The organism is Salibacterium qingdaonense (assembly GCF_900114715.1).
In the GTDB taxonomy this organism is placed as follows: Bacteria; Bacillota; Bacilli; order Bacillales; family Marinococcaceae; genus Salibacterium; species Salibacterium qingdaonense.
The window spans coordinates 55622-112700 of record NZ_FOTY01000003.1; the positions used below are offsets into that span (position 1 = coordinate 55622).

Annotated in this window: 60 protein-coding genes, 1 other RNA gene and 1 other annotated feature (2 of these 62 cut by a window edge); of the genes, 49 read left to right on the top strand and 12 right to left on the bottom strand. The window is 48.2% G+C overall.

Annotated features, from left to right (window positions below; translation table 11 throughout):
* From BM058_RS03535 to pheA, 4 genes are all read left to right on the top strand, one after another.
* A protein-coding gene (locus BM058_RS03535; protein WP_090925649.1) for a Spo0B C-terminal domain-containing protein crosses the window boundary here: on the top strand, positions 1–480 show its 3' portion. 51 nt of this gene lie to the left of the window's left edge; only the last 480 of its 531 coding nucleotides appear in the window; its start codon lies off the left edge, out of view; it ends in the stop codon at positions 478–480.
* A 9-nt stretch (positions 481–489) separates the two neighbouring features.
* Entirely contained in the window at positions 490–1770 is a 1281-nt protein-coding gene (gene obgE, locus BM058_RS03540; RefSeq protein WP_090925650.1) for a GTPase ObgE, read from the top strand.
* A gap of 95 nt (positions 1771–1865) precedes the next feature.
* A complete protein-coding gene (locus BM058_RS03545; RefSeq protein ID WP_090925651.1) occupies positions 1866–2318 on the top strand; it encodes an ACT domain-containing protein in 453 nt (150 codons plus the stop codon).
* Between the two features lie 45 nt (positions 2319–2363).
* Positions 2364–3248: a prephenate dehydratase gene (pheA, locus tag BM058_RS03550; protein WP_090925868.1), complete on the top strand. Its 885-nt coding sequence runs from the start codon at positions 2364–2366 to the stop codon at positions 3246–3248.
* Between the two features lie 340 nt (positions 3249–3588).
* Here pheA and BM058_RS03555 read toward each other — a convergent pair whose 3' ends face one another.
* Positions 3589–4131, bottom strand: coding sequence for a transcription repressor NadR (locus BM058_RS03555; RefSeq protein ID WP_090925652.1), 543 nt, complete (start codon positions 4129–4131; stop codon positions 3589–3591).
* Positions 4132–4321: 190 nt separating this feature from the next.
* On the opposite strand from BM058_RS03555, the gene safA reads away from it, so the two are divergent.
* The 10 genes from safA (at position 4322) to yajC (ending at position 11820) form a co-directional block, all read left to right on the top strand.
* Entirely contained in the window at positions 4322–5269 is a 948-nt protein-coding gene (gene safA, locus BM058_RS03560) for a SafA/ExsA family spore coat assembly protein (RefSeq protein ID WP_090925653.1), read from the top strand.
* Positions 5270–5362: 93 nt separating this feature from the next.
* On the top strand, positions 5363–6088 hold the full coding sequence (locus tag BM058_RS03565; protein WP_090925654.1) for a YhcN/YlaJ family sporulation lipoprotein: 726 nt from the start codon (positions 5363–5365) through the stop codon (positions 6086–6088).
* Between the two features lie 170 nt (positions 6089–6258).
* Entirely contained in the window at positions 6259–7008 is a 750-nt protein-coding gene (locus tag BM058_RS03570; protein ID WP_090925655.1) for a YebC/PmpR family DNA-binding transcriptional regulator, read from the top strand.
* Between the two features lie 60 nt (positions 7009–7068).
* Entirely contained in the window at positions 7069–7353 is a 285-nt protein-coding gene (locus BM058_RS03575; protein WP_090925656.1) for a BofC N-terminal domain-containing protein, read from the top strand.
* Positions 7354–7427: 74 nt separating this feature from the next.
* Positions 7428–8030: a Holliday junction branch migration protein RuvA gene (ruvA, locus tag BM058_RS03580; protein ID WP_090925657.1), complete on the top strand. Its 603-nt coding sequence runs from the start codon at positions 7428–7430 to the stop codon at positions 8028–8030.
* A 29-nt stretch (positions 8031–8059) separates the two neighbouring features.
* Complete coding sequence (gene ruvB, locus BM058_RS03585) at positions 8060–9064, top strand: Holliday junction branch migration DNA helicase RuvB (protein ID WP_090925658.1); 1005 nt, start codon at positions 8060–8062, stop codon at positions 9062–9064.
* Positions 9057–9275: a DUF2905 domain-containing protein gene (locus BM058_RS03590; protein WP_090925659.1), complete on the top strand. Its 219-nt coding sequence runs from the start codon at positions 9057–9059 to the stop codon at positions 9273–9275. Before ruvB ends, BM058_RS03590 begins: the two co-directional genes overlap by 8 nt.
* A gap of 53 nt (positions 9276–9328) precedes the next feature.
* Complete coding sequence (gene queA / locus BM058_RS03595; protein ID WP_090925660.1) at positions 9329–10378, top strand: tRNA preQ1(34) S-adenosylmethionine ribosyltransferase-isomerase QueA; 1050 nt, start codon at positions 9329–9331, stop codon at positions 10376–10378.
* On the top strand, positions 10366–11505 hold the full coding sequence (gene tgt, locus BM058_RS03600; protein ID WP_090925661.1) for a tRNA guanosine(34) transglycosylase Tgt: 1140 nt from the start codon (positions 10366–10368) through the stop codon (positions 11503–11505). Before queA ends, tgt begins: the two co-directional genes overlap by 13 nt.
* A gap of 60 nt (positions 11506–11565) precedes the next feature.
* Positions 11566–11820 carry a preprotein translocase subunit YajC gene (yajC, locus tag BM058_RS03605; protein WP_090925662.1) on the top strand — a complete coding sequence of 85 codons (255 nt, stop codon included), beginning with the start codon at positions 11566–11568 and terminating at the stop codon, positions 11818–11820.
* A gap of 103 nt (positions 11821–11923) precedes the next feature.
* Here the strand turns inward: yajC and BM058_RS03610 are convergent, their stop codons facing one another.
* On the bottom strand, positions 11924–12298 hold the full coding sequence (locus BM058_RS03610; protein WP_090925663.1) for a TIGR04086 family membrane protein: 375 nt from the start codon (positions 12296–12298) through the stop codon (positions 11924–11926).
* Positions 12299–12407: 109 nt separating this feature from the next.
* Here BM058_RS03610 and BM058_RS03615 point away from each other — a divergent pair, with 109 nt between their 5' ends.
* Together BM058_RS03615 and BM058_RS03620 are read left to right on the top strand one after the other, a co-directional pair.
* The gene (locus tag BM058_RS03615; protein WP_090925869.1) at positions 12408–13748 is read left to right on the top strand and encodes an ArsB/NhaD family transporter; all 1341 of its coding nucleotides are present in this window, start codon (positions 12408–12410) and stop codon (positions 13746–13748) included.
* Between the two features lie 67 nt (positions 13749–13815).
* Positions 13816–14463, top strand: coding sequence for a DUF421 domain-containing protein (locus tag BM058_RS03620; protein ID WP_090925664.1), 648 nt, complete (start codon positions 13816–13818; stop codon positions 14461–14463).
* Here BM058_RS03620 and spoVB read toward each other — a convergent pair.
* A complete protein-coding gene (gene spoVB / locus BM058_RS03625) occupies positions 14460–16001 on the bottom strand; it encodes a stage V sporulation protein B (RefSeq protein ID WP_090925665.1) in 1542 nt (513 codons plus the stop codon). The two genes, BM058_RS03620 and spoVB, sit on opposite strands and share 4 nt — an antisense overlap.
* A gap of 114 nt (positions 16002–16115) precedes the next feature.
* On the opposite strand from spoVB, the gene BM058_RS03630 reads away from it, so the two are divergent.
* The 11 genes from BM058_RS03630 to aspS all read left to right on the top strand — a co-directional run bounded on the left by BM058_RS03630 (position 16116) and on the right by aspS (position 29406).
* Complete coding sequence (locus tag BM058_RS03630; protein ID WP_090925666.1) at positions 16116–16445, top strand: post-transcriptional regulator; 330 nt, start codon at positions 16116–16118, stop codon at positions 16443–16445.
* Positions 16446–16663: 218 nt separating this feature from the next.
* Positions 16664–17968, top strand: coding sequence for a protein translocase subunit SecD (gene secD, locus BM058_RS03635; RefSeq protein WP_090925870.1), 1305 nt, complete (start codon positions 16664–16666; stop codon positions 17966–17968).
* The gene (secF, locus tag BM058_RS03640; RefSeq protein ID WP_090925667.1) at positions 17955–18905 is read left to right on the top strand and encodes a protein translocase subunit SecF; all 951 of its coding nucleotides are present in this window, start codon (positions 17955–17957) and stop codon (positions 18903–18905) included. Before secD ends, secF begins: the two co-directional genes overlap by 14 nt.
* Positions 18906–18981: 76 nt before the next feature.
* Positions 18982–19878 (top strand): cation diffusion facilitator family transporter, encoded by an 897-nt coding sequence (locus BM058_RS03645; protein ID WP_245736820.1) that lies wholly within the window; start codon positions 18982–18984, stop codon positions 19876–19878.
* A 16-nt stretch (positions 19879–19894) separates the two neighbouring features.
* Positions 19895–20221, top strand: a complete 327-nt coding sequence (locus BM058_RS03650; RefSeq protein WP_090925668.1) for a LapA family protein — start codon at positions 19895–19897, stop codon at positions 20219–20221.
* Positions 20222–20301: 80 nt separating this feature from the next.
* Positions 20302–22677 carry a single-stranded-DNA-specific exonuclease RecJ gene (recJ, locus tag BM058_RS03655; RefSeq protein WP_090925669.1) on the top strand — a complete coding sequence of 792 codons (2376 nt, stop codon included), beginning with the start codon at positions 20302–20304 and terminating at the stop codon, positions 22675–22677.
* Positions 22667–23182: an adenine phosphoribosyltransferase gene (locus tag BM058_RS03660; RefSeq protein WP_090925670.1), complete on the top strand. Its 516-nt coding sequence runs from the start codon at positions 22667–22669 to the stop codon at positions 23180–23182. Before recJ ends, BM058_RS03660 begins: the two co-directional genes overlap by 11 nt.
* Positions 23183–23348: 166 nt before the next feature.
* Positions 23349–25529, top strand: a complete 2181-nt coding sequence (locus BM058_RS03665; protein ID WP_090925671.1) for a RelA/SpoT family protein — start codon at positions 23349–23351, stop codon at positions 25527–25529.
* 24 nt (positions 25530–25553) lie between these two features.
* Positions 25554–25997 carry a D-aminoacyl-tRNA deacylase gene (gene dtd / locus BM058_RS03670; RefSeq protein ID WP_090925672.1) on the top strand — a complete coding sequence of 148 codons (444 nt, stop codon included), beginning with the start codon at positions 25554–25556 and terminating at the stop codon, positions 25995–25997.
* A gap of 59 nt (positions 25998–26056) precedes the next feature.
* Positions 26057–26285, top strand: a binding site (T-box leader).
* 65 nt (positions 26286–26350) lie between these two features.
* Positions 26351–27631 (top strand): histidine--tRNA ligase, encoded by a 1281-nt coding sequence (gene hisS / locus BM058_RS03675; RefSeq protein WP_090925673.1) that lies wholly within the window; start codon positions 26351–26353, stop codon positions 27629–27631.
* Entirely contained in the window at positions 27631–29406 is a 1776-nt protein-coding gene (gene aspS, locus BM058_RS03680) for an aspartate--tRNA ligase (RefSeq protein WP_177195416.1), read from the top strand. Before hisS ends, aspS begins: the two co-directional genes overlap by 1 nt.
* Positions 29407–29413: 7 nt before the next feature.
* Here the strand turns inward: aspS and BM058_RS03685 are convergent, their stop codons facing one another.
* Positions 29414–29719, bottom strand: coding sequence for a hypothetical protein (locus tag BM058_RS03685; protein ID WP_245736822.1), 306 nt, complete (start codon positions 29717–29719; stop codon positions 29414–29416).
* Between the two features lie 188 nt (positions 29720–29907).
* Between BM058_RS03685 and ssrS the strand changes: the two genes are divergently transcribed.
* Positions 29908–30090: non-coding RNA, 6S RNA (gene ssrS / locus BM058_RS03690), on the top strand.
* Between the two features lie 125 nt (positions 30091–30215).
* On the opposite strand, the gene BM058_RS03695 is transcribed toward ssrS, so the two are convergent.
* A complete protein-coding gene (locus tag BM058_RS03695) occupies positions 30216–30779 on the bottom strand; it encodes an RsfA family transcriptional regulator (RefSeq protein WP_090925674.1) in 564 nt (187 codons plus the stop codon).
* A 142-nt stretch (positions 30780–30921) separates the two neighbouring features.
* On the opposite strand from BM058_RS03695, the gene BM058_RS03700 reads away from it, so the two are divergent.
* The gene (locus BM058_RS03700) at positions 30922–33081 is read left to right on the top strand and encodes an ATP-binding protein (protein WP_090925675.1); all 2160 of its coding nucleotides are present in this window, start codon (positions 30922–30924) and stop codon (positions 33079–33081) included.
* Positions 33082–33101: 20 nt separating this feature from the next.
* Here BM058_RS03700 and BM058_RS03705 read toward each other — a convergent pair whose 3' ends face one another.
* A complete protein-coding gene (locus BM058_RS03705; RefSeq protein ID WP_090925676.1) occupies positions 33102–34382 on the bottom strand; it encodes a replication-associated recombination protein A in 1281 nt (426 codons plus the stop codon).
* Between the two features lie 193 nt (positions 34383–34575).
* Between BM058_RS03705 and BM058_RS03710 the strand changes: the two genes are divergently transcribed.
* From BM058_RS03710 to BM058_RS03795, 18 genes are all read left to right on the top strand, one after another.
* Entirely contained in the window at positions 34576–35265 is a 690-nt protein-coding gene (locus BM058_RS03710; RefSeq protein ID WP_090925677.1) for a YczE/YyaS/YitT family protein, read from the top strand.
* Positions 35210–35629 carry a cysteine metabolism transcriptional regulator CymR gene (cymR, locus tag BM058_RS03715; protein WP_090925678.1) on the top strand — a complete coding sequence of 140 codons (420 nt, stop codon included), beginning with the start codon at positions 35210–35212 and terminating at the stop codon, positions 35627–35629. Before BM058_RS03710 ends, cymR begins: the two co-directional genes overlap by 56 nt.
* Positions 35630–35653: 24 nt before the next feature.
* Positions 35654–36802 carry a cysteine desulfurase family protein gene (locus BM058_RS03720; protein ID WP_090925679.1) on the top strand — a complete coding sequence of 383 codons (1149 nt, stop codon included), beginning with the start codon at positions 35654–35656 and terminating at the stop codon, positions 36800–36802.
* A 16-nt stretch (positions 36803–36818) separates the two neighbouring features.
* Positions 36819–37940 (top strand): tRNA 2-thiouridine(34) synthase MnmA, encoded by a 1122-nt coding sequence (gene mnmA, locus BM058_RS03725; protein ID WP_090925680.1) that lies wholly within the window; start codon positions 36819–36821, stop codon positions 37938–37940.
* Between the two features lie 43 nt (positions 37941–37983).
* Complete coding sequence (locus BM058_RS03730; protein ID WP_090925681.1) at positions 37984–38643, top strand: tetratricopeptide repeat protein; 660 nt, start codon at positions 37984–37986, stop codon at positions 38641–38643.
* 19 nt (positions 38644–38662) lie between these two features.
* Positions 38663–40954 (top strand): SF1B family DNA helicase RecD2, encoded by a 2292-nt coding sequence (recD2, locus tag BM058_RS03735; protein ID WP_090925682.1) that lies wholly within the window; start codon positions 38663–38665, stop codon positions 40952–40954.
* 103 nt (positions 40955–41057) lie between these two features.
* The gene (locus tag BM058_RS03740) at positions 41058–41249 is read left to right on the top strand and encodes a hypothetical protein (RefSeq protein ID WP_090925683.1); all 192 of its coding nucleotides are present in this window, start codon (positions 41058–41060) and stop codon (positions 41247–41249) included.
* A gap of 105 nt (positions 41250–41354) precedes the next feature.
* Complete coding sequence (locus BM058_RS03745; protein ID WP_177195417.1) at positions 41355–42431, top strand: AI-2E family transporter; 1077 nt, start codon at positions 41355–41357, stop codon at positions 42429–42431.
* 312 nt (positions 42432–42743) lie between these two features.
* A complete protein-coding gene (alaS, locus tag BM058_RS03750) occupies positions 42744–45380 on the top strand; it encodes an alanine--tRNA ligase (protein ID WP_090925685.1) in 2637 nt (878 codons plus the stop codon).
* A gap of 224 nt (positions 45381–45604) precedes the next feature.
* Positions 45605–45877 (top strand): IreB family regulatory phosphoprotein, encoded by a 273-nt coding sequence (locus BM058_RS03755; RefSeq protein ID WP_090925686.1) that lies wholly within the window; start codon positions 45605–45607, stop codon positions 45875–45877.
* Positions 45874–46302: a Holliday junction resolvase RuvX gene (gene ruvX, locus BM058_RS03760; protein ID WP_090925687.1), complete on the top strand. Its 429-nt coding sequence runs from the start codon at positions 45874–45876 to the stop codon at positions 46300–46302. The genes BM058_RS03755 and ruvX overlap by 4 nt, the downstream gene beginning before the upstream one ends.
* Positions 46303–46315: 13 nt before the next feature.
* Entirely contained in the window at positions 46316–46609 is a 294-nt protein-coding gene (locus tag BM058_RS03765) for a DUF1292 domain-containing protein (RefSeq protein WP_090925688.1), read from the top strand.
* A gap of 111 nt (positions 46610–46720) precedes the next feature.
* On the top strand, positions 46721–47848 hold the full coding sequence (gene mltG / locus BM058_RS03770) for an endolytic transglycosylase MltG (RefSeq protein WP_090925689.1): 1128 nt from the start codon (positions 46721–46723) through the stop codon (positions 47846–47848).
* A gap of 164 nt (positions 47849–48012) precedes the next feature.
* A complete protein-coding gene (locus BM058_RS03775; RefSeq protein ID WP_090925690.1) occupies positions 48013–48654 on the top strand; it encodes an O-methyltransferase in 642 nt (213 codons plus the stop codon).
* A gap of 128 nt (positions 48655–48782) precedes the next feature.
* Positions 48783–49259: a transcription elongation factor GreA gene (gene greA / locus BM058_RS03780; protein ID WP_090925691.1), complete on the top strand. Its 477-nt coding sequence runs from the start codon at positions 48783–48785 to the stop codon at positions 49257–49259.
* A gap of 197 nt (positions 49260–49456) precedes the next feature.
* Complete coding sequence (locus BM058_RS03785; RefSeq protein ID WP_090925692.1) at positions 49457–50206, top strand: YrrS family protein; 750 nt, start codon at positions 49457–49459, stop codon at positions 50204–50206.
* Positions 50207–50238: 32 nt separating this feature from the next.
* Positions 50239–50934, top strand: coding sequence for a 5'-methylthioadenosine/S-adenosylhomocysteine nucleosidase (gene mtnN / locus BM058_RS03790; RefSeq protein WP_090925693.1), 696 nt, complete (start codon positions 50239–50241; stop codon positions 50932–50934).
* A gap of 88 nt (positions 50935–51022) precedes the next feature.
* A complete protein-coding gene (locus tag BM058_RS03795; RefSeq protein ID WP_090925694.1) occupies positions 51023–51262 on the top strand; it encodes a YrhC family protein in 240 nt (79 codons plus the stop codon).
* Here the strand turns inward: BM058_RS03795 and BM058_RS03800 are convergent, their stop codons facing one another.
* From BM058_RS03800 to BM058_RS03810, 3 genes are all read right to left on the bottom strand, one after another.
* Entirely contained in the window at positions 51263–51883 is a 621-nt protein-coding gene (locus BM058_RS03800; RefSeq protein ID WP_245736824.1) for an NUDIX hydrolase, read from the bottom strand.
* A 38-nt stretch (positions 51884–51921) separates the two neighbouring features.
* On the bottom strand, positions 51922–53904 hold the full coding sequence (locus BM058_RS03805; protein ID WP_245736825.1) for a S9 family peptidase: 1983 nt from the start codon (positions 53902–53904) through the stop codon (positions 51922–51924).
* A 321-nt stretch (positions 53905–54225) separates the two neighbouring features.
* Positions 54226–54522, bottom strand: coding sequence for a HesB/YadR/YfhF family protein (locus BM058_RS03810; protein WP_090925696.1), 297 nt, complete (start codon positions 54520–54522; stop codon positions 54226–54228).
* 133 nt (positions 54523–54655) lie between these two features.
* On the opposite strand from BM058_RS03810, the gene sigK reads away from it, so the two are divergent.
* Both sigK and BM058_RS03820 read left to right on the top strand, forming a co-directional pair.
* On the top strand, positions 54656–55396 hold the full coding sequence (gene sigK / locus BM058_RS03815; protein WP_090925697.1) for an RNA polymerase sporulation sigma factor SigK: 741 nt from the start codon (positions 54656–54658) through the stop codon (positions 55394–55396).
* A 76-nt stretch (positions 55397–55472) separates the two neighbouring features.
* Positions 55473–55832, top strand: coding sequence for a hypothetical protein (locus BM058_RS03820; RefSeq protein ID WP_090925698.1), 360 nt, complete (start codon positions 55473–55475; stop codon positions 55830–55832).
* Positions 55833–56146: 314 nt separating this feature from the next.
* Here BM058_RS03820 and BM058_RS03825 read toward each other — a convergent pair whose 3' ends face one another.
* From BM058_RS03825 to BM058_RS03835, 3 genes are all read right to left on the bottom strand, one after another.
* Positions 56147–56419, bottom strand: a complete 273-nt coding sequence (locus BM058_RS03825; RefSeq protein ID WP_090925699.1) for an HU family DNA-binding protein — start codon at positions 56417–56419, stop codon at positions 56147–56149.
* A 183-nt stretch (positions 56420–56602) separates the two neighbouring features.
* A complete protein-coding gene (gene mnhG, locus BM058_RS03830) occupies positions 56603–56974 on the bottom strand; it encodes a monovalent cation/H(+) antiporter subunit G (protein WP_090925700.1) in 372 nt (123 codons plus the stop codon).
* On the bottom strand, positions 56955–57079 hold the end of the coding sequence (locus tag BM058_RS03835) for a Na(+)/H(+) antiporter subunit F1 (protein WP_177195418.1). 157 nt of this gene lie beyond the right edge of the window; only the last 125 of its 282 coding nucleotides appear in the window; its start codon lies off the right edge, out of view; its stop codon occupies positions 56955–56957. The genes mnhG and BM058_RS03835 overlap by 20 nt, the downstream gene beginning before the upstream one ends.

Below are 57079 nucleotides of genomic sequence, written 5' to 3' on the forward strand. Positions count from 1 at the left end.
ATGAATATCATACAGATTATAAAAGGTAACCTTTCCCTGAACCGGACGGACCGGGTGGAGGAAATACTAAACGAAACGATACGCAGATCCGAGCATGCAAGCCGCCTCACGCGCCTTGAGGTGCCAAAGACGGCACTCTTTGTGTTGTCGTTTAACTGGGAACCGCACCGATTTTCGCTCGATGTGGAAGTGACCGGAGAACCCCGGGATTGTTCAAGACTGGATGAATGCTGGCATGAAATACTTTCCTCGTTTGCACGTGAACTCGATGCGGCTGCCTCTCCGGGAAAGGACAATCATCTGCTGATTACGATTCACAGCGAACAGGAGCCCTACGTTGAATTTGATTTTCAGGGAAGCCTTGAAAACCGTTCTGCCCTTCGGAATTGGATTGCTGTTTATTCGGACACCGGCAGATGCCGCATTGACCATGTTATCTGGAATGAAAAGGAATTAGTCTTTGTATTGACAAGTGAATGAGGTGAAATCATGTTTATAGATAAAGTAAAAATATACGTAAAGGCCGGTGACGGCGGCGATGGTATGGTCGCCTTCCGTCGTGAAGCGTATGTCCCGGACGGTGGACCTGCCGGCGGCGACGGCGGCAGAGGCGGCAACATTGTTTTTGAAGTGGATGAAGGTCTGCGGACGCTGATGGATTTCAGGTACCAAAAGCATTTTAAGGCAAAACGGGGCGAAGACGGCCGTTCCAAAAATCAACATGGAAAAAACGCAGAAGACCTGGTTATTTATGTGCCGCCGGGTACGACGCTGCGGGATAGTGATACAGGTGATGTTATCGCGGATTTAACAACCCATAAGGAACGTTTTACCGCTGCCCGCGGAGGAAGAGGCGGTAAAGGAAATACCCGTTTCACAACCCCGGCCAATCCCGCGCCGGAAATTAAAGAAAACGGGGAGCCGGCTCCGGAACGCAACATTGAACTGGAACTGAAACTGCTTGCTGATGCAGGTCTTGTAGGTTTTCCAAGTGTTGGTAAGTCTACACTGCTGTCGGTCGTTTCAGCGGCTAAACCTAAAATCGGCGATTACCACTTTACTACGATACAGCCGAACCTTGGTGTGGTGGAAAGTGAAAACGGGAACAGCTTTGTCATGGCTGACCTTCCCGGTTTGATTGAAGGAGCCCACGAAGGCACAGGGCTCGGTCAGCAGTTTCTCCGCCATATTGAACGTACTAGAGTTATCATTCACGTCGTTGATATGTCCGGGTTTGAAGGAAGAGATCCGTTTGAGGACTACGAGATGATAAATGAAGAGCTGAAACAATATAACATGCGCCTGCTGGAACGTCCCCAGATTATCGCGGCCAATAAGATGGACATGCCCGGGGCTGATGAGAATCTGGCTGTATTCCGGGAAAAGATCCCGGAAGAAGTGAGTGTGTATCCCATTTCCTCCCTCACAAAAGGGGGATTGACCAATATGCTGAGAGAAACAGCCGAACTTCTGGAACAGACACCTGAGTTTCCGCTGTATGAAGAGCAGGACGAATCAAAAGTGGTGTACCGTTATCAAAAATCTGAAGCGCCATTTACGATTACACGGGCGGATGACGGGGCATTCGAGATTTCCGGAGCAGAAATCGAAAAAATCTTTAAAATGACGGATATGACAAAAGATGATTCGATTAATCGTTTCTCCCGAAAAATGCGGCAGATGGGAATCGATGAAGCACTTCGGAAGAGAGGGGCCGAAGACGGCGACACGGTTCGTCTGCTTGAATTTGAATTTGAATTTATTGAATAATGACGTGGTCCCGGTTTGTTTTAAAAATGAATGCAGCGCGGTAAAGAACGCGGCCTTTCTACTGCGCTGATTTCAATCCGCCTGGTGGTGAACGGATGACAGAGAAAATCGACAACTTTTATTTGGTCAGGCAGGATATGCTGACGGAGGCGATGCAGAAAACACTGGAGGCGAAATCGCTGCTTGAAAGCGGAAAAAAGCAGAAAGTAGCAGATGCTGTTCATTCTGTTGACTTAAGCAGAAGTGCGTTTTACAAGTACAGGGACGCTATTTTTCCTTTTCACACTGTCATTAAGGAAGAAATCATTACGCTTTCGATTCAACTTACCGACATTTCCGGCTCGTTATCCACGCTGCTGCAGGAAGTGGCAAGGGCGGAATCAAATGTGCTGACCATCAACCAGACCATACCGCTGCAGGGGAGAGCAAATGTAACGCTCACCATTGATACATCGGCACTGCGGATGGAAATCCGGTCCCTTGTGCAGCGTCTTGAGCGGATGGATGCGGTGGAGAACGTGGAGATTGTCGGCTCAGGATCGTTATAGGAAGAAGAACAGTTCGCAGTAAGGAGTGGAGAGTTCGATATGACAATGAAAGTTGGGTATCTTGGTCCACAGGGATCATTTACGGAAGTGGCGGCAAAGGCGGTAATGCCGGATAGTGAGCGGAGCTCCTTTCCGACAATACCTTCCTGTATGGAAGCTGCGGCAAAACAGGAAGTGGACATAGCGGTGGTTCCGCTTGAAAATGCGATTGAAGGTTCTGTCAACATGACACTCGATTACTTAATTCACAAGCATGAACTGCCGATTACAGCGGAAGTGACCGTGCCAATTGAACAGCACCTGCTCGTTCATCCCGGCCGTGACAAGAATCTGGATCAGATCACTGATGTTTATTCCCATCCTCAGGCTATTGCACAGTGCCATGAATTTATTCAGCGGGAACTGCCGAATGCAAGTATTCATTACACGAATTCCACAAGTGCTGCTGCTCTTGAAATTCAGGAAAATCCAGATCGAAGTGCTGCCGCTGTGGCCAACCTCCTGGCCGCCCAAACCTACGGATTAACTCCGGCAAAACAAAATATTCATGACTACGGAAATAATCATACCCGTTTTGTTTTGGTTTCTGATTCAAAAAAGGAGCCGGTATTAAAAGAAGCAAAAACACATAAAACGACCATGGTCATTACATTGCCGTCTGATTATTCCGGAGCCCTTCATCAAGTGTTGTCGGCTTTTTCATGGAGAAAGCTGAATTTGACGAAAATCGAATCAAGACCGATGAAAACCGGCATCGGGAATTACTTTTTTGTGATTGATGTGGAAAAAGAGATGGATGAGGTGCTGCTTCCAGGTGTCATTGCTGAAGTCGAAGCCCTCGGCTGCGGAGTACGGGTGCTGGGAAGTTACCCCTGCCTTCTCTCTTCAGACATTGATAACACAAACAAAAAGGAGCTGTCCCCTAAATAGGGGCAGCTCCTTTTCTGTAATATAGAAAATTTACCCCAGGCAGAAGCGGAAGGCGGCGACGCCATTTCAGCAGTTCGCCGGCTAAAACCGGTCACGTCCTGTGACCAACGCCGGCACTAGAACATCCTGTTCGTCGAAGCAGCAGCCGAAGATCCCATCAAACGGCGGTTTTACCGTTTGATGTAGCTGAGGCGCTGCCCGCGGCAAAGAAGACACGGTGAGCCCCAGCGAACCGATGTCGCCCTTGTGCTCTGGAGTGCAAGCGTCCGCCTGCAGCGGATGCCTTAACGTTTAACGGCTTTTGATACAGCCCCCTTTTCATTCATGCAGCGCGGCAGGTTCAGGTCAGTAAAAAGCCATCTTCATAAAGAGCCTGTTTAATTTCTTCGATGACAGCGTCTGATCCTGCTTCCAGCGTGTGCATGTGTGTTCCATCAGTTAATTCGGAGAGCAGTGGTGCGTTGGTTTCCTGCAGACTTTCAGTGAACTTTTTGACGTCACGGCGGCTCGAGAGCATCAGCGGCGCAGAGATATCGCCGTAGAAAGGGTGTTCAATCGACACATCGATCACCCGTGCTCCGTGATCGACCATGATGTATAGTTCATTTTCTGTCCTGTGTAAATCCGATGAGTGAAAGCAGGCAATCTGGCGCCGGACCCGGTGCTGCTGCGGCTCCGAAAGCATGACATACCCCTGCGAAGTAGCAAGAATAGGGTGTTCTTTTGCTTTTAGCAGCGATATATCCTGAACGATCACCTGCCGGCTGACGTTGGTCCGCTCCGCCAGATCATTTCCTGTTATCGGATTTGACGTGTCCTGCAGCCACTCTAGAATCAACGACCTTCGCTGCTGCCCTGGTATTTTATCGGATTGATTTCCCATTGCCGTTTCCTCCATTACATAAATCTGACTGTTATTTTACAGCAAAGGTGCCGGTATGAACAGCCGCACCGAGTAATTGTGCATATCAGGTATATTTTGGGCATATGCTTGCTGTAGATAAGACGTTCGAATAAAGAACTGACAAACAAAACAGAAAAAGATTTTTGGATGATGGTGAAGGAGGAAAAACATGCAGATTCATATTGCACAAAAAGGTGATACCTTATGGAAGCTGGCGCAGCAGTACAATGTTTCATTTGAAGAAGTCAAACAGGCGAATCATCATTTGGCAGATCCGAATCAAATTATGCCGGGAATGAAAATAAAAATACCGGCGAAAAGTGTGCAGGTAAAAAAAGAAGAGCCAACGTCTGGTCAGCAAAAAGAAACCCAGCAAAAACAGGAGACAATGGAAGAGAATATGAAGCAGCCTTCCGGACAGCAGTCGAACGTCCCGCCCATGTACCAACCGGCCCCAATGCCTTCTCATCCTAACGCGCCGTCGTCAGAAGAAAATCATTATAATATGAATGTTCATTTTTATCAGCAGGCCGAAAATCAAAAGCAGAACGAACAACAGAAAAAAACCGAATCTCCATCATCACAGGGCGGTCCGAAAAAACCCGAAGATGTAATGCAGCCCCAGATGAAACCACCTAAAATGCAGCAGAATCCAGCGGCAGCCGGAGCTCAAATGGCAGAAGAGAACATGGCAGGTAAGTCAGGGCCGGGTCCGTGCATGTATATTCCAGTGGTGCCGGTTATGCCGCCTTGTCCTCCGTCCGGCGCCGGACACCCGCATTCATTCTCTCCTGTGATGCCGTCTCCGTGCTCTGGTCCGGATATGCAGCAGCAGATGATGCCTATGGCGCCTCCGCAGCAAATGCCGGGAATGCCGATGCCTCCTTCTCCAAACGGTATGGAAATGGGTTGGATGCCGCATTCCGGACAAACGGAGGGAATGATGCCTTCTGGTATGATGCAGTCTGGAAATGAAAACAGTGCCGGTAAAAAAGGGGAAACAGACGAAAGAAATCAATACACCGGAAATGGTTCAGGTTATGCTGAAACACCGGAACCATTCGGAAACGGCCCGTATTCGCCGTGGATGAATCCTTATCTGCCGCCGCAGTCATAAAGGGCTGAGGTAAAGTACTGCCGTTATTACCTCTAAATAACAGTGTAAAATCGCCTCCTTGAGCCAAACTAACAGGTGAAAGGAGGTTTTTTAATGAAGAAAACAGCGATCACATTGACAGCCTGCGCACTTATCGCAGGTGGTTTCACCGGCTGTGGCAATGCCGAAGAAAATCAAGGCGCCGCGCCGAACCGGTACAATACAAATACGAACTACGATCAGACCGGTTACAATGATCAAGCCAACCGACGCGGGGAAGGTCCAATGACGGATATGATGACTGAAGACGACCGGATGCAGGGCGGTGCCGGCAACTATGGACGAAATAATACTGATAATGGCTACCGTGGACAAATTGGTGACCGTCCCGGCATGGTAGGTGAGCGCGGTATGCTGAATTCGCGGAATGTCAATGACGGTGCTGCTGATAATACTGCCGAAAATCAGAACATGAATAACAATGGTGGTGCTGGAGGAAATAATGGGCAGGCATCGGACATTGAAAATCAGGTGGAAAACATGGAAGGAATCGATGACGCGCGCGCCATCGTCCATGGAAATGATGTCGTAGTCGGCATTGATACACCGGAAGAAGGCAAAAAGGCAGAGCAGCTTGCCGGCAAGGTGAAGAGCAACGTTTCATCTAAAATGAACAACAAAAATGTCCATGTAACCCATGATGCCCAGAAATTCGGCGACATTCAGGAACTTGGGGATAATATGGAAAACGGCAACGGTCTCAATGAAGCGGGCGATACCATCAATGATATGATCAACGATATCGGAGATGCAGCAAGCAGACCATTTGAAAACAGCTAACCAAAGGCAGAGCGTTCCACCCTCAGGAAGCGGTGGAACGCTTTTTTCATGAAACCGCCCACACATATCTTCATCAAGAAAAGAGTCCCGTTTTGTGATGCCTCCTTCCTTCAATGTTTCCGTTGAATATGCTATATTTTATAAATGGATAGAAAGAGGAGGAATGAACAATGGCAGGACATTCCAAATGGCATAACATAAAAAGAAGAAAAGAAAGCCAGGATGCAAAACGCGCAAAAGTATTTACGAAGTTGTCGAAGGAAATATTCGCCGCGGTTCGGGAAAGCGGAGATGATCCTGATACGAACCTTCGTCTGCGGATGGCCCTTACGAAAGCAAGAGCGGAAAACGTACCGTCGGACAATATTGAACGTACGATAAAAAAAGCTTCCGGGGAAGCCGGAGCCGTAGATTACGAAGCATTTACGTATGAAGGGTACGGCCCGGGTGGTGCAGCGGTACTCGTGCAGACGTTGACCGAAAACAAAAACAGAACCGTATCGGAAGTCCGGCATGCTTTCTCCAAGCATGGCGGCAATCTCGGGGAGAATGGCTGCGTTTCGTTTATGTTCAACCGCAAAGGACAGTTGATCATTGAACGGGACGAAGAAATGGATGAAGAGGAATTCACTCTTGAAGCCATTGAAGCCGGTGGCGAAGAAATTGATACCGATGAAAACTGGTTCTATATCCAGACAGAACCGGATGATTTCGAGGAAGTGAAAAAAGCACTTGAAGAAAAAGGTTATACCTTCTCCAAAGCGGAGATTATTTTGTTTCCGGATGTGAATACCACCTTAAACGATGAGCATGCGGAGAAAATGATGAAACTTATTGATGCGCTTGAAGATAACGATGACGTGCAGAATGTGTATCATAATTTTGAAGTGGAAGATGAGCAGTTAGCACGGCTTTCATAATTCAGGGAATAAACCCTCATAAGAGCGGGCAGGCTGTCCAGAAAAAAAGGGTTGATTTTCTTGAACAAAAAGACAATAGGTGCAGCTTTATGCTTTTTTCTACTGCTTGGCTCAGCCGCCGCATTTTTTCACGAGGAGTCCTTTACCTCGTCTGACAGTAAAGCAGAGCCTGCCCGTTATACACTGATTCTGCAACAGGAAATGCCGGATGGAGAAATGGTGACGGAGAAAAAAATCGAGACGGTGTGGTCAGTGGAAGATTTCTGGATGAAATATAGAGACTGGAATGTCGTGGACCAGAACCAGGAAGAAATTATACTGCGCCGGCCTGGACATAGGAAATGAACTGGTTTCTATCCGGCGGCAATTCTGCTATGATAGAAGGAAAGCATGTTCGGCAGGAGAAGAGGGAATGACAGTTGATTGAATTTTTGCGGGGAACGATTGTACACACAGAACGCGAAACGTTGACGCTTGAGGTAGGAAGCACCGGCTATCTGATCTACTGCGCCAATCCCTTCGTGTTTGACAGACAGGAAGAAGAGGTCACCATTTACACTTATCAATACGTAAAAGAAGATGTCCTGAGACTCTACGGTTTTCCAACACGTAAAGAACGGGGGCTCTTTGAACAGCTGCTGCAGGTATCGGGCATCGGCCCGAAAGGTGCACTGGCTGTTCTTGCTGCCGGCGCACCGGCTCAGGTCGTGCAGGCAGTGGAAGAAGAAAACGAAACCTTTCTTGTGAAATTCCCCGGCGTGGGAAGGAAGACAGCCAGGCAGATCATTCTCGATCTGAAAGGGAAACTGACGGACGTAATGGACGAAGATACATCAGGCACCCTCTTCCACGCGCAGGCGGAGGAAGAAGGGTCCAATGAGGCACTTGAGGAAGCCCTCGAAGCATTGAAAGCCCTCGGCTACGGTGAAAAGGAAATCGAAAAAGTAAAACCGGCGCTTAGGCACGAACAGTTAACGTCGGATGAGTATGTAAAAAAAGCATTGCAGTGGATGCTTTCCTAAACTGATAAGCAGCAGGTGGTGCTTCAATCATGGACGAACGAGTCGTATCCCAATCGGCATATGCCGAAGACGATGCCGCCGAAAACAGCATACGGCCGCTTGATTTCAGCCAATACATCGGTCAAAAAAAGGTAAAGGACAACCTGGAAGTATTTATTGAAGCGGCGAAAATGCGGGAGGAAAGCCTGGATCATGTCCTTCTTTACGGGCCTCCGGGTCTTGGAAAGACCACCCTGGCCATGATTATTGCACAGGAAATGGGGGTGCAGATCCGCACGACTTCCGGGCCGGCCATAGAAAAACCGGGCGATCTGGCTGCTGTATTGACCGCCCTCGAGCCGGGGGATGTTCTTTTTATCGATGAAATCCACCGGCTTCCGCGCTCGGTGGAAGAAGTACTGTACCCGGCGATGGAAGATTTCTGCATTGATATTATCATCGGAAAAGAGTCAACGGCGCGGTCTGTCCGGCTCGACCTTCCCCCTTTTACATTAATTGGTGCGACGACCAGAGCCGGGATGCTTTCTTCCCCGCTGCGTGATCGCTTCGGCGTGCACTCCAGACTTGAATATTATAATGAACAGGACTTATCACGCATTGTGACCCGAAGCGGTGATATGATGGGGGTTGCCGTAGAAGAACAGGCCGCCCTGGAAATGGCGAGACGGTCGCGCGGGACGCCGAGAGTGGCAAACCGTCTGCTGCGCCGCGTCCGCGACTTTGCACAGGTGAAAGGAGCAGACGCGATATCGCTTGAAGAAGCGGACTCGGCACTTGAGAACCTGCAGGTCGACAGACTCGGTCTCGATGACATCGACCATCAGCTTCTGCATACCATTATTGCAAAGTTCCGCGGCGGACCGGTCGGGGTGGAAGCTGTCGCCGCCTCCATCGGGGAAGAAGCGAGTACGCTCGAAGATGTATACGAGCCCTACTTAATGCAGATTGGTTTTCTCGTTCGCACGCCAAGAGGCCGGATGGTGACAAACCTGGTCTATGAACACCTCCAGCTGGAGGTGCCGGGCCGTGAATGACATTCCAAAACTCCTTATCGGCCTCGGGATCGTGCTCGTTCTTACAGGCCTGATCTGGCAGGTCGGCGGAAAATATATTCCGCTTGGCAGACTGCCGGGAGACATTATTATAAAAAACGAAAACACGAGCTTTTACTTCCCGATTGTCACATGTATCGTCGTGAGTATCGTCTTGTCTCTGGTGTTTTATATTATCGGGCGTTTCCGGTAAACCAGTGCTGTTCAAGCCGTGTATGGAGAGACAAAAGTGAGGTATGAAAGATAATGAATGTGGAGGATTTTAATTTTTCGCTGCCGGAAGAACTGATTGCCCAGACCCCCCTTGAAAAGCGGGATGCGTCCCGGATGATGGTACTGGATCCGGAAGCCGGGAAGACGCACCATGACTCGTTTCGAAGCATCCTGGATTATCTGGATGCAGGCGACTGTCTCGTGCTCAATGACACCCGGGTGCTGCCGGCGCGGTTGTTCGGGGAAAAAGAAACAGGCGGCCGGGTCGAAGTGCTGCTGTTGAAACAGGAAGAACAGGATGTCTGGGAAACGTTGATCAAGCCGGCCAAGCGGGTGAAACCAGGAACCGTTCTGTATTTTGGAGGAACGAAGCTGAAAGCCGAGTGCCTGGATACGCTGGACCATGGCGGACGGCTGCTCCGCTTCAGCTATGATGGCGTTTTTCTTGAAATTCTCGAAGAACTCGGGGAGATGCCGCTGCCGCCTTATATCAAAGAAAAGCTGGAAGATCAGGAACGGTATCAGACTGTGTTTGCAAGAGAAGAAGGCTCTGCCGCCGCTCCGACAGCCGGCCTCCATTTTACACAGGAGCTGCTTGGCGAAGCGAAGAACAAAGGGGTGCACGTGACAACCATTACGCTGCACGTCGGCCTTGGTACGTTTCGGCCGGTCGAGGCGGAAACGGTTGAGGACCATCACATGCACGCCGAATTTTATCAAATCAGCGAGGGAACAGCTCTGCTTTTGAATGAGACGAGGGAAAATGGTGGAAAGATTGTCGCAGCAGGTACCACATCCGCACGGACACTGGAGACGGCGGCCGATGAGAACGGCAGGTTTGAGAAAGTATCTGGTTGGACGGATATTTTTATTTACCCCGGTTACACGTTCCGCGGTATGGACGCGCTGCTTACTAATTTTCATCTGCCGAAGTCCACGCTCGTTATGATGGTGAGCGCATTGGCGGGAAGAGAATTTCTGATGGACGCTTATCAGGAAGCTGTCCGGCAGCGTTACCGCTTCTTCAGCTTCGGGGATGCGATGTTTATTATGAAGGGAAGTCAGCATAGATGGCAGCAGTAACATATGAACTAAAAAAGACATGTAAACAGAGCGGGGCGAGACTCGGTACCATCCATACGCCGCACGGATCTATTGAGACCCCGATGTTCATGCCGGTCGGCACTCTTGCCACGGTCAAGACATTGAGCCCGGAAGAACTGGAGGACATGAACGCTCAAATCATTTTGAGCAATACGTACCATTTGTGGCTCCGGCCGGGCGAGGATATTGTGCAGGAAGCAGGCGGACTGCATTCGTTCATGAACTGGGACCGTCCGATCTTAACTGATTCCGGAGGGTTTCAGGTATTCAGCCTCAGTGATTTCCGCAATATTAAAGAAGAGGGAGTTCATTTCCGGAATCACATCAGCGGGGAAAAACTGTTTTTGTCTCCGGAAAAAGCGATGCAGATTCAGAATGCGCTCGGCCCCGACATTATGATGGCACTTGATGAATGCCCGCCTTATCCGGCAGAAGAGTCCTACATGAAAGCTTCGGTGGAACGGACGTCGCGCTGGGCGGAACGCTGCCTTGAAGCCCATCAGAACAAGGACAGCCAGGGATTATTTGGCATTATTCAGGGCGGAGAATATGAACATTTGCGCAAACAATCGGCAGATGATTTGATTTCGCTTGATTTTCCGGGTTATGCTATAGGCGGACTTTCCGTTGGAGAACCAAAAGATGTGATGAACCGGGTGCTTGATTTTACGACCCCGCTGCTCCCGGACCACAAGCCGAGATACCTGATGGGCGTCGGTTCGGCGGACTCTCTTATCGATGGAGCCATCCGGGGAGTGGACATGTTTGACTGTGTGCTGCCGACCCGCATCGCACGTAATGGAGCCTGTATGACAAACCATGGCCGCCTCGTTGTACGTAATGCAGCTTATGCAAGGGATTTCAGCCCGATTGACAGGGATTGTAACTGTCATGTATGCCGGAATTATTCCCGCGCGTACATCAGGCACCTCATCAAATCCAATGAAACATTCGGTTTCCGTCTCACGTCCTATCATAATCTATACTTTCTGCTCGACTTAATGAAAAAGGTGCGGGAAGCGATTATGGAAGACAGACTTCTTGATTTCCGGGAAGAATTTTTCGAGCAGTACGGATTTAACCGGCCGGATGCAAAAAACTTTTAGCTTATCCTTCAGGTTCTGTGTTAGCCTGTACTATAGGGAAGTAATGGAAGGAGGGGAACGATGGCACCATTTATTATGCTCATATTGATGGCGGCGATTTTCTATTTCCTGCTGATCCGCCCGCAGCAAAAGCGGCAGAAGCAGATTAAGGAAATGCACGCGAACATGCAGAAAGGCGACCGTATTATTACGATCGGCGGGATGCACGGCACGATTGACGCCATTGATGAAAATAAAATTGTACTTGCCGTTGACGATGACAACAAACTGACATTTGACCGTAACTCTGTCAGAGAAGTCGTCAATGAAGACTAACGGCCGCTTACTTTACATAAGCGAACGCCCCTTTTGAACACGTGTATGTTGAAAACCAAGAAGACCGCCCGGCACACAGCCTGGCGGTCTTTTTTTGTTTGTTTCAACGTGATGTGGAATGAACCCCGATCACTCCTCCGAAAGCTGCGCATGCGGCGAATGCAGCGAAATACAGAAGCTGCCCGGCAGTGATGGTACTGTCAAACCCAAGGTATTCAAGCAGCGCGAAAACAAGAATCATACCTGCAGCTGCGGTGGCCCCGGTAATCATTCCTTTCTCCTTCGTTTTTCTTCCCGCAAAGAGACCTCCGGTAAAAAAGCTGATCATGGCGGTTATCAACAGCAGCCAGCGCAAAGAATCCTCGGACACGGACGTAAATCGCAAAACAGTTGCTGCAACTATGCCTGAGATGAGCAGCATACCGATAATGACAATCATACCGGTGCCGGCTCCACGGATTTTCCCTGTTCCTTCCATCTAACTCTCCTCCTTTGCTTTGTTTTATGCTTATGGACAACACCACCGAAATAGAAGAACAATATAACAAAATAAACAGATTCCCGATTTTATGTTCAGACTGAAAGAGATGTTTCATAAACTTGTACAAACCGTGAAAAAGGTGGTCGCTCCTGTGCAAGACGTTCTCCCTGCCCTAACAATCTTTATCATCAGTTATGCTCTGCTTATGGCAGAAAAAGGTAACCGTGTCCTGGTAGCTTGTTCAGGCGGTTTATTCATGGTCGTCTTCGGGATACTGGACTTGAATCTCGTTTTTTTTCGTTACATAGATTGGCATACAATTATTCTGCTTCTTTCGATGATGATCATCGTTTCCATTACAAGCCAGAGCGGCATGTTTGAGTATGCTGCTGTCAAAACAGCGCAGCTTGTAAAGGGCAAACCGGTGCCGCTGCTATTTTTGTTGTCTGTGCTGACAGCGGTTGGTTCGGCTTTTTTAAACAATGTAACAACGGTTCTTTTGGTGACGCCGGTTGTATTCACGCTCACGAATATGCTGCAGCTGAAGCCTGTTCCTTTTTTAATGGCGGTGATTATAACGTCTAATATCGGCGGAACCGCTACACTAATCGGCGATCCGCCGAACCTGATGATTGGGCAGGCCGCCGCAGGATTGACGTTCAATGATTTTTTAGTGCATCTTGGTCCCCCTGCTTTATTTATTTTTATATTGATCACTGTCGGACTCGTGTATTATTACCGCGGGGAGTGGAGAGGAAAAAGAGGAACAGAGGCCGGGCAGCAGTTACAGGATTTGAAAGCCTCTGACTACGTTACGGATAAAAACCTGCTGTTTAAATCCGGTGTTGTCCTCGTCCTTACAATTAGTGCTTTTATGATGCAGCCGCTGCTTCACATGGAGATCACGGCGATTGCGATGGCTGGAGCCCTTCTGCTTCTCTTTTTAACAAAGGATGAGGCGGATCCGGAAAAAGTGTTTCAGCGGATGGAATGGACAACGATCTTCTTTTTTGCGGGGCTTTTTATGCTCGTCGGCGGTCTGGAAGAAACGGGGCTTCTGGAAGAATTGGCGCGGGGCTTAATCTTTATGACAGAAGGGGAGATGACAGCGACTGCGCTGTCCATGTTGTGGATTTCAGGAATCGTGTCCGGATTCGTTGACAACATTCCGTTTGTGGCGGCAATGATTCCGGTCATTCTGGAAATGGAAGGGTACGGTATCGGAGACCTGCGTCCCGTTTGGTGGGCGCTCGCTCTTGGTGCGTGTCTCGGCGGAAATGCCACCCTGATCGGAGCAACGGCCAATGTTATTGTAGCGGGACTTGCCAACAAGGCCGGGCACGGTTTCAGTTATATGGACTTTTTTAAAATCGGTATGCCCACTGCGATCCTCTCTCTCTTTGTATCCACCATCTATATTTACTTCCGTTATCTTTTGTTTTATTAAGACACATGGAAAAAAAAGAGCAGGCCATACTAACAAAGGCAGAGTGAAGCAAAGGTGGATGGATAGTGTGGAAATATGGACGGTGGTGCTGCGGACAATCGTTGTTTATTTTTTTCTTTTGGTTGTCCTTCGATTGATGGGCAAGCGCGAGATTGGGGAACTTTCCGTACTCGATTTTGTCATTTCGATTATGATTGCGGAACTGGCCGTTGTGTCGGTGGAAGATACGGATGTTTCTTACGTAAGGGCGTTCACCCCGATTCTTGTACTCTCTCTCCTGCAGATCGTTCTTGCCTGGTGGTCTCTCAAAAGTGACCGGATGCGCCACATCCTGGACGGCCGGCCGACAGTACTCATCCGGCAGGGAAAAATCGATGAAAAGGCCATGAAAAAACAGCGCTATAATTTTGATGATCTGCTGATGCAGATCCGTCAGAAGGATATAAAAGATGTTTCCGACGTAGATTTTGCCATATTGGAGCCTTCGGGTGAATTATCCGTATTTGAAAAAAAAGAAGAAGCGGAGGCTCTTTCGTATCCGCTTCCTTTTATCATTGACGGTCATATTCAGTGGGACCATCTTGAAAGAGCCGGAAAAGATGAAATGTGGCTGCGGCGTGAATTGCATAAGGCAGGGATTGACTATGTGAAAAAGGTATCATACTGCGTTATGCAGGAAAACGGCGTGTTGTATATTGATGAGAAAAATGATTAGCGCATAGTGGAGATTTTGCGCCAGTGGGACCAATTGAAATAACCTGCTGCCCACAAGAGCGTAACAAAAACAAATCCTGCACCTGCGGAAGCCGTTATTAAGAGGAATAACTCTGACATCGCAGGTTCCCACCATTGGAGCAAAGCATTGGTTCCAAATACGGCGCATGCGGCGGAAGCTGGAATGAATAGTGCTGCTTTGCCTTCCAGGATCATGCCTGCCGCCTTGGTGACAACCTTAAAATGAAGCAGGGTCACAAGCACCATGTTGACAGCAACGGCAAGAGCAGACCCGGTGATGCCCAGTTCCGGCTGTGACGTAAAAAGAAACAGCAGACTCATTTTGATGACCGCACCGGAGAGTGTATTGAACATCGCTGTTCTGGCAAGATTCATTCCTTGCAGTACGGCCTGAAGGGGACCCTGCATATACAAAAAAAGGCTGAAAGGCGCCATGATCTGCAGCAGATAAGCACTTTCCGGTGAACCATACATAACATTCATCACCGGATGGGCAAAGACAAACAAAAAACAGGCACAGAAACTTCCTGCTATCAGCCCCGTCCGCAGCGTCTGCCGAAGCCTTCTTTGTATCATACCGTAATCCCGCGCGGCAGCAGCTTCACTGACGGCTGGAACGAGTGCCACTGAAAACGAGTGTGTAATGAATGTTGGAAGGAGGAGCAGTGGAATGACAAATCCACTCAATTCTCCGTACGCGGCTGTGGCCGCAGCCGTACCGAATCCAGCGAGAGCGAGGCTGTGGGCGATGATAATCGGCTCCATGAACAGAGATACAGAGCCAATAAGCCGGCTCCCGGTCGCAGGCAGGGCCACCGCCATCAAATCCTGAAAAACCTTGCTCCCGCCTTTCAACGATTGAAAAAACCGGTGACGCAGCGGCAGTGGGTTGTCGTGTTTGAAGCGCCACAGCATGTAAAGGAGGGAGGCTCCTTCCCCTGCGACAACAGAGATCATGGCCCCCGCTGCCGCAAATTCAAGCCCGTAAGGAAGAAGAGCATTCGTACATACCGCAACAAGGGAAATTCGGACAATCTGTTCGATTACCTGAGAGACCGCCGTCGGCTTCATATTCTGTTTTCCCTGGAAATAACCTCGAAGTACCGCCGAAACAGCCGTAACCGGAATGATCGGTGTAATGGCAAGAAGGGAATAAAGGGCTCTTTCATCCGTAACAAGATATTCCGCAAGAAAAGAGGCGCTCCATACCAGAAATATAGTAAAAATAATACTCAAAATCCCCGTAACTGTTAGAGAAACGGCAAGAATCTGTTTAATTTTCCGCTTATTATGGTCCGGGGAAGCTTCTGCTGTTAATTTAGAAATCGCCACAGGAAGCCCGAGCTGTGTTAAAGTTATAATTAAAAGCAGGGTTGGAAACGCCATGTTGTACAATCCAATTCCTTCTGCTCCGAGAATGTTCGCGGTGACGATTCGATTGACGAAACCGAGAATGCGGGTCGTTAATCCTGCAGCAATCAATATGATGGTTCCTTTAATAAAAGTACGTGTCCCCATAGGCCGCCCCGCCTTCTTCGTAATCATGAAGCATTAAAAAACTGAAACGTGTTTTCATGTATATGCCAAAAACAGGGACAAGCATGACAACTTTAAAAAATAGGAGGACAAAAAATGAAGACCAAACCGTTTGAAGTGTGGAAAGAGGATATAAAACCGGCTCTGGAAAGTAAAGTGGAAGAATTTCACCGGTTTGGGTACACGAGCATGAAGGAAGAGGATATATGGACGCTTACGATGAAAAAACTGCAGAAAGAGGAAGTCAGTCTCCGGATACACTCCCTCGTCCAGGCCGTGCTCCATTTATCTATCAGCGACTATATGAATGATGTAACTATTGCTTCTTACAAGGAAAGTGCTTCTCTGTATTCATCGGAAACGGCACTGGAGGAACTATTGGAGGATATTGATGCTGGTGGTTCATCGGACCGTCATTTGACATGACAGAAAATCCATCAGTATAATTAACCTGTTGCTGACGCGAGTAATGGTAAATTTGTACATAATCAGCCGTATTCCCTGGCAGCGCCCGGATGCTGAAGCTGCAGTGCCCGCCCGGCAGCTGCTTTTTTCCTGCGCTCCAGGCTGTCAGCACTGCCGGGAAAATGGGAGCAGTCCGTGTATCTGTAAAAGGGTGCCGGCTGAAGGAGGATGGAGCGTTCATGATAAAGAAATGGAGAATTGTCACGTTTTTTGTGATTATCCTGGCACTGGCAGGCGTTATTTCGCAGACCGTTATGGGAACCGCCAAAGGAATCAACCTCGGTCTTGATCTGCAGGGCGGTTTTGAAGTGCTGTACGAGGTCACACCTGCCGAAGATGGGGAAGAACTCACAGATGAAACAATGCAGGCCACCGTCAGTGCGTTAAACCAGCGCGTAAACGTTCTCGGGGTATCGCAGCCGAACATAACGATTGAGGGAGAGAACCGCATCCGCGTGCAGCTCGCCGGCGTGGATAACCAGCAGGAAGCAAGAGATCTTTTGTCCACGCAGGCGGAGCTGAGCTTCCGGGACGTGGATGACAACGTAAGACTGACCGGACAGGCTCTTCAGGAAAACGGAGCAAGCGTCGGGTTTGACCAGGCGAACAACCCGGTCGTCACGCTTTCGTTAAAAGACGCCAATAAATTCGGGCAGGTGACGGAAAACATACTTGAAGAGTACAATCAACCGAACAACCGTCTTGTCGTATGGCTGGATTACGAAGAAGGGGACTCTTTCAGCGAAGAAGTCCAAAAACAGGATCCGAAATATTTGTCGGCGCCGCAGGTTAACAGCCCGCTTTACCAGCAGGACATTCAGATCGAAGGGAATTTTGACGTGGAGGAAGCGGAATTTCTTGCGGAGGTGCTGAACTCCGGGTCGCTTCCGGTGGATATGGAAGAGATTTATTCAAACTCCGTCAGTGCTTCTCTTGGGGAGCAGGCGATGGATAATACTATTTTTGCCGGCTTCATCGGCATCGGGTTGATTCTGGCTTACATGATTGCCTATTACCGTTTTATGGGGATTATCGCAGCTGTCACGTTATCGGCCTATATTTACATCGTCCTGCTCATTTTCAACTGGATGCAGGGTGTGTTGACGCTTCCCGGAATTGCAGCCTTGATTCTCGGTGTCGGGATGGCGGTGGATGCCAATATCATCACCTATGAACGGGTGAAAGAAGAGATCAAATCCGGCAAAACCATCTTATCGGCATTTAAAGCAGGCAGCAGACGTTCCTTGTCTACGATACTGGACGCCAACATCACAACGATTCTTGCCGCCGGTGTACTCTTTTATTACGGAACGAGTTCGGTACAGGGCTTTGCTGTTATGCTGATTGTCAGCATTGTAACAAGCTTTCTTACGGCAGTGTTTGGCTCACGGCTGCTGCTCGGCCTTTGGGTGCAGAGCAGAATTTTCAACAAGAAACCGCGGGTATTCGGTGTAAAGGAGAATCAAATCCATGAATCCCAGTGAAAATAAACGATCCATTCCATTTGTCAAACACAGGAAAAAGTTCTTCACGTTTTCGGCGGTCTTCTTTTTAGCCGGCATTATTCTTCTTTTCACTGCCGGTCTGAATCTCGGTATCGATTTTCAAGCCGGATCGAAAGTGGAAGTTCTCGCCAATGATACGTTGACGGCAGAAGAAGTGGAGCAGCAGTTCGCTTCCATTGGGGACGGTTATGAACCAGATGAAATTACGCTTGCCGGGGACAATAATGAGTTGGCTTATGCCAGCTTTATCGGGACGCTGTCTCAGGATGAAATCGCGGAAATTCAGACGTATTTCGGCGACCAGTACGGACAGCAGCCGACGATAAGCACGGTTTCTCCGCAAGTTGGCAAGGAACTCGCGCAGAATGCGCTCATTTCGGTTCTCATCGCATCCATCGGCATCATACTGTATGTCACGATACGGTTTGAATTCTGGTATGGGCTCGCTTCGATCGCTGCCCTGATGCATGACGCGTTTTTCATTATCGTCGTGTTTTCGATTGTACAGTTTGAGGTCAATGTTCCGTTCATTGCTGCCGTGTTAACAATTGTTGGTTATTCCATTAACGATACGATTGTAACGTTTGACCGGATACGGGAGAATATGAGCTATGAGGAGGAAATAACGTCCTTCGACGACCTTGCCAGAGTGGTCGATCTCAGCTTAAACCAGACGATTGTCCGTTCCATCAACACAGTGCTGACTGTTGTGTTCGCCGCAGGAGCCATTTTCCTTTTCGGCGGCGAGGCGATCCGGTCGTTTTCGTTTGCCCTGGTTATTGGTCTTGTGGCAGGAACGTATTCTTCCCTGTTTCTTGCGTCCCAGCTTTGGTTATCCTGGAAATGGAAAAGCATTCAGCGCAACTGGAACAAACCGCAGAAAGAAGATCCGGAGGATATGGAACCGGAAGTCTAAGTCATGGTGTATTACCATGACTTTTTCCTTGGTATAATATATGTACACTCTTGTGAAAATGGGGGGCTTCAGGCCGGTGGATACAGAAGATAAGCGATATCGGATGGTACGATTTGGAGCAATGATCGGAATAGCCGGGAACGTATTTCTCGCTATCTTTAAAGGAATCACAGGGATAATGACAAACAGCCGTGCCTTGACGGCGGATGCTGTTCATTCGGCTTCAGATGTGGTTGGATCTGTTGCCGTATTAATCGGAGTGCGTGCTGCGAACCTGCCTCCTGATCATGATCACCCATACGGACACGGAAAAGCGGAATCCGTGACAGCGATTATTGTTGCGGTTCTGCTGTTTATCGTCGGGGTGGAAATCGGCCTTAACGCACTGCAGGGTCTTGGTGAACCGGTATCCATTCCGGGAACGGCCGCGCTGTATGCCATTGTGTTTTCCATTGTGGTGAAAGAAGGTATGTTTAGGTACAAACATTTCCTGGGAAATAAATTCAATAGCGAAGCACTTATCACAGACGCCTGGCACCATCGTTCCGATGTTTTCTCATCCGCGGCAGCGCTTGCCGGCGTGGGAGCTTCCATCGCAGGGAATCATCTGAATATCACCTGGATGCTGTACGGAGATCTGGCCGCCGGCCTCTTTGTCTCCATCTTAATTATGAAAATGGCCTGGACGCTTGGAAAGACGTCGATCCACAATGCTCTGGATCATGTTCTGCATGCGGAAGATACTCAGGAAATGCGTGAAGAAATCAACAGTGTGGAAGGTGTTCTGCATGTTGATGAGTTTTTTGCAAGAGAGCATGGTCATTATGTCATCATTGATATCAAGGTTGCTGTTGACCCTTCCATTACGGTACAGGAAGGTCATGACATCGGCAAAGAAGTGAAAGAACGCCTGCTTTTGGATGCTAAAGTAAAAGATGTATTCGTTCACATTAATCCTTACGAAAAAGAGTGAGAAGGAGGTTTTCATTATGAAAGGGCAGTCCGCGTTAATTCTTGGTGCTGCCGCAGCACTTATTATTGCTGTTTTTGCTGTTATTAATGTAGACGGAGTGGAAGTTAACTACATATTCGGGACGGCGGAATGGCCGCTTATTCTGGTTATCCTTGGTTCTGTCCTGATGGGTGCTGTAATCACCGGTTCCCTAGGTATTATTAAAGTATACCGGCTGCAGCAGGAAATTAAGCATCTGAAGCAGGGGAAAAGTGGTAATAAGGAGAAACAGAACTCCACATCCTCTGAAGCGGCAGCCGAAACCAAGAATAAAGACCGGAAAAATTCATCATCGCCGGAATAACGATATCCTCAATCCGGTCCGACTAATTGTAACCCCTGCCCTGCTTTAGTATAATGAGTAGGTCAGGGGTGGTTTTTGTCATGTTAAGACCGAAAACACGCTGGATGATGGAGGAGGCGGATTTTTCCGGAAAAGAACAACTGGAAAAGGAATTGAATGTCTCCTCGATGACCGCAGCGTTGTTGTCCAAAAGAGGTTATCGTACAATCGAAGAAGCTTCCTTCTTTCTGAAAAAATCCATGGAGAATCTTCACGATCCGTTCCAGCTGAACGGCATGAAAGAAGCTGTAGAACGCATACATCAGGCAGTAAACGATAATGAAAAAATACTTATATTCGGTGATTATGATGCAGACGGTGTTTCGAGCACGATGATCATGATCCATGTATTAAAAGAACTGCAAGCCGATTTCGGGTGGTATATCCCAAACCGGTTTACCGAAGGGTACGGACCGAATATTCCAGCACTGGAGCAGGCGGCAGAAGAGGGGGCGTCGCTTGTCATTACGGTGGATACCGGAATAGCTGCTGTTCCGGAAGTGAAAGCAGCAAATGAAATGGGGCTGGACGTCATTGTGACGGACCACCATGAGCCGCAGCCGGAACTTCCCGATGCTTACTGCATCATCAATCCGAAAAAACCAGGCTGCGCGTATCCGTTTAAAGAGCTGGCCGGAGCCGGAGTGGCGCTGAAAACCGCCGAAGCGCTGCTGGGCTCTTTCCCGTCTCATCTTTTAGATATTTTTACCATTGGAACGATCAGTGATCTTGTGCCCCTTCTTGACGAAAACAGAATCCTCGTCTCCCGTGGACTGCAGGCTCTTGCTGTATCCAAAAAACCGGGAATTCAGGCATTGAAACGTATTTGTGGGATAGAAGAAGGAGCAATGGAAGAAGACAACGTAGGCTTTGCGATCGGCCCGCGTATTAACGCGGCAGGACGGATGGAAGCAGCAGATCCCGCGGTTCATCTGCTTGCTTCCACTTCACAGGAAGAAGCTGATGAATGGGCCAAAATGATAGACGAACTGAATCGGGAACGCCAGAAAATCGTGAATGAAATGACAAAAGAAGCGGTGGAAGAAGTGGAAAACAGCTATCCACCTTCGGAAAACAGGGTGCTCGTTATCGCGCGTAAGGGATGGAGCCCCGGCGTTATCGGCATCGTCGCTTCCAGATTAATCGAGCAGTTCTACAGACCGGTAATCGTTCTCGGGATTGACGAAGAAACCGGTGAAGCGAAAGGTTCCGCCCGCAGTATTCAAGGATTTGACATGTTCGGCGAGCTTTCTCAAAGCAGAGATATCCTGCCTCACTTCGGCGGTCATACGATGGCAGCCGGATTGACGATGGATCCAGGTGATATTGATGAACTGAGAAGGCGGTTGGAAGAGCAGGCTGCAGCCTCCTTAAACGAAGAAGATTTTATTCCATCCACCATCGTTGATATGAAAGTCCCGATTACAGACGTTACGACGGCGGCACTTGAAGAACTGCAGAAGCTGGGACCTTTTGGTACAGGCAATCCCAAGCCGGTGTTTATGCTGGGAAATGCAACGCTTGCTTCCAAACGAAAAATCGGAAGCGGGAAAAATCATCTGAAATTTGAACTGGAGCAGGACGGGAAGCGTCTCGACGGTGTAGGCTTTCATCTAGGTAAACTGGATGACCATACAACAGAAAATGCTTCCGTCCGCGCTGTTGGTGAACTCTCTATTAACGAGTGGAACGGCTACCGGAAGCCGCAGCTGTTTCTTAAAGATCTTGCGGTGGACGAATGGCAGCTGTTTGATAAGCGGCAGCAGAAAAATATAGAAGAGACAGTAGAGCTTCTTCCTGATAAAAATGCGGTAATTGTAGCTTTTCACGAAGAGAACGCCCGCCGTCTTCTTGCCAGGTTTCCGGAAAAAACAATCCTTTCCGGCCGGGAGGTCTATTCTTCTCCTCCAAGACAGGCAGCCAACCTCGTCTTTGCCGATATGCCTGTGCATACGAGCGACCTTGAAGATTGCCTGGCACAATGTCGGGACGTGGAGAATGTGTATGTCTTTTTCCGGTCTGATGATGTTCTTTACTTTCAGTTGGATCCCGGCAGAGAGGATTTCAAGTGGTATTACGGCTTCCTGAAGAAGCGGGAAAGCTTCAATCTTGAAAAGCACGGGGAAGAACTGGCCCGCCGAAAAGGGTGGAAATACAGCACTATTTCTTTTATGAGTCATGTGTTTTTTGAGCTTGACTTTGTTACAATAGAAAACGGAATTGTCAGCATGAAGGAAGCGCCGGCAAAACGGGATCTGCATGATTCGGTTTCCTATCAGAAAAACAAAGATCAAAGGGAAGCAGAACAGGTACTGCTGTATTCTACATACACGGAACTGAAAGAAAGGCTGGCGCTTTTCATCCAGGCACCCGGCGGCAATAATGAGACAAAGGAGAAAGTAGGCCATGGATTTTAAAGATTATATAACTATCATTGAAGATTACCCTCAGGAAGGTATCCGCTTCAAAGATATTACGACGTTGATGCAGAATGGGCCGGTTTATAAGCAGGCGGTCGATGAAATGACTGCTTTTGCGGCTGACCGTCAGATAGATGTCGTTGTAGGACCGGAGGCCAGAGGGTTTGTTGTCGGCTGCCCGATTGCTTATTCGCTGGAAAAAGCATTTGTTCCGGTCCGCAAAAAAGGGAAACTCCCGCGCGAAACAGTGGATGCAGACTATGGTCTGGAATACGGGGACTCAAGTCTTTCCATCCATAAAGACGCGATTCTGCCCGGCCAGAATGTATTGATAACTGATGACCTGCTTGCAACCGGCGGAACGGTGAACGCTACCGTTCAGCTGGTGGAGGAGCTCGGTGGAAACGTGGCGGGCATGGCTTTCATGATTGAACTGTCGTATTTAAGCGGCAGAGACAATCTGGACGGCTATGATATCTTTTCTCTCGTCACATTCGAATAAATGATGTCAAAGGTGCTCTGTTACAGAGCACTTTTTACTATCCATCATTTTATGCTGCTGATGTTTTCTTCTTTTTTCGACAAATTTCTTTATCCTTTACAGAAATAGAAATTTTAAAGATAATATACTATACGAATCATTTTAGAAAGGCTTGCAGGGTGATTGAATGACCATCGATGAAGTGCTCGAGAAATCCAGAGAATTTTTGACGGAGGATGACGTTTCTTTTCTGCAGCGTGCTTATAAATATGCCGAAGAAGCTCATAAGGACCAGTACCGCAAGTCCGGCGAACCCTACATTCTGCATCCCATCCAGGTTGTTGGAATACTGGTCGAACTTCAGATGGATCCGGATACGTTGGCTGGAGCTTTTCTGCACGACGTCGTAGAAGATACGGAAGTAACAGTAGAGGATATCGAAGAAGCGTTCAATGAAGAAGTCGCTATGCTGGTGGATGGTGTCACCAAGCTGAAAAAAATAAAATATAAATCAAAAGAAGAACAGCAGGCGGAAAATCACCGCAAAATGGTTGTGGCGATGGCAAAAGATATCCGGGTTATTTTAATCAAGCTTGCCGATCGTCTGCATAATATGCGCACCCTGAAGCATCTTCCACCGGACAAGCAGCGGAGAATTTCCAACGAAACGCTGGAAATTTTTGCGCCGCTTGCCCACCGTCTCGGTATATCCACGATTAAATGGGAACTTGAAGATACTGCTCTGCGCTACCTGGATCCTCAGCAGTACTACCGTATTGTGAACCTGATGAAGCAAAAACGTGCGGAGCGGGAGCAGTATCTGGATGAAGTGATTAACGAAATAAAGAAAAACATGAATCAGACAAATCTCGAGGCATCTGAATTATACGGGCGCCCCAAGCATATCTACAGTATTTACCGGAAAATGGTGAAACAGAAGAAACAGTTTAATGAAATTTATGACCTGCTGGCCGTCCGGATTATCGTAAAAAGCATCAAAGATTGTTACGCTGTGCTTGGAATCATTCATACGTGCTGGAAACCGATGCCGGGTCGTTTCAAAGATTACATTGCCATGCCCAAAGCCAACATGTACCAGTCTCTGCACACAACGGTGATAGGGCCGAAAGGGGAACCGCTTGAGGTGCAGATCCGCTCGGAGGACATGCACAGTGTGGCAGAATTCGGGGTTGCCGCCCACTGGGCCTATAAAGAAGGAAAAACGGCGTCCGGCACGTCCCTTGAGGATAAGCTCACCTGGTTCCGGGAAATTATCGAATGGCAGAACGAAACAGCCGATGCCCAGGATTTTATGGAATCTCTGAAAATGGATCTGTTCTCCGACATGGTCTTTGTTTTTTCACCAAAAGGAGATGTTATCGAACTTCCGCGCGGGTCGGTGCCGATAGATTTTGCATACCGGATTCACACCGAGATCGGCAACCGCACGATTGGGGCAAAGGTCAACGGAAAAATGGTCCCGCTTGATTATCAGCTCAATACAGGAGATATCGTAGAAATGCTGACATCCAAGCATTCCTACGGCCCGAGTCAGGACTGGTTGAAACTGACCCAGAGTTCCCATGCCAAAAACAAAATCAAGCAGTTCTACAAAAAAGAACGGCGTGAAGAAAATGTATCAAAAGGCAGAGACATGGTAGAGAAGGAACTAAAAACCCAGGGCTTTGATACAAAACAGGTTATGACTGAAGAAACAAAACAGGACACAGCAGAAAAATTCAGCTTCTCAAGCGAAGAGGATATGTTCGCAGCGGTTGGATATAACGGTGTCAGTCCGAAACAGGTCGTAACAAGACTGACAGATAAAATCCGCCAGCAGCAGGAAGAGGAAGAAGAACAGAAACCGGTGGCCGAAGCAGTTAAAGAAGTGACGACCCAGACGGAGTCCCAAAACACAGGTGCCGGTGTGAAAGTGAAAGGTATGGACAACCTCCTTATCCGGCTCTCTAAATGCTGTAATCCTGTTCCCGGCGATGAAATCATTGGTTTCATCACAAAAGGACGCGGAGTATCGGTCCACCGCAAAGATTGTCCGAACGTGAAAAATGTAGAAGAGACCTCCCGTCTCCTGGAAGTGGAGTGGGAAGCAGCAAACGACAAACGAAAAAATTACAGCGTCGATCTTGAAATCACCGGATATGACCGGCGCGGTCTGTTAAATGAAGTACTGCAGGCGGTAACGGAAACAAAAACCAATATTACGGCTGTGAACGGTCGTTCCGATAAAAATAAAGTCGCCGTTATCGATGTAACAATCTCGATAGCTAATATCGATCACCTTCACCGGGTGGTGGAAAAAGTGAAAAAGCTGTCCGACATTTATTCGGTACGGCGCAGAGTTCAGTAAGGAACAATGGAAAGGACGACAACGATGAAAGTAATCATTCAGCGCTCAAGCGCCGGAAGCTGTGAGGTGGATGGAACCGTCACCGGCTCCATTGAAGATGGTATAGTGGCCCTTGTTGGATTCACTCACGAAGACACCGATGACGATATCAGCTGGATGGCGGAAAAAATCGTAAACCTCCGCATCTTCGAGGATGCCGGGGGAAAGATGAATGAATCCCTGCTGGACCAGGGCGGAAAAATTTTGTCCATTCCCCAGTTCACTCTTTACGGGGACGCGGGGAAAGGAAGACGGCCGAATTTCATGCAGGCCGCAGCACCGGAAAAAGCGGAATCCCTGTTCGAGCGGTTTAACGAACGGCTCGCTGAAAAAGGGGTGGACGTGGAGACCGGCCTGTTCGGTGCGGAAATGAACATTTCTCTAACGAACCACGGACCGGTAACCTTCGTGCTGGATTCACCTTCCTGAAACTCCCTTGACAATCCGGCTGGAGATTCGTATGATATATATCAGTTATGAAAAGATGAAGAAAGCTGACGACAGAGAAAGTAAACAGGAATAAGGCGTTTCAGAGAGGAACTGCTGCAGCTGAAATCAGTTCCACGTCTCCTTGTTGAAAGACACTCCCGAGGCTTCGTTTCGAAAGCTTGTGAAGCTGGTAGGGACGAACGTATTCAGGCGTTAACGTAAAAGAAGCGGAAATATGCTCAGCATGTTTCAAGCAGGGTGGCACCACGGGAAAAACTCGTCCCTCGTATTTTACTGCGAAGGGGGACGGGTTTTTTTATTGCTGCAATAAGTTGTAGAAAGGAGCCTTATGTATGAATATACGAATACCAAGAGGAACGCAGGATATTCTGCCGGGGCGTTCGGAAGAGTGGAAGTATGTGGAACGTATCTGGCATGACATCTGCCGTCGTTATAATTACGCGGAAATCCGCACACCTATTTTTGAACAGACGGAGCTCTTCCAGCGTGGTGTCGGTGATACGACTGACATTGTACAAAAAGAAATGTATACATTTGAAGACCGTTCGGGCCGAAGTCTGACGCTTAGACCCGAAGGTACTGCCTCGGTCGTACGATCTTATGTCGAAAACAAACGGTTTGGTCTCCCGGACCAGCCGGACAAACTCTATTACACTGGACCGATGTTTCGTTATGAGCGCCCGCAGTCCGGAAGAATGCGTCAGTTTGTACAGTTTGGCGTAGAAGCGATAGGCAGTGACGATCCAGCGGTTGATGCGGAAGTTATTTCGCTGGCGATGGAGTTTTACCGGGAAGCCGGGTTGAAGGGGCTGAAACTTGTTCTGAACAGTCTTGGGGACCACGAAAGCAGAAATGCCCACCGCGAGGCGTTGATCAGTCATTTCAGCCCGCGCATCGGCGAATTCTGCAGCGACTGTCAGAGCCGTCTGGAAACAAATCCGCTTCGCATTCTCGACTGCAAAGAGGACAAAGATCATCCGCTCATGAAGAATGCACCGTCTATCCTGGATTATTTGAATGACTATTCCACCCGGTATTTTGAAACAGTAAAAGAACTGCTGGATAAAATGGATATTCCTTATGTTGTGGATCCCAACCTTGTGCGCGGTCTTGATTACTATAATCACACCGCCTTTGAGATCATGATTGAAGGAGAAGGATTCGGCGCGATTTCCACCTTGATGGGTGGAGGACGTTATAACGGCCTGGTCGAAGAGCTCGGAGGCCCGGAATCCCCCGGTATAGGTTTTGCTCTGAGTGTGGAACGGCTGCTCATGGCGCTGGATGCCCAGAACGTGGAAGTTCCGATGCAGCAGGGCCTGGACTGTTATCTTGTGACACAAGGCGGGGAACCGGACAAAGAAGCGGCAGCGCTTTTGATGGAACTCCGCCGGGCAGGTATAACCGCAGATAAGGATTACATGAACAAAAAAATGAAAGGACAGTTTAAAGCCGCCGACCGAAAGCAGGCTCTGTTCACGGCAGTACTTGGAGAAGAAGAATGGAATGCCGGAATAATCAACTTGAAAAACATGCAGAGCGGCGGCCAGGAGGAAGTGGCAATCAAAGAACTTCCGGCCCGTTTGTCCGAGCAATTGAAGGAGGAAAAATAATGATAGGTAGAACGCATTATTGTACAGATATCACGGAATCAACGATTGGTTCCGTCGTTGAATTAAAGGGATGGGCCCAGACGAGGCGTGACCTGGGCCAGGTGATTTTTATAGACCTGCGTGACCGGAGCGGCATCGTGCAGATTGTTGCCAATCCGGAAATCTCTCCGGGGGCCCTTGAAACAATGGATAAAGTAAGAAGTGAGTACGTGCTGGACGTAAAAGGCACCGTCGTGAAGCGGGATGAGGAAACCTATAATGAAAAAATCCCAACCGGTACTGTCGAAGTCCAGGTGGACGAAGTGACGATTCTTAACGACGCGAAGCCACTGCCGTTTCAGATAGAAGACGACACGGATGTATCAGAAGATGTCCGTCTAAGGTACCGCTATCTTGACCTGCGCCGCGCGGGAATGCGTGAAACATTTAAAATGCGCCACCGCACGACGAAGCTGATCCGGGATTTTCTGGACGAACAGGATTTTCTCGAGATGGAAACACCAATGCTGACCAAGAGTACACCGGAAGGCGCACGCGATTATCTCGTGCCGAGCCGGGTGCATCACGGACAGTTTTATGCGCTTCCGCAGTCCCCGCAGTTGTTTAAACAGCTGTTGATGGTATCCGGCTTTGAAAAATACTATCAGATAGTGCGCTGCTTCCGGGATGAGGACCTTCGTGCCGACCGCCAGCCGGAGTTTACACAGGTCGACATTGAAGCATCTTTCATGAATACAGAAGATTTTCTGCCAATGATGGAAAACATGATGCGCCGGGTCATGAAAGACATTCACAACGTGGACATCGAGGCACCTTTTAAGCGTTTGACGTATGAAGAAGCGATGCACCGCTTTGGTTCGGATAAGCCGGATACCCGTTTTGGAATGGAACTCGTGGAGCTGAGCGATATTGTGAAAGACAGCGGCTTTAAAGTATTCAATGACGCTGTGAAAAACGGCGGTATTGTGAAGGGGCTGAATGTCAAAGGTGTTGCTGACTCCATGTCCCGAAAAGAAATTGACGACCTGGCAGAATTCGTGGCCATTTACGGCGCAAAAGGACTTGCCTGGCTGAAGGTCGAAGAAGAGAGCCTGAAAGGCCCGATTGCCAAGTTCTTTACCGAAGAAGAAACAACAGAGCTTCGAAAAGCAATGGATGCTGAAGCCGGCGACCTGTTGTTCTTTGGTGCCGATCAGAAACAGATTGTCTTTGATGCCCTCGGAGCGCTTCGTCTGAAGTTTGGAAAAGAACTCGGTCTTATTGACGAGAATGCCTTTCATTTTCTGTGGGTGACAGAGTTTCCGTTAATGGAGTATGACCCGGAGACAAAGAAATACTCCGCCATGCACCATCCATTCACCAGACCGATGCCTGAAGATATCGATAAACTGGAAGACCGCCCGGAGGAAGTGAAAGCAGAAGCTTACGATCTTGTGTTGAACGGCTATGAACTTGGCGGTGGTTCCCAGCGTATTTTTGAAAGAGAACTACAGGAGAAAATGTTTACCGCGCTTGGTTTCAGCCGGGAGGAGGCAGAAGAACAGTTCGGCTTTCTGCTGAATGCATTTGATTACGGCACTCCGCCGCATGGTGGAATTGCGCTCGGCCTGGACCGCCTGATTATGATTCTCGCCGGAAGCAATAATCTACGCGATACCATTGCCTTTCCTAAGACAGCCAGTGCCAGTGATCCGTTAACCGGAGCTCCCGGAGAAGTCAGTGACAGCCAGCTTGATGAACTGGATCTGAAAATAATCCCCCGGGAAAAAGAGTAAGTACGATTTAAATGTGATCGGTCTTTCGAAAAGCGGTGATAAAAGGGGAAGGATCCGTTTTGATCTGAAAGGTGCGTACGCCGCTGGTCGTATGCAGGTAGAGAAATCCGATTTGACCGGCTTCCCAGCGGAAGGATATGTCAAATACGTCCCGCAGCGGATAATGGTGAATATGGCTTTCGATTCTGTCTTCGTATAAATAAAGCCATCCGCTGTATTCCTTCTGTTTTTTCTCGAGCCATTCAATCGTCTGTTCCACGTGAATGACTTCCTGTCTGGCAAGCCAGTTGGCGTCTTTATATTCATTACTCATTTAGAAGCGGACGTCCTTTCTTTTGGTTTCATGACCTGAGTCCAACTTATACCCTTATCAGCCGTTTGTTAACCCCTCTTCTTTGAAAAAACAGGAGGTTTCCTTTGTTTTCAAAAATACCGGCAGAAGAAAGGACTCATTCTTGACCATCGCATGGATACGTGCTATGATATAATCAATCAAGTTGAAGAGTCCTGAGGTGTACGTGGGACACTAATCGTTTTGAGCCAACAGTTTTACATTGGGAGCCCGGACGTTTCAATTGGAATGACACGCCTCTTTATTGTGGAAGTCTGAACAATTGAACAGGGCACCCACCTGCCGATGCAGGCTTCAAAACCAGGTCAGTTTGACGGCACATCGGGACTCTTCTATTTTTGAAAGCAGTAACCCCAGGGGACTACTTCCTCTGGGGTTTTGTATGTTTTCAGGCAGAAGATAATCAGGATTTTCTTCATTCCAGGGAGCAATTGTGAGATAATGAAAAGCGTGATTTTCAGGCGTCCTCCATTTTTTCAAGATTTCCATTCCGGTCCATGCGAAAAAAGTTGGAAACCTGATTTGTCTCCTCGGTGACGGCCATTTCCCTGGCTCGATTCATCATATTTACTATGGTATCGTAATCCTGTTTTACCGCTAGATAGTCGCTCGTTATTCTGTTGATTTCCTGCTGCAGTTCCTCATGCCGGGACTCCAGCCGGGCAATGGTTTCTTCTGATGTTTCGGACAAGGCATACTCCAGCCGTTCCAAAGCTTTAATAATAAATTCCAATGTTACATACGAAGGTCGGCTGCTTTTATTTAGGCTGGAAACGGCCTGATGAGCTGACTTTTTTAATTTTTGTTTACGTTCACGTTTCGCTTTTTTCACTGCTTCCTGATACCTGGACCGGACGATGGCATTCCAGCGGAACCCGCATGCAGCTGAAGTTCTGTCCAGTGCATCTCCCGCTTCATCAAAGGCATGCAGCTGTGTACTTCCATCCCGGATGTGCTGCAAAATGGTATCAGCAAGATAACGATCATCCCGGTCGGACCAGGCATCTTGTCTTACATTCATTGTGTTATCTCTCCTTTCGGCTTCCTGTCCATAGATTGACAGTTTCTAGTGTAGCCTGTGATTGGAAGATATATACCTAAGACAAAAGCGGGCAAAAGGTAACGCGCAGCAAGAAGATGTGGACTCTAGGTAGGTGAGAAGAATGAAAACCCTCCGCTCCAAACTTTTACTTATATTTTTAGTGATCACCTGTGTGCCGCTTACGGTGGCAGGTATCATTTCCTATCAGACACAGAAAAATGATTTAACGAACCGCATCGAACAGACGCTGTTTATATACTCGGACAATCTGGCGGTGGCGGTGGAAGATATTGTGCGTGAGCGGCTTTTTGATCTTGAACAGTTATCTGACAATCCTGTGTTGATGGATGAAGAGGCGGGAAAAGAAGAAAAGCAGCAGGAATTCATGAAATTTATACATAATCATGAGCTGTATTACGGTCTTATCTTTGTCAATCCACAAGGGCAGGTCACCGTTGATACAGATGGCACCGTAGTTGGAAACAATGTCTCCCAAAGACAATGGTTTCAGGAAGCAGAAGACGGTGGTGTGTTTCTGTCAGACATATTTAACTCCCCCGTCGTAAACAGTCCTATCCTTGCGATGGCGGCGTCGGTGGAGAACGAAGAGGGAGAGGTTATCGGTGTTCTTTCTCCTTCCTTTGATCTGGAAAACCTGTGGTCGTTTTTGTGGGAGCGTACCAGTGAGTATTCCGCGCAGCAGAACAATTTTAACCCATCAGGAGACACCTTTATTCTGAATCAGACGGGGGATTATATTGCCCACCCCAACCAGAACTATATTCTGGAGAGAAACTTTCTGGACGAATCAAACAAGAACATGGAAACAATGGAAGGATTCAAAGACCAGCCCGGCCTTATTCACAATGAAGAGTCACAAAGTGTAAGTGCCATTGCTCCTGTAGGACATATGGAAGGATTTAACAACGAATGGTATGTCGGAGTATCGGTTCCTGAAGATGAAGTATACGCTCCGCTCCGGAGCCTGCTTTGGAAATACGTGGCCTTGTTCAGCGTCGTGCTGTTAATTACAGTGACGGCGGTGTTCAAGCTGTCACGCTACATCACAGCCCCGGTGGAGAATCTGGTTTCAGCTGCGAGTGCTTTTGCAGAAGGGAAAAAAGTAACACCGCTTCATTCCAACGCATATGAAGAAGTTAACAAATTGAACCGGACATTTAATGACATGACAGAACGGCTGGAAGAGCGGGAAAAAGCACACCGGAAATCCTCGCTGATTCTCGAGGCAACAGATAACGGCGTTATTTCCATCAATCGGGAAGATTTCACGATCACGACATTCAACCGGACGTGTGAAAATCTTTTCGGCTGCGGGAAAGAGAAATTGCTTGGCCGTCCCCTGCATGAAGTAAAGGAAATATGTCCGGAATTTGCTTCTTTCATGGAGCATGTTCAGCTGTCTGACGACAGGGACCACCGTTCAACCATCTTTGAATTTGACTGCACAATTCATGGGTGGACTCATTCTTTTTTCCTCAGTAATACACCTCTTCCATCTTTTGAAAATGATGACAGAGTGGAAGATTTTCTGTTGGTATTTAAAGAAATTACAGAAAAAAGGGAGATGGAACGAGAACTGCTCCGCAGTGAAAAGCTGAAAGTAATCGGCCGGCTTTCGGCAGGTTTTGCCCACGAAATCAGAAATCCGCTGACAACCATCCATGGTTTTATGCAGTTGTTCAAGGAATCACCGGATGCAGGCGGGGTGAGCAGCTATCACTATCAGATTATCATCTCGGAAATTGAGCGGGTGAACAGCATCGTGGAGGATCTTTTGACTATTGCCAGACCGGACAAAACAGAGGACAAAGATTATATCAATGTGAATGAAATCCTGGCCCATACTATCTATTTATTCCAGACACGTGCCGATCACAGCAGTATTTCGATGGAACAGGAACTGGATGCAGAACTTCCGCAAGTGTACGGGGAAGATAAGAAACTGAGGCAGGTATTTATGAATCTTATTAAAAATGCACTGGAAGCAGTGGAACAGAATGGGTACATTTACGTAGAGACAAAAAGCCGTTCTGATTTTTCCCGGCAGGGCGTTGCGATTCGTATCATCGATGATGGATGTGGGATGGATGCTGAAACATTGGATAAACTGGGCAGCCCATTTTATACAACGAAGGCCGACGGCACCGGTCTTGGACTGATGACCTGCTTTCAGATTATTGAAGAAGCAGGCGGAAGTATGGATGTCAGTAGTGAGGAAGGAAGCGGCTCCGAATTTGATATTTGGCTGCCGGTGGAGTAAAAAAGACAGAAGAACCTCTTTTAGGTTCTTCTGTCTTTCTCTGTATTATAATAAACCTCGGCCAGCGCACGTTCGAATTTACCGGTGGTTTTTGGTACATAATATTGATCATGTCTCAGGACGTCCGGCAGATACTGCTGGGGAACCCAGCCTCTGGTGTCATCGTGGGGGTATTGATAGGTATTGCCGCGTCCGAGTTTTTCAGCACCTTTATAGTGAGCGTCTTTCAGATGCAGCGGAATGTCCGGCGTTCCATGCCTGAGAAGTGATTCCCGCGCTTGATCAAAGGCTTTATAAGCACTGTTTGATTTAGGAGAAAGGCACAGTTCTACAACGGCATCGGCAAGAGGAATTCTCGCTTCAGGAAAACCGAGGCGCTCCGCCGCTTCCACAGCCGCCAGCGCTCTTGGGCCGGCCTGTGGACTCGCCAGGCCGATATCCTCGTACGCGGTGACAACAAGGCGCCTGCCGATGCTGAGGAGATCACCTGCCTCCACCAGCCGCGCGAGATAATGAAGCGCCGCGTCTGGATCGCTTCCGCGGATGGATTTCTGGAATGCTGAGAGTACATCATAATGGGCATCTCCGTCCTTGTCATGCTGAAAGCTTTTTTTCTGAATGCATTCTTCCGCTGTGGTAAGGTCGATGGTAACGGCACCGTCTTCATCTGAAGGCGTGGACAGGACCGCCAGTTCCAGCGAACCTAAAGCTGTGCGGAGATCTCCACCGCCTGCTTCAGCGAGGTGACGGGCGGCATCCTCATTCAGGACCGCCTCGTAGTTTCCAAGACCCCGCTCTTTATCCTGAAGAGCGTAATGAAGCGCCTCGATGACGTCATCGATGGAAAGGCGCTGCAGCTCAAATATCTGGCAGCGGCTCCGGATGGCGGGGTTTATGGCGTGATATGGATTGGCTGTCGTCGCCCCGATCATAATGATCAACCCTTTTTCCAGGTGCGGAAGCAGAAAATCCTGTTTCGTTTTATCCAGACGGTGTACTTCGTCCATAATAAGAATCAGCTGGTTGGAAATCTTCGCTTCTTCGACCGCAATCTCCATGTCTTTTTTATTATGTTCTACTGCATTCATCATTTTAAACGGAATATCAGTGCTTCCTGCTACGGCCGAAGCGATCGATGTTTTTCCTGTACCCGGCGGGCCGTAGAGAATCATGGAAGAGAGTTTTCTCGTTTGAATCATACGCTGCAGCAGTCTGCCTTCACTGAGCAGGTGATCCTGTCCGATTACTTCATCAATGGTCCGCGGGCGCATGCGGTACGGGAGTGGCTGCTGTTTATTCATAATAAAAGCTCCTTTTATGCAAGAACATCAGTTCTAATATAACACAAAAAGCGTTTTGTAAACAGAGAAAGATGACTGGTATGATTCAGCTTTTATGCAAAAGCTGGTCTGTTCATGCTATAATGACCAAGGATTAAATCGAAATAAGCAAAAACCGGATACCGGGTGTTCTTGATGGGAGACGTAAGATAGGATGGAGAGAGAGTTTGCAAAGCATGAACACCTTATCGCAAGGTGGCTTATATTTACGGTCGGTATTATCATTATGTCATTCGGTATTGCGCTGATGATTAAAGCAAGACTTGGCAGTGCCCCGTGGGATGTGCTTCATGTTGGTCTTCAGCATCAGTTTGGTCTGACGGTCGGCACCTGGAGTATTATCATTGGTATTGGTATTATCGCCGTGTCTTCTTGGATGGAACGGCGTATGCCGCAGGCCGGCAGTGTTGTGAATATGCTGGTTGTCGGTGTGTTTATTGACCTGTTTTTATGGATGCTGTCGACACCTGATTCCTACCTCCTGAGATTTGGAATGCTGCTTGCGGGAATCGTGGTGATAGGATACGGAATCGGAACGTATATTGCACCCGGGTGCGGAGCAGGACCCAGAGACAGTTTAATGCTGGCGCTGCAGAAACGGACGGGGTGGAAAGTTTCCCGTGTACGCGGCTTGATGGAAGTGCTTGTCCTTATTGTTGGATGGGTTCTAGGCGGCCCTGTCTTTATCGGGACAGTCCTGTTTTCCCTTGGAATCGGCCAGGTTGTGGGATTTACCCTCCCTCAATGCGAAAAGATGGTGAACCGACTGTTAGGAAGAGGTGGAACGAATGAAAATATCGACGAAAGGTCGTTACGGACTTACGATTATGATGGCACTGGCTGAAAAATACGGGGAAGGGCCCGTGTCTTTAAAATCCATTGCGAAAGAACATGATTTATCAGAACATTACCTGGAACAGCTGATTGCTCCACTCCGGAACGCGATGCTCGTCAAAAGCGTCCGCGGAGCGCACGGGGGCTATATGCTGACCAAGAACGCAGCTGATATTACAGCCGGTGACATTATCCGTGTGCTTGAAGGGCCGATCAGTCCTGTGGAGGTACTGGATGATGAAGAACCGGCAAAACGGGATTTATGGATTAAAATCCGGGATGCGGTTAAAGATGTACTCGATAACACGACGCTTGAGGACTTGTCTTCGTATAAAGGAGACGATGATCACGAGTATTATATGTTTTATATTTAATTCAACAGGCGGGAGGAGAAACCAATGTCCGCTATTTATGTAGACCACGCGGCAGCTACTCCTGTATCCGCGGAAGCGGCTGCTGCTATGATGGACGTGCTGCAGTCTGATTTTGGCAACCCATCAAGCATTCACGCCCACGGAAGACAGGCCCGCAAACAGCTGGATGAAGCACGCCGGAAGCTCGCGGCGACCATCCATGCCGCGCCGGAGGAACTCGTGCTTACAAGTTCCGGAACAGAAGCTGATAATCTCGCTGTCACTGGATATGCCCATGCTCATCAACACAGAGGAAACCACATTGTGACGTCCGCGGTCGAACACCATGCCGTGCTGCATACATGCCGGAAACTGGAGAAAGAAGGATTCGACGTGACGTATCTTCCGGTGGATGAAGAAGGCCGGGTGCATGCAGAGCAGGTGAAAGAAGCGGTGACAGAGCAGACGATACTGATTACAATCATGCACGGCAACAACGAGGCCGGTACGGTGCAGCCGATTCACGACATTGCAGCTGCCGCGGCAGAAGCAGGAATTGCTTTTCATACTGATGCGGTTCAGTCCTACGGGGTCGAGAAACTCGATGTCCAGGAGCTTCCGGTAACGATGCTTACCGCGTCCTCCCACAAAATCAACGGCCCTAAAGGAGCGGCGTTTCTGTATGTGAGAAAAGGAACATCTCTCACACCGGGTGTGACTGGTGGAGAGCAGGAGCGTAAAAGGCGGGCGGGAACGGAAAATGTCCCTGCGGCCGCCGGTTTCGCAGCTGCAGCTGAGGCGGCGGTAACAGACAGGCAGAGCCGCCGGGAGCATGCGGAGGCGCTTAGAAGCTGTTTTCTTGCCTGCCTGAAGGAACATGAGGTATCGTTTACGGTAAATGGTCCAAAGGATCATTATCTTCCCTATATCGTCAATATTTATTTCCCGGGAATCGAAGTGGAGTCATTCCTGGTACGCCTTGATATGGAAGGCATCTCCGCATCGAGTGGGTCTGCCTGTACCGCAGGATCCGTGGAACCGTCCCACGTTCTGCAGGCGATGTATCAGGATGACAAACGGGCGGAAGCATCAGTGCGTTTCAGCTTTGGCACAGAAAATACAATACAGGAAATGCATCAGCTCGCTGCAGTTATAAAAAAGATTACAGACAGCATGACGATGGACATTTTTTAAATGGGAGGTGAAACAAATGGAGAAAAACAATAAACGACCGGCGGATACAAAAGTGGTTGTCGGTATGTCCGGAGGGGTGGATTCCTCTGTCACCGCAGCCCTTTTGAAGGATGAAGGGTATGATGTCATCGGAATTTTTATGAAAAACTGGGACGACACCGATGAGAACGGCGTCTGCACTGCTACAGAAGATTATGACGATGTTATTACCGTTTGTAATCAGCTGGATATTCCGTACTATGCCGTGAACTTTGAGAAAAAGTACTGGGATACGGTGTTCACTTATTTTCTTGATGAATATCAGGCCGGACGCACCCCCAACCCCGACATTGTGTGCAACAAGGAGATCAAATTCAAGGCTTTCCTGCAGCACGCGATGACGCTCGGTGCCGATTACGTGGCAACCGGCCACTATGCACAGGTCCGCACGGAAGAGGATGGGACGGTATCCATGCTTCGCGGAGTGGACTGGAACAAGGACCAGACGTACTTTCTTAATCAGCTCAGCCAGAACCAGCTTTCCCGCGTCATGTTTCCGCTTGGCGCCTTAGAAAAGCAGGACGTGCGCCGTATTGCCCGTGAGAAGGACCTGAGCACAGCAGAAAAAAAAGACAGTACCGGTATCTGCTTTATCGGGGAGCGCAATTTCAAGGAATTTCTAAAGTCCTACCTGCCCGCACAGCCGGGAAACATGGTTACACCCGACGGCACCGTCAAAGGCACCCACGAGGGACTGATGTATTACACCCTCGGTCAGCGCCAGGGTCTTGGCATCGGCGGTCCCGGAGAACCGTGGTTTGTAATCGGAAAAAACTTACAGGACAATGAACTGGTTGTTGGACAGGGGTATCACCATGACGGCTTGTATTCCGAAGGATTGTACGCTTCGGGATTCAACTGGATTGATCATATCGACCGCACAGAAGCGTTTACCAGCACGGCGAAATTCCGTTACCGCCAGCCTGATCAGGAGGTTACTGTGTATCCAAAAGCAGATGGCAGTGCCTATGTGGCGTTTCATGAACCACAGCGCGCCATTACGCCGGGACAGGCTGTCGTATTGTACGACGGGGATGTGTGCCTGGGAGGTGCAACCATTGAAGAAGCGGTGAAAACGGGGGAAAGCGTGGGATCGTAACCGCGTTTTCCCTTTTTACTATGCTCGAAAAAGGAGAATCAATATGGACGAAAATGAACAGGCAATTCAGGCGATATCAGAGGGAGAACTTGAAAAAGCACTGGAACTTCTGAACCAGGCAATTGAAAAAAATCCGAATGACGCGACCGCTTATATTAATTTCGGCAATATTCTGGCCGAAGCCGGGGAACCGGAACGGGCGCTGTCGTTTTACGATCAGGCCCTGAAAATAGATCCGGAGGCGGCCGCAGCTTATTACGGGGCAGGAAATGTGTCTTATAATGCAGAAGAATACGACAAAGCCCTTCACATGTACCAAAATGCCAATAAAGCCGGCCTTGATGACGGCAGTCTGCACTATATGACGGGACTCGCCTATTATCAGACGGAGAAAATCCCCCGTGCGCTTGCGTGCTTTCAGCGGGCGGTGGAATCTGACGCATCCGACATCGAAGCACGCTTTTACTACGGCATGTGCCTCGCTCAGACCGAACAGATTGAGGAAGCCGCAGCACAGCTGAAACAGGTAGTAGAGGAGGACGAGATGCACGCAGATGCCTGGTACAACCTCGGGGTCGCACGTCTTATGAACGATGAACTGGAATCCGCTGTTGCTTGTTTTGATAAAGCAGTCGAAGCACAGCCGGATCATATGCTGGCCCTTCATGGACGGGAACAGGCGGAAAAACTACGGGAAGAATAAGGCCCGGAAGGTGGTTACCATGACGAATGTTTCCATGGCCGGAGAATCTTATATCAGCGGCACGGTTATACATATTATTTTTCGTAATGAAGAAAACGGCTATACTGTGCTGCTTGTGAAAGTCCAGGAAGCTTCTGAAGACTGTCAGGAAAAAAAGGTTACAGCTGTCGGCCATTTTCCGGTTATTGAAACCGATGAACGATACCGTTTTGAAGGACAGTTTAAAGAGCACCCCCGATTCGGCCGTCAGTACCACGTACAGACGTTTCAAAAAGAGCTGCCGACCGAACGGGAAGCTTTTATCCAATATCTGGCGAGTGACCGGTTCCCGGGCATCGGAGAGAAAACAGCGGAAAAGATGGTGGATACATTTGGTGAAAATGTCATTACCATTATCCTGGACAACAAAGAGAAGCTGCAAAAAATAAAAGGGTTGAATGAGAAGACAAGACAGAAAATTTACGAGGCGATGCTTGAGAATCAGGGGATGGAAAGAGCCATGACGATGCTGACCCAATACGGGTTCGGAATGGATCTGGCTGTTAAAATCTATCATGCCTACCGTGAGACGACATTTGATGTTATTCAGGAGACACCGTACAAGCTCGTGTGGGATGTGGAGGGCATCGGATTTGTGAAAGCGGACAGGCTCGGCCGCAGTATGGGAATCGGCCGGGATGATCCGGAGCGTCTGAAAGCAGGCCTCCTGTATGTATTGTATGAAAAAACAATGCAGGGGGGCCACGTTTATGTACCACACGAGTATCTGCTCGAAGAAGCCGGAGCGCTTTTGAGCGGGGAGGATTTCCAGGTGGGGACAGACATGCTTCAACCGCCTCTTCTGCATTTAATTGAAGAAGACCAAATGGTAGAAGAAGAACAGCGCGTGTACCTGCCGTCCCTTTATTTCGCGGAGAAGGGTTTTGTAACGAAAATAAAACACATGACGGCTGTTGAAGAAATGGACGTTTCCTACTCGGAAGCAGATTTTCTGAAAGCGCTCGGGGAAACGGAAGAAGAGTTCAACATTGAATATGCAGAGCACCAAAAAGAAGCAATCAGACAGGCCCTTTCGTCTCAGCTTATGATATTGACGGGCGGACCCGGAACCGGAAAAACGACGGTCATCCGGGCCATTGTACAGATGTTTTCCAAGCTTCATGAGTTTTCACTCGACCGCACGCAGTATAAAAAAGATGAACCATTTCCCGTGCTGCTTGCCGCTCCGACCGGAAGAGCAGCAAAACGGATGAAAGAATCCACCGGGCTGGAAGCTTCCACGATTCATAAACTACTGGGGTACAGCGGTGAGGGAGAGGAAGATGTATTCGAAAAGGACGAAGACGAACCGCTTGAAGGAAAGCTGCTTGTTGTGGATGAAGTGTCGATGGTTGATATGTGGCTTGCCAACCAATTGTTCCGCTCCATTCCAGAAGGGATGCAGGTGATACTTGTTGGGGATGAAGATCAGCTTCCGTCGGTCGGCCCCGGCCAGGTGCTGACTGATCTCATGGACTCAGGCACGGTGCCGGTGACCGCCCTTTCCGTTGTGTACCGTCAGGCAGAAGGCTCGTCCATTATCCAGCTGGCTCATTCCATTAAACAGGGTACACTGCCGCCGGATCTGCCGGCGGCCTATGAAGACCGGCGCTTTTTCCCCTGCAGCAGAGATAACGCGGCTGACCTGATTGAGCAGGTATGTGCCGGCGCGTTTAAAAAAGGATACCCGCCGATGGACATTCAGGTGCTGGCACCGATGTATAAAGGACCGGCCGGAGTCCACGAGTTAAACCGGAGGCTGCAGCAGCTGTTCAATCCCCCGGAGAGTAAATCGCGGAAAGTGACATTCGGCGATGCGGTCTACTCGAAGGGAGATGTGATTCTGCAGCTCGTCAATAACCCCGAAGAGCAGGTGTACAACGGAGACCGGGGGATGGTGGAAGCGATTTTTGAAGCAAAAGAAACTGTCGATAACCAGATGCAGATTGTTCTTTCTTTTGAAGGAAAAGAAGTTACCTATTCCCGTCAGGATCTGAACCAGATTATGCTGGCTTATTGTTCATCGATTCATAAAGCGCAGGGAAGCGAATTCCCGATTGTCGTGGCCCCTGTATTGATGTCCTACCGGAGAATGCTGAAACGTAACCTGCTGTATACAGCCGTAACGAGGGCAAGGGACTATCTGATTATAGCAGGAGAGGAACGTGCCATACGGTTTGCGATTGAAAATGACAGTAAAGATGAACGATATACAATGCTGAAAGAAAAACTGACAGAAAATGAAGAGTCAGAAGAAGGGGAAGACACTTGAATGAAGCTGCCGTTTTGACCCATTTTTAACGTATAGAAAAGGACAGGTAAGGGCAGGATGGATACTGTTTTTAAAATCATAACGAAAAGGAACGGTATGCCTTATGCACTGCCCATACTGCAAATCAAAGTTAACAGGAAAACTCGGAACAAATCATTATTACTGCTGGGACTGTTTCGTCGAGTGGACGGTGGAGAACGGAGAATATACCCTTTATCAGGTTGAAGAGGACGGTTCTCTGTGCTGCCTGAATGATCTGTTTGGAAAGCACTGGTACCTCAAAGAAGAAGGGTGATTTGTCCCTGTTTGTCATTCTTGGATTAACAGAAGGTTCATGCTGCCGGCATTCATAAAGCGCGTGTTTTTGTTCCATCCTAATCAAAAAGGGGTGGAACCGTTTATGAAGCCTGAACGAAAAGGAATATGGACGCAGCGCCTTGTCATCATTACTTTAATATTTGTGCTCTTGTATTTTGTCTATCTGCTGCATCCGGTCTGGATGCCGGTTCTCGGCATGGCCGGAAGAGTGCTTTTTCCTTTTTTGACAGCTGCTGTGATTGCTTATCTGCTGCATCCTCTAATTGATGCGCTGCAAAGCTGGCGTGTGCCTCGTCCGCTGGCGATATTAGCAGTGTACATCTTTTTTTTCGGCGGTGGCAGCTGGCTCATCTGGTATTACAGTCCGGTTGTGGTTCAGGAATTGCAGCGGTTTATCCAAAGTTTGCCGTTTTATATGGATCAGACGTATGAATGGATAACGAGGTTTCACCGGCGGGTGGATATGCTTCCTTCCGGGATACATGATCATATTGAAATATCCTTTCAGGAAACAGAGAAAAGAGCGGCTGAAACCCTGCGCGGGCTGGCAGGGCACTGGAAAGACCTGTTGGATGCTGCAGTAACACTGATTCTCCTGCCTTTTCTCGTGTTTTATCTACTAAAAGATTACCGTGCTTTTCAGAAACTCGTGAAGCGGTTTACGCCGCGAAAATGGCAGGATGAAGCCCACCTGCTTGCTGTTTCTATAGATGAGGCGCTTGGAAGTTATATCCGCGGTCAGTTTATCGTCGCCGGCACGGTTGGCCTGCTGTCAACGTTTGCGCTGTTCTGGATGGATATACCAAGCGCTCTTATACTCGGACTCTTTATCGGTTTAACAGATATTATTCCTTACTTTGGTCCGATTCTTGGAGCCGTTCCTGCGATTATCGCTGCGGGCACAGTATCGATGAACAAAGCCGTGCTGACGGGAGCGGTACTTTTTGTTATCCAACAGGTGGAGGGCAATCTGCTGTCGCCCTATATTGTCGGCAGAAATGTTCATATACATCCGTTGATGATCGTGTTCGCTCTCCTGCTGGGATTAGAAGCAGCAGGGGTGATCGGTCTGCTTCTGGCTGTCCCGTTGTTTGTTGTTGTCCATCACGTCATTCGTACGTTTCATTTTCATAAAAACGGCAGAAAGAATGAAGATTGACATATATCGTGATATCTTATATAACTAAAGAAGCATGGAAATACCATATGGAACGTGAAGAAGGGAAAAGTAGACTGAACCCCCCGTACAGAGACCGTTTTACCAGGCTGCGATAAGACGGCGGGAAGTTCAGTTGAAAGCTGGCCCGGAGTGCAGATAAACACTGCCGTAACGCTGCGTTAAAGCGTAAAAGTTGACAGGTTCTTTGACGGAGTCTGTAAACAGGGTGGTAACGCGAGACATCTCGTCCCTGCATGGAGCGGGACGGGATTTTTTTCGTACATACATAATGAAGACAGGAGGAATCATGGTATGACGGTTCATACGTCTGCAAAAGTAAGACAGCAGTTTCTTGATTTTTTCAAAGAAAAGGGGCATGATGTGGAGCCAAGCGCTTCTCTTGTCCCACGTGAAGATCCGACTCTTCTCTGGATCAACAGCGGAGTGGCTACGCTCAAAAAATATTTTGACGGACGTGTCATTCCGGAGAACCCGAGGATTGTGAACGTCCAGAAATCGATTCGTACCAACGATATTGAAAATGTCGGCAAGACAGCAAGGCATCACACCTTTTTTGAAATGCTTGGTAATTTCTCCATTGGAGATTATTTCAAAAAAGAGGCAATCGAATTTGCCTGGGAGTTTCTGACGAGTGAGAGCTGGATTGGGTTTGAAGAGGAGCGGCTTTCGGTGACCGTCCATCCGGAAGACGAGGAAGCTTATGAGTACTGGAAAAAGGATATCGGTATTCCCGAAGAGAGAATCATCCGTCTGGAAGAAAATTTCTGGGATATCGGGGAAGGCCCAAGCGGCCCGAATACGGAAATATTCTATGACCGGGGACCGGCGTACGGGGATGACCCGGAAGATCCGGAACTGTATCCCGGCGGTGAAAACGAGAGGTACCTTGAAATATGGAATCTCGTGTTCTCCCAGTTCAATCATAACCCGGATGGAACCTACACACCGCTTCCAAAGAAAAATATCGATACGGGTATGGGGCTGGAGCGGATCGTATCTGTCATTCAGGAAGCACCGACGAACTATGATACCGATCTGTTTCTTCCGATTATCCGGCACACCGAACAGATTGCCGGCGTGAAGTACGGTGCCGCTGACAACCATGATACAGCCCTGAAAGTCATTGCTGATCACATCCGTACTGTCAGTTTTGCAATCGGTGACGGGGCGCTTCCTTCCAATGAAGGACGAGGGTATGTACTCCGCCGGCTGCTGCGCCGGGCTGTCCGGTACGCCAAAATGATCGGACTGGAACGGGCGTTCATGTTTGAACTGGTTCCGGTTGTCGGAGAAATCATGGAAGATCATTATCCCGAAGTGAAGGAAAAAGAAGCGTTTGTTCAAAAAGTCATAAAAAACGAAGAGGAACGTTTTCATGAGAGGTTGAGTGAAGGCCTCGCCATTCTCTCGGATATCATGAAAAAAGAGAAAGAAAATAACAGCAGTGTTATTTCCGGTAAAGATGTGTTCCGTCTTTACGATACGTATGGTTTTCCTGCAGATCTCACAGAAGAATACGTGACCGAAGAAGGGTTCTCCATCAACGAGCAGGAGTTCGAAGAAGAGATGCAGGCTCAGCGTGACCGGGCCCGTGCAGCCAGAAAAGACAGCGGATCCATGCAGACCCAGGATGCGGTGCTGTCTGACATAACAGCCGAAAGCCAATTCATTGGTTACGATATGCTTCAGACAAAAGCGGAGATACAGGTGATGGTATATGAGAAGGATATCATCGACACGATTTCAGAAGGGATGACAGCTCACGTTATCCTGGACCAGACCCCGTTTTATGCCGAAAGCGGCGGCCAGGTTGCAGATCAGGGAGTTCTTTATCACAATGAGGCAAAAGCGGACGTACTCGATGTCCAAAAAGCACCGAACGGCCAGAACCTTCATACCATTACCGTAACAAAAGGCTCATTTCGTACGGGGGCGGATGTAAACGCCGTAGTGGAAGAGCGCAGCCGAGTGGATGTTGTAAAAAACCATACGGCCACCCATCTTCTGCACCAGGCACTCAAGGACGTTCTCGGGGAACATGTCAACCAGTCCGGTTCTCTTGTAGAAAAGGACTATCTCCGCTTTGACTTTTCTCATTTCGGACAGGTCACACCGGAAGAATTGGAGCAGATCGAACAGATTGTTAACGATAAAGTCGCCCGGGCGATTCCGGTTGTCATTGAAGAAATGAAGCTTGAAGAAGCAAAAGACTTGGGAGCCATGGCGCTGTTCGGGGAAAAATACGGGGAAGACGTACGTGTGGTACAGGTCGATGATTACAGTGTCGAACTGTGCGGCGGCTGTCACGTAAACAATACAGCGGAGGTCGGCATTTTTAAAATTACGTCGGAAGCCGGTATTGGTGCAGGTATACGCCGTATAGAAGCGGTCACCGGCAGAAAAGCGTTTGACTATATCAACCATCAGCTGACTCTGTTAAAGGAAACAGGGGAAGAACTGAAAGCAAAGACAGCACAGGATGTACCACAGCGCGTTGAAGCGCTGCTGCAGCAGGTGCGGGATCTGCAGCGTGAAAACGACTCTCTCTCTTCCAAGCTCGGCAATATCGAAGCGGGGAATCTGATGAATCAGGGAACAACTGTTAACGGTGTGTATGTCGTGGCCAAGCAGGTAGAAGCGCCTGATATGGATGGTCTGCGCAACACGGTGGATGAATTGAAACAACAGCTGGATTCCGGTATTATTGTGCTCGGCACGATGAATGACGGTAAAGTCAATATCGCTGCCGGCGTTACGAAAGACCTGATAGAACAGGGCTATAAAGCGGGAGATATTGTGAAACAAACCGCCTCCATCTGCGGAGGCGGAGGCGGAGGCCGTCCGGATATGGCACAGGCCGGCGGCAAAAATCCGGATAAACTCCCGGAGGCACTGGAAGCTGTGGAAGACATTGTGCGTCGTTTGTAAAACACTGATTTTTGCGTTTTGAAACCTGTGTGCAGGTGCCCTGCATCCTTTGGATCAGCAGGAGGAAGGTTCAGTCAGCACCTGTACAGGCGCCCCTGCTTTTCTCAAATCCATTTCCTAAACAGGAATAATTAGTGTACAATGAGGACAGGCTTAAAACGGCTGTTACGGTAGAGACCGTACGTACAGAAAGCGGAAGTATGTAGGAAGAGGAGGTGTATGGAATGGATTATAATGACAGCACCATGAAGTTTAATGTCCAGGACGAAACGACGGACAAAGATGCGGGGGACGTACTGCTGGCAGTATATGATGCCCTGGAGGAAAAAGGGTACAATCCCATCAATCAGATCGTTGGCTACCTGTTGTCCGGTGATCCTGCATACATTCCAAGATATAAAGAAGCCAGGACGCTGATTCGTAAATTGGAACGTGATGAGATCATAGAGGAACTGGTACGTTCTTATTTAACGGCGCACAGGAAGGAGAACGAATGAAGGTACTGGGGATCGATGTTGGAAATAAGCGCATAGGAGTGGCAGTGTCCGATGCGCTGAGATGGACCGCACAGGGACTGGAGACGATTCATGTCAAGGGGGAGGATCCCCTGGAATCGTTCCCCCGTATTCATGAACTTCTGAAAGAACATGAAGCGCATGAAGTTGTCGTCGGACTTCCAAAAAACATGAACGGAACAATCGGACCACGCGGAGAACAGTGTCTGGAATTCGCCGAAAAACTAAAAGAAGAGTATGATGTGCAGGTTTCCATGTACGATGAAAGACTGACTACCCGGGCCGCAGAACGGACCTTGATTGAAGCGGATGTCAGCCGGAAAAAACGAAAAAAAGTGGTCGATAAAATGGCTGCCGTCATGATTTTACAGGGATACTTAGATCAGGAACAATCAGGTTCCATATAACGGAGGTATAAAAATGGCTGAAGAAGAAAACGAACGTATTGTGATTCCGGACGAAGATGGAAATGAACATTTATTTGACCTGCTTTTTACGTTTGATGTGAATGAGACAGGTTATTCCTACATGGTACTTACTGCTGCCGGGGATCAGGAGAGTGAAGAGGAAGAAATTGAAGTGTTTGCTTTCCGGTACGAAGAAGGAGAGGAAGAGGGCGAGGAATTGTCCCTTTATCCGATCGAAAGCGATGAAGAGTGGGAAATGGTCGAAGAGATGGTTGAAACATTCAGTGCAGGGGAAGATGAGGAGTAAGTCTTCTCCATCCGGAAGTCTTGCGGAGCAGTGCTCCGCAGGATTTTTTTCGTCTCCGGGAGAATATTGACGAATACTGTATAATGGAATCGATGGGAGGGGGAGACTGCAATGTTCCGACGAACAACAAAAGAAGGCCTGACAGAAAAAGAAAAACAGGCCCGTATTGTCAGAAAAATCATTCTAATCACTCTGGCTGTTCTTGTTACGCTGGCTGCGGCAGCTGCTATCGGGGGCTGGCTGTACATATCATCTTCTTTGAAGCCGGTGGACGAAGACTCTGAAGAGCAGGTGTCAGTGGAAATACCAATTGGTTCAAACGCTTCCGACATAGGTTCCATTTTGGAAGATGCGGACGTAATAAAGAATGGGACAGTATTCCAGTACTACGTGCGCTATAAGAACGAACAAGGATTTCAGGCGGGAATGTATGAACTGTCTCCTTCCATGAATATAGATAGTATTATTGACCAGCTGAAAGAAGGAACAATGATGAAAGAGGCCTCTTTTTCCTTTACGGTTCCAGAAGGAACGTGGTATGAGGACATCGTTCAGACGATGGCAGAGGCAGGTCCCCATGACGTCGAAGAAATCAAGACGAAGCTTGCGGATGAAGAGTATCTGAATCAGCTGATTGAAGAATATGATGCTTTAACAGAAACGGTGTTGAATGAAGAAATACGATATCCGCTTGAAGGCTATCTGTTTCCTGCCACCTATGAATTTGTTGACGAAAATGCATCAATTGAAGAAATCGCTGCACGGATGATTGAACAAACAGAGGAAATTATGGTAGAATTTTCGGAACAAGTGGAGGAGTCGGACTATACGTTCCATGAACTCCTGACACTTGCTTCCATTGTCGAACGTGAAGCCAGGCAGAAAGAAGACCGGCCGAAAATTGCCGGCGTACTGTTCAACAGACTGGAAGAAGGAATGCGTTTGGAAGTCGATCCAACGGTTTCTTATGCGATGGGAGAGCATAACTACATGACGTCATCAGAAGATCTGCAAACGGATTCTCCTTTTAACACGTATCAACATACCGGAATTCCCCCGGGACCAATAGCCAGCCCGGGACGTTCTTCCCTGAAAGCCGTCATGAACCCTGAAGATAATAACTATCTCTTTTTCTATGCACGGCCCGGTGGAGAAGTCATTTATAATGAAAAGTATGAAGACCACCGCGAGGTACAGGAACAATACCGGCAGGAATGGGTGGAAGCCCGGGAGGAATAAGTGAAACAAGGCGGACATGAGGGCATAAACAAATCCGCATAACGGCTTCTCCGATCGACAAAGGGGGAGGCCGTATTTTGTAATAAAAATAAATAGGGAATCCTTGTAAAACAAGCAGGGAAACCTGTTTCCACTCCCAAAATCAAAAATACAGAGGACAGTCTATGAAAGATCAATCAGCAATACAAACGTATATGGAATTTCTGCACGGAAGAGATCATACACTTTTTCGTAATATGGAAGCTTTGGCACAGCACGAAAACATTCCCATTATGGAAAAAGACGCGTTGGAAGTTGTGTTGCAGCTTTTAAAGCTCCATGACAGCCGCTGTATTCTCGAAATAGGGACAGCAATCGGCTATTCCGCCCTTCGGATGGCCTCAGCCCTTCCTGATGTCCATGTCACATCTGTGGAAAAGAATGAAGCAGCACATGCGAGAGCGCTTGAATTCAGGGAAAGAAGCGGCTTGGCTGACAAAACGTCATTTTACGCTGGAGATGCTCTCGATGGGGAGCCTTTTCTTGACGAAGAAGATGAGTTTGATGTACTCTTTATTGATGCTGCCAAGGGCAGGTACAGAGATTTTTTTGATACGTATTTCCCTTATGTGAAAAAGAACGGACTGGTGATCAGTGATAACGTGTTCTTTAGAGGGTTGACGGCAGAGCCCGAAAAGGCGTCTGGAAGACTGCGGCCGATGGTCGATAAAATCCGGGCCTATAATAATTATTTATCTGCCCATCCGGATGTACGAACGTCGTTTCTTCCCGTTGGAGATGGTTTGGCCGTCAGCACAAAGATTTAAAAAGGTTTGAAATTCAGCCGGAGGATGCGTATGATAATGGCAGTAAAAGCCAAAAGTTGTTTGCTTTTCCGGCTTCCTTAAAATAAGATGATGCAGAAGCATTAATTGGAAAGAGGAGTGACAGTGATATGGCAGAAGAAAAACAGCACTACATGACAGAAGAAGGGAAACGTAAACTCGAAGAAGAATTTGAACAATTAAAAACAGAAAAACGGCAGGAAGTCGTTGAACGAATAAAAATCGCACGGAGTTTCGGTGATCTCTCGGAGAACTCGGAATACGATGCAGCCAAAGATGAACAGGCGTTTGTAGAGGGACGCATCAATCAAATCGAGCAGATGCTGAAAAACGCTGTTATTATAGAAGAAGACAGCACGAATAATTCGGAAGTCGCACTTGGAAAATCAGTGAGATTCAAAGAAATTCCGGATGGGGACGAAGAAGTATACACCATTGTCGGAAGTGCTGAATCTGATCCCCTGGAGGGGAAAATATCCAATGACTCTCCTATGGCCCAGAGTCTTCTCGGACGTAAGGTAGGCGATCACGTTACCGTGAATACCCCTGGTGGAGAGTTCAACGTTGAAATCATGGAAGTAACGTAACGTTTTTGTCTTTATTAAGGAGAGCAGTGTCTGCCCGGCGGACACTGCTCTCTTTTCGGTCCTGCATCCTTTATGATAACGGTACTCTTATAGGAAAAACGGTATAATTTCTATTTTCCCCTCGCCACATCGGAAAAAATTTTATATGATATGGGTAGACACGTTATGGAACCAGACCATACAGGCAGGTGAGAAGAATGAACAATGATCAGGGATTTAATGAACAAAATCGATATGAGATGAGAAGACGAAAGCGCATGAACCGTGTTTTGAATGTCTCTATACTGGCAGTAGGGGCGCTTATTCTGTTTTTTGCGGTCCAGCTGTTTCTGCCGGGAAGTCAGGAAACTGCGGAAAATGACGTGTCAGAGCCGCAGCAGAATGAAGAGACAGAGCCGTCGGAAAATGAGACAACAGAAGAACAGTCGGCTCCGGAGCAGGAACAGACCGCACCGGAGGAGAACCAGAACACGAACAATCAGCAGGAAGATCAGAACCAGGACAATCAGCAGAATGAAAACCAGCCGCAGGAAAATTCCGACTCAAACGACAGCCGTTCAACAGATGACAGCAGCAGTAATGACACAGACAGCGAAAACAGTGACAACGCCGAAAACACTGTATCCATTCCTGAAGGCGGCGGGCCTGATCAAGAAGAATGGGAGCCGATCGGCACGGAGCAATCCGGCTCGTTCCGTCATGATTTCGATACAAGCAGTCAGAACTGGGCGGAAATGGAAGCTGCACTCCGTTACGCTGCCGGATTAAGCAGTGGAGAAGCCGAAACCTGGCGTATTGAAAACGGTGGAGGATCCAATCGAGCCGTAGGATATATAAGCACTTACGAAAACAGACAGACACCTTACAAAGTGACAATCGAATTTGTGGAAGACGAAGGATGGAAACCGGTAAATGTAGAGCGGGCGGATTCCAATCCGGAAATATGAAAATTAACAAGCCGGAAAGGGACGTATAGGACATGAAAATAGCAGTAATTGGTGCCATGGATGAAGAAGTCGAATTATTAAAGTCGAAACTCGAAAACCGCCGCGAAGAAGAAAGCGGCGGCACCCGGTTTTTTTCAGGGAAGATGTACGGAGCGGATGTGGTGCTTATCCAGTCGGGCATCGGCAAGGTGAACGCAGCCGCTGCCACAACGCTCGTACTCGAAAAATACAAGCCGGATCTTGTGATCAATACCGGATCCGCGGGCGGGCTTAACCCTGCACTGAACGTAGGGGATCTTGTCGTTTCTAATGAAGTGCGTTATAACGATGTAGACGCCACGGTGTTTGGGTACGAATACGGACAGGTTCCACGCATGCCGGCTGGTTACTATGCTGACAAGAAACTGATGGAGGAAACATTAAAAGCCGCCTCCGCGGAACGTATTCCAGTCAGAGACGGTCTTATTCTGTCGGGCGATTCATTTATGAGCTCCGACAGCCGGATTGCATTTTTGAAAGAAACGTTTGAAGAGCCGCAGTGTGCAGAAATGGAAGCAGGAGCCATTGCCCATGTCTGTTACCGCTTTGATGTGCCGTTTGTTATTATACGAGCGCTCAGTGATGTCGCGGGTAATGATGCAAAACAGTCCTACGAGGAGTTTCTCGTACAGGCGTCGGAGAACTCAGCAGCCCTTGTGACAGCGCTCATTGAGCAGAAAATGAAGTAGGAGGAAAATGTCGGTATCCCCTCCAAAAACGGCCGGATCTTCTTTCTCTTTATCTATGATACGATGAAGAAAAAGGAGGGTCAGCCGGATGGGACAATCAAAAACAGCTCACGCAGGAAGAGCCGAAGATTTTCGTTCCTTCAGCAGAGTTTTAATCACGGCTTCCTGTTTTCTGTTTCTGGGACTGCTGCTTCCGGAAAGTATTCCGGCAGCCAAACAGCCTGAAATACTGGTTATCATCGGTATATTTACGACCGCTTCCGTTGTACTCCACTACGCGGGGAGTAAAGAACGGCAGCGGGCGGAAGAGGAAAATCAGCAGTTGTAATCAAGGAGAGGCTGTTTCGTCTACGAAATGTTTCATGATTCTGGCGGTCAGCCCCCAGATGACGTAGGAGCCGTAATAATAAAAATACTCATGATGTGTTCCGGCACTCCACGCATAACGTTTTCCGTTTGGAATGGACTCGAATGGAAACCCGGCTTCCGGTTCCACCTGCAGGTGAATGAGATGTCTGTCAGGCTTCGTTTCTATGAAAAAAGAAAGCGGCACGGTAAACAATTTATCCACCTCTTCCTCGTTGGGCTGGAATGAAGAAGCCGGATCCAGAAAACCGGCGTAAGGAAAAATAATCTGACGAAACGGAGATATGATTTTATCGAGGCTGCCAGTAATGGCAGCCTCGTTTTGACGTATGCCGGTTTCTTCACAAAGTTCACGAACCGCAGCCTCGGCAGGACTGTTATCCGTGCGGTCCACCATGCCGCCGGGAAAACAAATTTCTCCGGGCTGCCGTTTCATGTGTTTGGCTCTTACTTCAAAAAGAACATAGATGTCATCTTCTTTTTCTATTAACGGCAGGAAAACAGCGTAATGCCGCATCTGATGTTCGTCTATAATTCCCTGCCGGCGCCCGGAGAGCCGGCTGGTTATATCGTTTTTATTCAACCTTGGTCCCCCACTTTCTCCTCCCCGTCTTAGGACGGTTAAAGGTGTTTTTCAAACCAAGCGGCCATATGCTTCAGGCGCTCCACCCGTAAGCCCGGAGCTCCGTTTCGGCTCAAATCATGGCCGGACTGGGGAAAACGCAGGAACATGGTTGGTTTCTCCAAATACTGCAGCGCCGTAAAAAGCTGCTCGGCCTGTTCCATCGGACAACGATAATCGTTCTCCCCATGCATAATCAACAGCGGTGTATTGATGTGCTGCACGTATTTCAGCGGAGAATGATCCCAAAGTTTATCCGGATCATCATGGACACGTGCTCCAATCTCCCAGTCCGTGAAGAAAAATCCGATGTCACTGACACCGTAAAAGCTGGTCCAATTGGATATCGAACGCTGGGTAACGGCTGCTTTGAACCGATTTGTATGCCCGACAATCCAGTTTGTCATAAATCCTCCATAACTGCCGCCTGTCACACCAAGACGTTCTTCATCAATGAAGTCATACTGTTCGATGACTTGATCGACTGCTGTCATTAAATCAGTATAATCTTTTCCGCCGTAATCGCCACGGCAGGCGTTAACGAATGTCTGCCCGTATCCATGGCTTCCGCGGGGGTTGGTATACAGCACCACGTATCCCTGTGCGGCAAGCATTTGAAGTTCATGAAAGAACGTATTGGCATACATGGCGTGAGGACCTCCGTGAATTTCAAGGAGCAGTGGGTAGTGCTGCCCTTCTTCAAAGAAAGCGGGCCTCATGAGCCATCCTTGAATGTCCCAGCCGTCTTCCGCTTTTGCTGCGACAGGTTCCGGAATAGAAAGGTGCACGCTCTGGATAAAGTCTGCATTGACGTCTGTCAGGCGGACCTTTCCTTTTTCCGGTTTTTCGATTTTATAAAAATCCCCGGGGTTGGACGGGTCACTGATTCCGGCAATGAAAAAATCCAGCCGGGGATGATACGAAAAACCAAATACATGGTTATCTTCTTCGTGCACCGGTGTGATTTCACCTTCAAGATCCATTTGATAAATCCCCGTATTTCCGTTTTCACTGGCACTGAAGTACAGATGTTTCTGGTCCTTCGCCCACACCGGCGAAAGATCCGCCTGCCCGGCACGCAGATCGCTCACTGCCGCATCCCCAATCTGCACGTCCCATTTTATCGTCACGCAGCGGCGCTCTTTTGTCAGAGGATTAATGATCCATACCTGATTCAGGGTGGCTCCCTGATATTCCAGCTCATGTCCTATGCAGGCGATTCTGTGCCCATCATGAGACCAGCTTGCATTAGAGAATACACCGGTTGAATCTGTCAGCTTCACGGTGTCACTCGTTTCGGTATCGATAATAAACAAATCGAGCACCGAAGATACGTCTTCATCCGGATTACGGTTGGCGCTGAACACGATTTGTCTGCTGTCGGGTGCCCAACGGGCCGAATGGTGGTCGAAAGCACCGCTTGTCAGAATACGAGTCTCTTTTGATTTCATGTCCAGCAGAGCAAGCTGTGTCCTTCTGCCGCGGTGGAAGCCGTTTCCTTCGCTTTTATACCGAAGGCGCTCAATCTTAACTGGTTTTGTTTCGTACTCATCCGGACTTTCTTCATGGGAGAAAATATCTTCATCGGCCCGGGCGGACGTTGTAAACAGCAGGTATTTTCCGTCCGGCGACCAATCCGGATCGGAGACACCATGCTTCAGGCTGGTGAGCTGGCGCGGTTCTCCTCCCGCCGCTGACATCACCCAGAGCTGATGGACACCGGAACGATTCGATACAAAGGCGAGTTCTGTTCCGTCGGGGGACCAGCGTGGAGAATGATCACGGACTTCCCCGAATGTCCACTGCACCGGTATATCATCTGTAAAGTGATGAATGAAAAGATGCGAATTATATTCTCTATCATTGCGGACGGATGTTTGCACGTACGCATATTTTTCCCCGTCGCTTGATAAATGAGGATCGTGAACAACACGAATCTTCTTAATGTCCTCAGGCGTTACAGCACGTTTTTGATCAGCCAATGAAACGTCCTCCTTTTCTTCCCTTTCCCCTCCAGGTCTCACGAACAATATCTCCATAGGAATGCAGGAAGGATTAGACGTGTTCGGGGAAATGTTGTGAAATTAGTATAGTAAAGATAAGGAAAAACCTCAACGAACACAACCCGGATGCGATGGAGAAAAAAGGGGAGGTAATCTGACAAACTGAATGAAAAGCAATGTATATCATCTTATACTAACAATTAAGGAAACTCCTATTCCTTTTGCCGACTTTTACTTTCCTTGTTGGCATCTCTCTCCACTTGAAGCTGTCCGGACATTCGCTTTCCGGACAGCCCTTTTTTATTTTTCGTCTACGTACTCGTAGTCAACCACATCGTGTTTGCGGCTGTATTTTACGTGCAGGTCGTACCCTTCAAAATACCATTTATCCTTTTCCTCTATATAAAAAACAATACCGTTCTTTGTCGTCTGCGCCCACGGTTCAAAGGGCTCGGCCTTGGTTACACCGAGGGAAAAGCCCGGATGGATAGGGGAGTGCCCGCCGTAACGGGCGAAAAACCGAATCGAATCCCCCTCTCCGGCCTCCATTTCCTGTTCAAACCATTTTAAAGCAGGTGAACTTAAAGAAATATTCATGTCTGACAACCTCCGTTCCGTATTTAATCTATGTTTCAGTTTCCCCTAATAAAGGAGATAAAAACAATGCCGTCTGGACAAACAACGAAACCTCCTCCGCTGCATACAATGTTAAAGAGAGGAGGCGATACCATTGTCCGGAATTGTTGCTGCCGCACTGCTCATTATGAAGGAACTGGCGATGTTTGTCTCGTATGTTAAAAACAATGCCTTTCCACAGCCGCTGCCGAAAGAAGAAGAGAAAATACATCTGGAACGAATGCAGCAGGGGGACCAGTACTCCCGCAATCTGTTGATCGAACATAATCTTCGTCTTGTGGCCCATATCGTCAAGAAATTTGAAAATGCCAAGGAAGACACCGAGGATCTGATCTCGATCGGCACCATCGGCCTTATTAAAGGTATTGAGAGCTATTCGCCTGAAAAAGGAACGAAACTTGCTACCTACGCGGCCAGGTGTGTTGAAAATGAAATACTTATGCATCTGCGGGCGCTCAAAAAGGTGAAAAAGGACATCTCCCTGCACGATCCGATAGGAAGTGATAAAGAAGGCAATGAAATTTCTCTCATCGATGTGCTTGAGGAAGACGGTCCTGATGTGGCCGATCTGATTCAGCTGAATATGGAAAAAAAGCAGGTCGTTGCCTTTATGGATGTTCTTGATGAACGCGAAAAAGAAGTCATCGTCTTCCGGTTCGGGTTGGAAAAAGAAAAAGAAAGAACCCAGCGTGAAATTGCAAAAGAGCTCGGTATTTCCCGGAGTTACGTCTCCCGCATTGAAAAGCGAGCGCTTCTTAAATTATTTCAGGAGTTTTATAAACAGCAGAAATATGGATCATCTGCCGGAAACAACAAAATAAATTTTATGAAGTAATATCAAAACTACACACCCATTCAGGTATAGGTGAATATCATGTTGCTGAAGCGATTGATGAAAGGAGAGAGTTTAGATGCAGAATGGTTATCAACCCCGGTGGGACCATGAATATGAACGCAATATGCAGAAACAGTGCACACAGTACATGTATCACGATGTCGTAGTCACATTCAAGGACGGCAGCACAGCAGATGGTATTATTGAAAATGTGGACTCCGAAAAAATGCAGATGCTTGTCGGAGAAACGATGATGGCAGACAGCCATGAGAACGAGAGCAGCCGACAATATGGGGGAGGCTACGGCTACGGTCCGGAGCGCCGGAGATATCGTCGTTTCCGCCGCAGACAGTTTCCACTGGGAGCGCTGGCAGCGCTGGCGCTGCTTCCGTATGTCAGCCCCTATTCATACGGTTCCTATTATCCTTATTACTAAAAAAATAGAGGACAGAAGTACGAGGCTTCTGTCCTCTATTTTTTCTTACGATGCGATTTATGTATTAATGACTCCAGTTTTGTAAAAGTGGAATGAAAAAATGGAAAGAAAGGTGACGCTTAATTTGGGAAAGCTACTCCGCAATTAATATTTTCATGCTGACAGCAGGCACTGCAGTGTACGAGATGATCACAAAAAAGCTCCTCCCTCCGAATGGAGAGAGAAGCTTTGAAAGCAGGAAAGGCTCCCGTGTGTATTTTTCGGCTCTTTGGATATGTTTCCCTCACGTTTCAAGGGAGCCTTCATTGTCCTGATTAGTTAACAGCATCTTTCAGTTGCTTTCCTGGACGGAAGGCAGGGTTCTTCGTGGAAGGAATCTCGATTTCGTCCCCTGTCTGCGGGTTGCGTCCTTTACGTGCCGCACGTTCACGTACTTCAAAACTTCCAAATCCAACGAGCTGGATTTTATCGCCTTTTTTCAACGTTTCTGTGATGCTGTCGAATACGGCATCTACTGCTTTGGAAGCATCCTTTTTCGAAATGTCTGCCTGTTCGGAGACAGCATTGATCAAGTCTGTCTTATTCATTACATAACTTCCTTTCTTTCCAAGAATATAGAGCCTTTACAATACAAATTTACTTACGAATCCTTGATATGTCAAGTAATGACGGGGAAATTACATAAAAAATACGCGAGATTTACGTCTAGTATCGTCAAATGTCATCATTTTATAACCCTCGACAAATGAAGGTTTTACATTTTTAGTAAGTCAGGAACGTGAAGAAGGACGCTGCTTCCGTTTTTTCTCCTTTAACTGATCCTGAATGCTGGAGTCCCATAATGTGACACCGGTGTGGTAGGCCGCTCTTGAAATCAAATGACCTCCGACCGGAGCTGTTATGAAAACAAATACGATACCGAGCAGTATCCGGGCGCTGTACAACCCTTCGCCCACTGCAAAGAAAAGAAAGGCAGCAATCAGAATACACATAACACTTAATGTGGAAGCCTTTGTTGCCGCATGGCTCCTTGTATAGATATCGGGCAGGCGTATCAGACCAAAGGCGCTGATCAAACTCAAAACAGACCCTGTCAGCACGATGATGCTGATAATCCAGCTGCTAATCTCGTCTGCGTTCAATGACAACACCCTTTTCGATAAATTTAGAAAACGCTACGGTCCCAATGAAAGCCAGTATCCCAAGAAGCAGGGCCACTTCAAGATAGGCTGTCGTGTCCTGAATGA

Excerpts from the sequence above, each read along its gene's own strand:
- obgE (WP_090925650.1), top strand. The coding sequence starts at position 490 with ATGTTTATAGATAAAGTAAAAATATACGTAAAGGCCGGTGACGGCGGC.
- BM058_RS03545 (WP_090925651.1), top strand. The coding sequence starts at position 1,866 with ATGACAGAGAAAATCGACAACTTTTATTTGGTCAGGCAGGATATGCTG.
- pheA (WP_090925868.1), top strand. The coding sequence starts at position 2,364 with ATGAAAGTTGGGTATCTTGGTCCACAGGGATCATTTACGGAAGTGGCG.
- BM058_RS03555 (WP_090925652.1), bottom strand. The coding sequence starts at position 4,131 with ATGGGAAATCAATCCGATAAAATACCAGGGCAGCAGCGAAGGTCGTTG.
- safA (WP_090925653.1), top strand. The coding sequence starts at position 4,322 with ATGCAGATTCATATTGCACAAAAAGGTGATACCTTATGGAAGCTGGCG.
- BM058_RS03565 (WP_090925654.1), top strand. The coding sequence starts at position 5,363 with ATGAAGAAAACAGCGATCACATTGACAGCCTGCGCACTTATCGCAGGT.
- BM058_RS03570 (WP_090925655.1), top strand. The coding sequence starts at position 6,259 with ATGGCAGGACATTCCAAATGGCATAACATAAAAAGAAGAAAAGAAAGC.
- ruvB (WP_090925658.1), top strand. The coding sequence starts at position 8,060 with ATGGACGAACGAGTCGTATCCCAATCGGCATATGCCGAAGACGATGCC.
- queA (WP_090925660.1), top strand. The coding sequence starts at position 9,329 with ATGAATGTGGAGGATTTTAATTTTTCGCTGCCGGAAGAACTGATTGCC.
- tgt (WP_090925661.1), top strand. The coding sequence starts at position 10,366 with ATGGCAGCAGTAACATATGAACTAAAAAAGACATGTAAACAGAGCGGG.
- yajC (WP_090925662.1), top strand. The coding sequence starts at position 11,566 with ATGGCACCATTTATTATGCTCATATTGATGGCGGCGATTTTCTATTTC.
- BM058_RS03610 (WP_090925663.1), bottom strand. The coding sequence starts at position 12,298 with ATGGAAGGAACAGGGAAAATCCGTGGAGCCGGCACCGGTATGATTGTC.
- BM058_RS03615 (WP_090925869.1), top strand. The coding sequence starts at position 12,408 with ATGTTTCATAAACTTGTACAAACCGTGAAAAAGGTGGTCGCTCCTGTG.
- spoVB (WP_090925665.1), bottom strand. The coding sequence starts at position 16,001 with ATGGGGACACGTACTTTTATTAAAGGAACCATCATATTGATTGCTGCA.
- BM058_RS03630 (WP_090925666.1), top strand. The coding sequence starts at position 16,116 with ATGAAGACCAAACCGTTTGAAGTGTGGAAAGAGGATATAAAACCGGCT.
- secD (WP_090925870.1), top strand. The coding sequence starts at position 16,664 with ATGATAAAGAAATGGAGAATTGTCACGTTTTTTGTGATTATCCTGGCA.
- secF (WP_090925667.1), top strand. The coding sequence starts at position 17,955 with ATGAATCCCAGTGAAAATAAACGATCCATTCCATTTGTCAAACACAGG.
- BM058_RS03650 (WP_090925668.1), top strand. The coding sequence starts at position 19,895 with ATGAAAGGGCAGTCCGCGTTAATTCTTGGTGCTGCCGCAGCACTTATT.
- recJ (WP_090925669.1), top strand. The coding sequence starts at position 20,302 with ATGTTAAGACCGAAAACACGCTGGATGATGGAGGAGGCGGATTTTTCC.
- BM058_RS03660 (WP_090925670.1), top strand. The coding sequence starts at position 22,667 with ATGGATTTTAAAGATTATATAACTATCATTGAAGATTACCCTCAGGAA.
- BM058_RS03665 (WP_090925671.1), top strand. The coding sequence starts at position 23,349 with ATGACCATCGATGAAGTGCTCGAGAAATCCAGAGAATTTTTGACGGAG.
- dtd (WP_090925672.1), top strand. The coding sequence starts at position 25,554 with ATGAAAGTAATCATTCAGCGCTCAAGCGCCGGAAGCTGTGAGGTGGAT.
- hisS (WP_090925673.1), top strand. The coding sequence starts at position 26,351 with ATGAATATACGAATACCAAGAGGAACGCAGGATATTCTGCCGGGGCGT.
- aspS (WP_177195416.1), top strand. The coding sequence starts at position 27,631 with ATGATAGGTAGAACGCATTATTGTACAGATATCACGGAATCAACGATT.
- BM058_RS03685 (WP_245736822.1), bottom strand. The coding sequence starts at position 29,719 with ATGAGTAATGAATATAAAGACGCCAACTGGCTTGCCAGACAGGAAGTC.
- BM058_RS03695 (WP_090925674.1), bottom strand. The coding sequence starts at position 30,779 with ATGAATGTAAGACAAGATGCCTGGTCCGACCGGGATGATCGTTATCTT.
- BM058_RS03700 (WP_090925675.1), top strand. The coding sequence starts at position 30,922 with ATGAAAACCCTCCGCTCCAAACTTTTACTTATATTTTTAGTGATCACC.
- BM058_RS03705 (WP_090925676.1), bottom strand. The coding sequence starts at position 34,382 with ATGAATAAACAGCAGCCACTCCCGTACCGCATGCGCCCGCGGACCATT.
- BM058_RS03710 (WP_090925677.1), top strand. The coding sequence starts at position 34,576 with ATGGAGAGAGAGTTTGCAAAGCATGAACACCTTATCGCAAGGTGGCTT.
- cymR (WP_090925678.1), top strand. The coding sequence starts at position 35,210 with ATGAAAATATCGACGAAAGGTCGTTACGGACTTACGATTATGATGGCA.
- BM058_RS03720 (WP_090925679.1), top strand. The coding sequence starts at position 35,654 with ATGTCCGCTATTTATGTAGACCACGCGGCAGCTACTCCTGTATCCGCG.
- mnmA (WP_090925680.1), top strand. The coding sequence starts at position 36,819 with ATGGAGAAAAACAATAAACGACCGGCGGATACAAAAGTGGTTGTCGGT.
- BM058_RS03730 (WP_090925681.1), top strand. The coding sequence starts at position 37,984 with ATGGACGAAAATGAACAGGCAATTCAGGCGATATCAGAGGGAGAACTT.
- recD2 (WP_090925682.1), top strand. The coding sequence starts at position 38,663 with ATGACGAATGTTTCCATGGCCGGAGAATCTTATATCAGCGGCACGGTT.
- BM058_RS03740 (WP_090925683.1), top strand. The coding sequence starts at position 41,058 with ATGCACTGCCCATACTGCAAATCAAAGTTAACAGGAAAACTCGGAACA.
- BM058_RS03745 (WP_177195417.1), top strand. The coding sequence starts at position 41,355 with ATGAAGCCTGAACGAAAAGGAATATGGACGCAGCGCCTTGTCATCATT.
- alaS (WP_090925685.1), top strand. The coding sequence starts at position 42,744 with ATGACGGTTCATACGTCTGCAAAAGTAAGACAGCAGTTTCTTGATTTT.
- BM058_RS03755 (WP_090925686.1), top strand. The coding sequence starts at position 45,605 with ATGGATTATAATGACAGCACCATGAAGTTTAATGTCCAGGACGAAACG.
- ruvX (WP_090925687.1), top strand. The coding sequence starts at position 45,874 with ATGAAGGTACTGGGGATCGATGTTGGAAATAAGCGCATAGGAGTGGCA.
- BM058_RS03765 (WP_090925688.1), top strand. The coding sequence starts at position 46,316 with ATGGCTGAAGAAGAAAACGAACGTATTGTGATTCCGGACGAAGATGGA.
- mltG (WP_090925689.1), top strand. The coding sequence starts at position 46,721 with ATGTTCCGACGAACAACAAAAGAAGGCCTGACAGAAAAAGAAAAACAG.
- BM058_RS03775 (WP_090925690.1), top strand. The coding sequence starts at position 48,013 with ATGAAAGATCAATCAGCAATACAAACGTATATGGAATTTCTGCACGGA.
- greA (WP_090925691.1), top strand. The coding sequence starts at position 48,783 with ATGGCAGAAGAAAAACAGCACTACATGACAGAAGAAGGGAAACGTAAA.
- BM058_RS03785 (WP_090925692.1), top strand. The coding sequence starts at position 49,457 with ATGAACAATGATCAGGGATTTAATGAACAAAATCGATATGAGATGAGA.
- mtnN (WP_090925693.1), top strand. The coding sequence starts at position 50,239 with ATGAAAATAGCAGTAATTGGTGCCATGGATGAAGAAGTCGAATTATTA.
- BM058_RS03795 (WP_090925694.1), top strand. The coding sequence starts at position 51,023 with ATGGGACAATCAAAAACAGCTCACGCAGGAAGAGCCGAAGATTTTCGT.
- BM058_RS03810 (WP_090925696.1), bottom strand. The coding sequence starts at position 54,522 with ATGAATATTTCTTTAAGTTCACCTGCTTTAAAATGGTTTGAACAGGAA.
- BM058_RS03820 (WP_090925698.1), top strand. The coding sequence starts at position 55,473 with ATGCAGAATGGTTATCAACCCCGGTGGGACCATGAATATGAACGCAAT.
- BM058_RS03825 (WP_090925699.1), bottom strand. The coding sequence starts at position 56,419 with ATGAATAAGACAGACTTGATCAATGCTGTCTCCGAACAGGCAGACATT.